At 29.0% G+C, this 57671-nt stretch carries 39 protein-coding genes (1 of these 39 only partly in view); 11 read left to right on the forward strand and 28 right to left on the reverse strand.

Features of this window, described 5'->3' with window-relative positions; translation table 11 throughout:
* Positions 1 to 778: the 3' portion of an NlpC/P60 family protein gene (locus T483_RS0100920; RefSeq protein ID WP_026885118.1), read on the forward strand. The gene continues 221 nt to the left of window position 1, outside the view; only the last 778 of its 999 coding nucleotides appear in the window; its start codon lies off the left edge, out of view; it ends in the stop codon at positions 776 to 778.
* 1101 nt (positions 779 to 1879) lie between these two features.
* Here the strand turns inward: T483_RS0100920 and T483_RS0100925 are convergent.
* The 13 genes from T483_RS0100925 to rfbA form a co-directional block, all read right to left on the reverse strand.
* Positions 1880 to 2416, reverse strand: coding sequence for a hypothetical protein (locus T483_RS0100925; protein WP_026885119.1), 537 nt, complete (start codon positions 2414 to 2416; stop codon positions 1880 to 1882).
* Positions 2417 to 2514: 98 nt separating this feature from the next.
* Positions 2515 to 2919, reverse strand: a complete 405-nt coding sequence (locus tag T483_RS0100930) for a GtrA family protein (RefSeq protein ID WP_051560258.1) — start codon at positions 2917 to 2919, stop codon at positions 2515 to 2517.
* A 22-nt stretch (positions 2920 to 2941) separates the two neighbouring features.
* Complete coding sequence (locus T483_RS0100935) at positions 2942 to 3874, reverse strand: glycosyltransferase family 2 protein (RefSeq protein WP_026885121.1); 933 nt, start codon at positions 3872 to 3874, stop codon at positions 2942 to 2944.
* A 52-nt stretch (positions 3875 to 3926) separates the two neighbouring features.
* A complete protein-coding gene (locus tag T483_RS0100940; protein ID WP_026885122.1) occupies positions 3927 to 5273 on the reverse strand; it encodes a DUF6056 family protein in 1347 nt (448 codons plus the stop codon).
* A 4-nt stretch (positions 5274 to 5277) separates the two neighbouring features.
* Positions 5278 to 5796: a hypothetical protein gene (locus tag T483_RS0100945; RefSeq protein WP_026885123.1), complete on the reverse strand. Its 519-nt coding sequence runs from the start codon at positions 5794 to 5796 to the stop codon at positions 5278 to 5280.
* A gap of 395 nt (positions 5797 to 6191) precedes the next feature.
* Complete coding sequence (locus T483_RS30330) at positions 6192 to 9554, reverse strand: glycosyltransferase (RefSeq protein ID WP_080696866.1); 3363 nt, start codon at positions 9552 to 9554, stop codon at positions 6192 to 6194.
* 68 nt (positions 9555 to 9622) lie between these two features.
* Positions 9623 to 10864 (reverse strand): ABC transporter ATP-binding protein, encoded by a 1242-nt coding sequence (locus tag T483_RS0100955; protein WP_026885125.1) that lies wholly within the window; start codon positions 10862 to 10864, stop codon positions 9623 to 9625.
* A gap of 12 nt (positions 10865 to 10876) precedes the next feature.
* Positions 10877 to 12253, reverse strand: a complete 1377-nt coding sequence (locus tag T483_RS0100960; protein WP_026885126.1) for an ABC transporter permease — start codon at positions 12251 to 12253, stop codon at positions 10877 to 10879.
* 15 nt (positions 12254 to 12268) lie between these two features.
* The gene (rfbD, locus tag T483_RS0100965; RefSeq protein ID WP_026885127.1) at positions 12269 to 13108 is read right to left on the reverse strand and encodes a dTDP-4-dehydrorhamnose reductase; all 840 of its coding nucleotides are present in this window, start codon (positions 13106 to 13108) and stop codon (positions 12269 to 12271) included.
* 12 nt (positions 13109 to 13120) lie between these two features.
* Positions 13121 to 14098 carry a glycosyltransferase gene (locus T483_RS0100970; protein WP_242841782.1) on the reverse strand — a complete coding sequence of 326 codons (978 nt, stop codon included), beginning with the start codon at positions 14096 to 14098 and terminating at the stop codon, positions 13121 to 13123.
* Positions 14073 to 15092 (reverse strand): dTDP-glucose 4,6-dehydratase, encoded by a 1020-nt coding sequence (gene rfbB / locus T483_RS0100975; RefSeq protein ID WP_026885129.1) that lies wholly within the window; start codon positions 15090 to 15092, stop codon positions 14073 to 14075. The genes T483_RS0100970 and rfbB overlap by 26 nt, the downstream gene beginning before the upstream one ends.
* Before the next feature lie 61 nt (positions 15093 to 15153).
* Complete coding sequence (gene rfbC / locus T483_RS0100980; RefSeq protein ID WP_026885130.1) at positions 15154 to 15705, reverse strand: dTDP-4-dehydrorhamnose 3,5-epimerase; 552 nt, start codon at positions 15703 to 15705, stop codon at positions 15154 to 15156.
* A gap of 33 nt (positions 15706 to 15738) precedes the next feature.
* A complete protein-coding gene (rfbA, locus tag T483_RS0100985; protein WP_026885131.1) occupies positions 15739 to 16620 on the reverse strand; it encodes a glucose-1-phosphate thymidylyltransferase RfbA in 882 nt (293 codons plus the stop codon).
* A gap of 409 nt (positions 16621 to 17029) precedes the next feature.
* On the opposite strand from rfbA, the gene T483_RS0100990 reads away from it, so the two are divergent.
* The 3 genes from T483_RS0100990 (at position 17030) to T483_RS0101000 (ending at position 21399) form a co-directional block, all read left to right on the forward strand.
* On the forward strand, positions 17030 to 18448 hold the full coding sequence (locus T483_RS0100990) for an undecaprenyl-phosphate glucose phosphotransferase (RefSeq protein WP_026885132.1): 1419 nt from the start codon (positions 17030 to 17032) through the stop codon (positions 18446 to 18448).
* 72 nt (positions 18449 to 18520) lie between these two features.
* Positions 18521 to 19390, forward strand: coding sequence for a glycosyltransferase family 2 protein (locus T483_RS0100995; protein ID WP_026885133.1), 870 nt, complete (start codon positions 18521 to 18523; stop codon positions 19388 to 19390).
* A gap of 155 nt (positions 19391 to 19545) precedes the next feature.
* Positions 19546 to 21399: an O-antigen ligase family protein gene (locus T483_RS0101000; protein WP_026885134.1), complete on the forward strand. Its 1854-nt coding sequence runs from the start codon at positions 19546 to 19548 to the stop codon at positions 21397 to 21399.
* A 71-nt stretch (positions 21400 to 21470) separates the two neighbouring features.
* On the opposite strand, the gene T483_RS0101005 is transcribed toward T483_RS0101000, so the two are convergent.
* The 7 genes from T483_RS0101005 to T483_RS0101035 all read right to left on the reverse strand — a co-directional run bounded on the left by T483_RS0101005 (position 21471) and on the right by T483_RS0101035 (position 33550).
* Entirely contained in the window at positions 21471 to 23033 is a 1563-nt protein-coding gene (locus T483_RS0101005; protein ID WP_026885135.1) for an N-acetylmuramoyl-L-alanine amidase family protein, read from the reverse strand.
* 91 nt (positions 23034 to 23124) lie between these two features.
* Positions 23125 to 24396 carry an N-acetylmuramoyl-L-alanine amidase family protein gene (locus T483_RS32405; protein WP_026885136.1) on the reverse strand — a complete coding sequence of 424 codons (1272 nt, stop codon included), beginning with the start codon at positions 24394 to 24396 and terminating at the stop codon, positions 23125 to 23127.
* A 162-nt stretch (positions 24397 to 24558) separates the two neighbouring features.
* On the reverse strand, positions 24559 to 26328 hold the full coding sequence (locus tag T483_RS0101015) for an N-acetylmuramoyl-L-alanine amidase family protein (protein ID WP_026885137.1): 1770 nt from the start codon (positions 26326 to 26328) through the stop codon (positions 24559 to 24561).
* Positions 26329 to 27001: 673 nt separating this feature from the next.
* Complete coding sequence (locus T483_RS28615) at positions 27002 to 28435, reverse strand: N-acetylmuramoyl-L-alanine amidase family protein (protein ID WP_051560260.1); 1434 nt, start codon at positions 28433 to 28435, stop codon at positions 27002 to 27004.
* A gap of 148 nt (positions 28436 to 28583) precedes the next feature.
* A complete protein-coding gene (locus T483_RS0101025) occupies positions 28584 to 29807 on the reverse strand; it encodes an N-acetylmuramoyl-L-alanine amidase family protein (protein ID WP_026885138.1) in 1224 nt (407 codons plus the stop codon).
* A gap of 262 nt (positions 29808 to 30069) precedes the next feature.
* Positions 30070 to 31365 (reverse strand): N-acetylmuramoyl-L-alanine amidase family protein, encoded by a 1296-nt coding sequence (locus T483_RS0101030; RefSeq protein ID WP_026885139.1) that lies wholly within the window; start codon positions 31363 to 31365, stop codon positions 30070 to 30072.
* A gap of 430 nt (positions 31366 to 31795) precedes the next feature.
* On the reverse strand, positions 31796 to 33550 hold the full coding sequence (locus tag T483_RS0101035; RefSeq protein WP_026885140.1) for a cadherin-like beta sandwich domain-containing protein: 1755 nt from the start codon (positions 33548 to 33550) through the stop codon (positions 31796 to 31798).
* A gap of 177 nt (positions 33551 to 33727) precedes the next feature.
* Between T483_RS0101035 and T483_RS28620 the strand changes: the two genes are divergently transcribed.
* The 5 genes from T483_RS28620 (at position 33728) to T483_RS0101060 (ending at position 35378) form a co-directional block, all read left to right on the forward strand.
* A complete protein-coding gene (locus T483_RS28620; RefSeq protein WP_242841783.1) occupies positions 33728 to 33943 on the forward strand; it encodes a hypothetical protein in 216 nt (71 codons plus the stop codon).
* An 80-nt stretch (positions 33944 to 34023) separates the two neighbouring features.
* Positions 34024 to 34245: a hypothetical protein gene (locus tag T483_RS0101045; RefSeq protein WP_026885141.1), complete on the forward strand. Its 222-nt coding sequence runs from the start codon at positions 34024 to 34026 to the stop codon at positions 34243 to 34245.
* A 98-nt stretch (positions 34246 to 34343) separates the two neighbouring features.
* A complete protein-coding gene (locus tag T483_RS0101050) occupies positions 34344 to 34595 on the forward strand; it encodes a hypothetical protein (RefSeq protein WP_026885142.1) in 252 nt (83 codons plus the stop codon).
* Between the two features lie 45 nt (positions 34596 to 34640).
* Positions 34641 to 34784: a hypothetical protein gene (locus T483_RS30855; protein WP_155268442.1), complete on the forward strand. Its 144-nt coding sequence runs from the start codon at positions 34641 to 34643 to the stop codon at positions 34782 to 34784.
* A 327-nt stretch (positions 34785 to 35111) separates the two neighbouring features.
* Positions 35112 to 35378 carry a hypothetical protein gene (locus tag T483_RS0101060; RefSeq protein WP_026885143.1) on the forward strand — a complete coding sequence of 89 codons (267 nt, stop codon included), beginning with the start codon at positions 35112 to 35114 and terminating at the stop codon, positions 35376 to 35378.
* Between the two features lie 484 nt (positions 35379 to 35862).
* On the opposite strand, the gene T483_RS0101065 is transcribed toward T483_RS0101060, so the two are convergent.
* The 6 genes from T483_RS0101065 to dapA all read right to left on the reverse strand — a co-directional run bounded on the left by T483_RS0101065 (position 35863) and on the right by dapA (position 53198).
* Positions 35863 to 36723 carry a YitT family protein gene (locus T483_RS0101065; protein WP_012060924.1) on the reverse strand — a complete coding sequence of 287 codons (861 nt, stop codon included), beginning with the start codon at positions 36721 to 36723 and terminating at the stop codon, positions 35863 to 35865.
* A gap of 217 nt (positions 36724 to 36940) precedes the next feature.
* Complete coding sequence (locus tag T483_RS0101070) at positions 36941 to 39058, reverse strand: methyl-accepting chemotaxis protein (protein ID WP_026885144.1); 2118 nt, start codon at positions 39056 to 39058, stop codon at positions 36941 to 36943.
* 641 nt (positions 39059 to 39699) lie between these two features.
* Positions 39700 to 48936 carry a GH36-type glycosyl hydrolase domain-containing protein gene (locus tag T483_RS0101075; RefSeq protein WP_026885145.1) on the reverse strand — a complete coding sequence of 3079 codons (9237 nt, stop codon included), beginning with the start codon at positions 48934 to 48936 and terminating at the stop codon, positions 39700 to 39702.
* Between the two features lie 422 nt (positions 48937 to 49358).
* Positions 49359 to 50645, reverse strand: coding sequence for a M18 family aminopeptidase (locus T483_RS0101080; protein ID WP_026885146.1), 1287 nt, complete (start codon positions 50643 to 50645; stop codon positions 49359 to 49361).
* Between the two features lie 148 nt (positions 50646 to 50793).
* On the reverse strand, positions 50794 to 51810 hold the full coding sequence (locus T483_RS0101085; RefSeq protein ID WP_026885147.1) for a phage replisome organizer N-terminal domain-containing protein: 1017 nt from the start codon (positions 51808 to 51810) through the stop codon (positions 50794 to 50796).
* A 503-nt stretch (positions 51811 to 52313) separates the two neighbouring features.
* Positions 52314 to 53198 carry a 4-hydroxy-tetrahydrodipicolinate synthase gene (dapA, locus tag T483_RS0101090; protein WP_026885148.1) on the reverse strand — a complete coding sequence of 295 codons (885 nt, stop codon included), beginning with the start codon at positions 53196 to 53198 and terminating at the stop codon, positions 52314 to 52316.
* 204 nt (positions 53199 to 53402) lie between these two features.
* On the opposite strand from dapA, the gene T483_RS0101095 reads away from it, so the two are divergent.
* Both T483_RS0101095 and T483_RS0101100 read left to right on the forward strand, forming a co-directional pair.
* A complete protein-coding gene (locus tag T483_RS0101095; RefSeq protein ID WP_026885149.1) occupies positions 53403 to 54578 on the forward strand; it encodes a cation diffusion facilitator family transporter in 1176 nt (391 codons plus the stop codon).
* Between the two features lie 256 nt (positions 54579 to 54834).
* Positions 54835 to 55641, forward strand: a complete 807-nt coding sequence (locus T483_RS0101100) for a DUF2628 domain-containing protein (protein WP_026885150.1) — start codon at positions 54835 to 54837, stop codon at positions 55639 to 55641.
* A 115-nt stretch (positions 55642 to 55756) separates the two neighbouring features.
* Here T483_RS0101100 and T483_RS0101105 read toward each other — a convergent pair whose 3' ends face one another.
* Positions 55757 to 56479 carry an amino acid ABC transporter ATP-binding protein gene (locus T483_RS0101105; protein WP_026885151.1) on the reverse strand — a complete coding sequence of 241 codons (723 nt, stop codon included), beginning with the start codon at positions 56477 to 56479 and terminating at the stop codon, positions 55757 to 55759.
* Complete coding sequence (locus T483_RS0101110; protein ID WP_026885152.1) at positions 56466 to 57125, reverse strand: amino acid ABC transporter permease; 660 nt, start codon at positions 57123 to 57125, stop codon at positions 56466 to 56468. The genes T483_RS0101105 and T483_RS0101110 overlap by 14 nt, the downstream gene beginning before the upstream one ends.
* Between the last annotated feature and the right edge of the window lie 546 nt (positions 57126 to 57671).

Raw genomic sequence — 57671 nt, forward strand, 5'->3', positions numbered from 1 at the left:
AGTCAAGCTTGATTTAACCCAAACACAATTTACCGAAAGAGAAAACCAATTATCTGAGCGATTAAAAGGTATCCAATTCAATGGAGGTTTCGAAGCTACACCATTACAATATTTAGATGCTTTATTTTCTTCAGGGGATATTTTAGATGCACTAAAAAGAGTTTCTTTAATTTCTCAAATTTGTACAAGCGATAAGGATTTAATTTTAGAAACAAAAAAATCAGAAGACCAGCTTTTAGGCATTAAAAACACTATAGAAAAAGAAAATGAAGAATTGCAAACTGATAAAGATGATGTTGAAAAACAAATTAAGGACTTAGAAGATAAAAAAGATACTCTTTTAAAATATGTACAAGATAATAACGCATTATTAACTGGGGATATAGGAATCACTATTCCTGTAACATTACCTTCTGATATTACAGATCAGGCTAAAGGGGTTATAGAAGAAGCAGAAAAATATTTGAAAGTTCCATATTTGTGGGGAGGGGAATCTCCTGAAGGGTTTGATTGCTCTGGGCTTATGCAGTATGTCTTTAATTCTAAAGGGATAAATATACCAAGAACATCACAAGAACAGCAAAGTTTTGCCAAGCCTATTAGCATGGCAGAAATTAAGCCAGGGGATTTAGTCTTCAATAAAGTTTCAGATTCAACTCATGTAGGCATGTACATAGGATATGATATGTATATTCAAGCTCCTCATACTGGTGACGTTGTTAAGATAAGTAAATTAAGCACCTCAAATATGAAATATTTTGGTAGAGTTTTAAACTAATATTAGCTTAAAACTCTAATAAGCCAAGGGCTCAACTAATACTCGAATGTATAAAACTAATTGTAATATACAAAAAGCAATACACCGATCTATTATAAGCAAAGCAGCTAGTTGTATTAAAGAAACCAGCTGCTTTTTATTTTTTTAAATAACTTGTTTACTCACTTCTGATGAAATATATTCATTAATACAGATAATCTAATCCAAAAAAATTAACGGAAGCCTCTATTCTTAAAATTAGCATAAATATTAACAATATATTCTCATTCATACAAATAATAATAAAAATTCCAAAAAGAAAACATTACCATTTTTTATTATAAAGTGATGTTATGAAATTTTTGAAACGTAAATAACATCACTAAAAGTTAGTTTTATCACTATAAAATAATTTAAATATGAAGATAATAATCTCAAGTTTCATGCATTTTTCATGGGAGACGAAATAGTAAGAACTGAAATCGCTGAAATCTAAATGATATACCTAAAATAGAAACATTTGAAATATATCCACCTGCTAATAAAGTAGATGTTATGAGTGATTTAATTAGGGTTTTTATTATAAATGTTCAATCTTAATAAAGTTAATATAGTTTACCTTGCATGTAGAATTAAAGATTTGAGAAGAAAGCATTGTTTTTTGTAATAGGCACATACATAATAATTTTCTCCTTATTATGTATGATTTACTAAACACAAAAAAACTCCATATAATCACCAAACCTATATATCCTCCAAACCCACTAGTTAGTAATGCTTACTTTAAATTATTAAGTAATTTTTAAGTCTACATTTTTATCATAATGTACAAAAATACTTTCTATATGAATAGTGTGTTCTTACCCCTAAAGCTGTATTCTTATAATATAGTCTTAAACAACCAAATGCTCTATTATTAAGTTCAGTTTGTTAAAAATCCAAATATATCTGGATGTAATAATTCTTCTGATAAATATAGTATCTTTCACTTTTTTTATTTAGACCATTTTTGTTATTGTACCCATTATAATTTTGTTTAAATAATAAAATTATAATTACTTTACTTATATGATAGCTTATCCGTAAAATTAGAAATATGTGTACTTCTTAACTTAAAAGAATTTATTCTTTTATAAATACAAACTTTTGCAAATTCATAATATGTATCCTTGAATGATTTCCAATATATCCACTATATCTTAGCTCCTTTAACAGAACTTTCATATAACATGCATGACATATAATAAAGCAATCTTGATTCCTTTTTTCTAAAAAGCCAACTGTTTTTTTTGCTCTTTTATAGGTTTCATTTTTAGTTTCTATTTGCTTTTTAGAATTCATATACCATTGGATTCTTCCAAAAATTCTCCATATAATTAATGGTAGCTTAATCTCTTTATCAGTAAAAGCTCTCAATGGAACTTCATTAAATAAATTCATTCTTATAAACTTATTTGAACCAAATATTAGTTTTGCAGTGTCATAAGACCTTGATAACTCACTTATATATATCGGTTGCTTTGTACTTATACTATATTTATTTGAAAGATCTATTGGGCTAATATCATATTCATAACATGATTTATTAAATTCCTGTGAACTACAGAAAGACTTCCACTTATAATTAACTTTTGCATGTCTTATTATAGTTATTTTCATTGATTAACTCCTATAATTATATATTTTATAATTTAAATTAATGAAAATTTATTCATTTAACAAATTCATAAAATAGTTCAATTGCATTACAATATTTATTATCTGTTTTTAAATACTATAAATTTACTTAGTACATAATTAATAAAAATTACAATAACATTAACTATAACCTTTGATATAAAATCATTCATACATATTATTTCTATTAATAATATCATCAATAGGGTATCTATCACAAATGATGCTAACCTAGAACATGTGAAAGTCATTCCTTCTCTTATTACTACTTTCATATTCCAAATATCAGAATTAAAAACATAAATTTTATTTGTTATAAATGCAAAAGTTATACTTATTATGAATGCTATTGTATTGCTTGTAATATATAATATGCCCATATTATTTAAAGCTAAGTAAACTACAATATTAATAAGGGTTGTTAATGCTCCAAAAATTATATATTTAATTGCTTCATTATTTAATAATATCCTTAGTTTAGTCACTATACTTTCATCCTACTCTCACTTACTCTAAATTACTTTCTTTTATAATATATATTGGCCTATTTTTAGTTTCCATATAAGCCTTTGCCAAATATTGTCCTAGAATACCTGTAGAAAACAACTGAATTCCACTAACAAAAAATATAATACAAACTAATGATGGCCAACCTGCCACTGGATCACCATATATAAATGTTCTTGTTATAATTAGACATATCATTATTAAAGATATAATAAAAAATATTAATCCAATTAATGATGAAATTACTAGTGGAAGGGTAGAAAATGCTATAATCCCTTCAATAGAATATCTAAACAACTTCCAAAAAGACCATTTTGTTTCCCCTGCTATTCTTTCTATATTTTCATATGCCAACCATTTTGTGTTAAATCCTACCCACCCAAATATACCTTTAGAAAATCTATTATATTCCTTCATTTTTAAGATAGCATCTACCATTTTACGCTTCATAAGCCTAAAATCCCTTGCTCCATCAACTATTTCTGCATTGGAAATTTTGTTTATTATTTTGTAAAAACACTTTGCAAAAAAGGAACGTATCGGTGGTTCACCTTTTCTATCTATTCTTCTTGTAGCTATACAATCATAATCACTTTCTATTAAAATGCTATACATTTTACCTAATAATTCTGGAGGATCCTGTAAATCAGCATCCATCACTGCAACATAATCACCAGTTGAATTTTCTAAACCAGCATATAATGCCGATTCCTTTCCAAAATTTCTACTTAAAGATATATATTTTATACTTCTATCTCTGTAAGCAAATTCTTTTATTATATCTAATGTACTATCAGTTGAACCGTCATTAACAAATATTATTTCAAATTCCATGCTCTCCATTTTATTACACACTTTTTTAATTTTCTCATAAAAAAACGGTAACGACTTCTCTTCATGATAACATGGCACTACTACAGATATCTTGTTCATTTTATCTATCTTCCTCCTGTATTGTTTAAATTAATTGAAATCTAAAATAAATTTAAGTATACATAATATTAATAAATGATAATATAGAAGCTATTCCAATTCCACAATTAATAAAATTTAACTTATTAAAATTTGATTTTAGTATTTCTTCATATATCATTATCGTACAGATAATAAATGCAAAATACATAAATAAGAAGGTTCTATTTCCTGAAGCCCATATGGTCGGCGAAAATCCCATGATTATCCGAGAAGCTAATCCTAATAATATAATTAACATCGTTAATATAGTTTTAACATTATTTCCAAAACAAAAATATAATGCTAATAGAACACATATACCTGTCATTCCATATAAAAAAATAGGTATATAACTTTTTAGTGAATAGAAGTTATCTGTTGTAATTGTTCCATACTGACTGGAATAATTTAAAATCTTTAAAAGTTCAGGAAAAAATAATGCAATATTGTTTCTAAAAATACTGAAAAATAATCCGACACCAAGTGGAATTCCACTTATAATACGGAACATGTTATCCCTACATTTTATTATAGTTAGTATAAAAGCCAATATGCTGAATATTATAAAAACGCTATTAGGATTACATATAAATTGAACCATCGATGACGAAAAACCAATGTCAGTTTTATTTATAAATAAAAGTGTATTATAATCCGGAAACCATTGTCCTACCTCATTTACCTTGCGTACAATATTTCCCGGGCACTTTAAGATCCAAATTAGATTAACTAAACATATGCATGTCTGTAAAATTATATATCGCTTATTTTTACGCTTTATAAAAAAATATAAGGTTAAAGCACAATACAAGGAAAATAAAATTGCACACATTTGCTCTTGATTTGCTGCAAACATTAATGCTAGTGTTGACAATACATATTCATAACCTTTAATATTATAATTATTATATATTTTTTTTACTATAATGAAAGAATAAATTCCAAACGAAAGAGGCCATAAATAATTTAAGGTTGTTGCTCCCCAGCCTGCTGAACTCATATCCCTAAAGGGATAGAGAAAAATCAAACTAACAATTATCCAATTAATACTTCTAGAACCGCTTTTTATGCAAACCTTAGAAAGTGATACTGCTAGCAGAACTACAATGGCTGAATCCAAAATTCTCCAAAGAAAAATAGAGCATCCTAATATAATTACCATTACACCCTCAATAACTGTTCGTGATGACCATGTCATATATCTAACTCTTAACCATTCTATCAAGTTTTCATCATTTAAAACTTTTTTAAAAGAAAGATCGTCGCCAAAATTTACATTAACTGCCAAGTGGAATATTAACATGCCTATTGCCAATATTATAAAAGGGAAATAGTCCTTTTCATATAGCAATTTTATTTTATTCTCTATATACTTCATTCCTTTACTTACCTTTCTCTGACAATAGTATTCCTGTTTTTAAAAATATTCTTGAATTATTATTCATATAATCTAAACAAATTTCATAATTAGATATTGGTTTATTTAACTTATTCAGACTTACCTTCCCCTCAAACCCACTTTTATCATAATTAAACTTATTTTCTAATGCCTTAAAAGCATCTGTTACATCTTTTCTTATAACAAGTTTTGTTGGGAGTTCCATGCAATCCCCATTTTCTTTATCTCGTAATACTAGATGACAATTAAATGTTTTTATCTCTTCACCGTCAATAAACGCCCATCCTTTAATGGTCACATAATTGGATATGTTATCATGTTCCTGAGAATCTATACAATATTTAATATTAGCATCATTACTATTTTCAAATTTATTGACTGTAATCTTTTTAGCCGTAAAACTATTAAAAATAGCTCCACAAAAAAGTATTAAAATAACCAATGTTCCTAAAAGAGCTATAATTATATTTTTTTTTGATATATTTGTTTCTTCACAACTCATTCATAAACTTCCTTTATAATTCTTAAATTTTTTAATTAAGTATATTTTCGTAATTAAAATGTGAAAATCCGTGGATAACTTTTTGAAATATTTACAAAAAAAGTCAATAGCAATTCCAGGTAAATGTGATTACCAATTTTAATTCAATTTAACTAAACCAAAACTTATGATTTAATCACTCCTGCTAAATTAATATTGCCAGCATTATTTAATTTGTTTGATTGATAATTAAATCTATCAACAGAAAATCTCTAATTATAGTGTAGCCTACAATTAGATAAACTTCTTAGGTATACAGAATTACAAGTCTATAATTATTCTAATAATTAAATATTCCTTCGGTCACAAAAAGTATGACATTAAAAATTAAATAATTTACATTTTACAATTTTTAATTACTTAATTGAAAAATCATCTCTATCAAGTGTCAGATTAGGATTATAATACGGGTCACCTTGTTCGATTTCTTTTTCCCATATTGTTTTGAACATTGCAACTTCATTATTAAACCGTTCTTGTTTCTCTGGTGTGTCTTCATGACCTCTTGAAATTGATTCGTAATGATATGCTTCAGCATAAGGAGTCCATACAATCAAATATCCTGCGTTTCTAATTCTCATACATAAATCTACATCATTAAATGCAACTGCAAAATCTTCGTTAAATCCATTAATTTCATTAAAAATACTTTTCTTCATCATTAAACAAGCAGCTGTTACAGCACTGAAGTTTTGAGCATAATATAGTCTTCCCATATATCCCAAGTTTTCTCTTGAACACCTATAGTGGCAATGACCAGCACATCTGTGAGTACCAAGCTTTAAAATTACTCCCGCATGTTGAATTGTATCATTTGGATAATAAAGTTTTGCACCAACTCCTCCTACATCTTTTCTTTGAGAGTACATTAGCATTTCTTCTATCCAATTTTCGCTTATAACTTCTATATCATTATTCAAGAATAATAAATGTTCACCATTTGCGTGCTTAACCCCAAAATTATTAATAGCTGAATAATTAAACTTGCCATTACTTTCATATATAATAACTTTAATATTATTATATTTTTCTAGAGTTTTATAGTATTCAAAAGTTTCTTTATTAGTACTATTATTTTCTATTATTATTATTTCAATATTTTTATAAGTCGACTTATTTAATATAGACTCTATACATCTTGAAAGAACATCAATACTATCTTTATTAGGAATTAATATCGAAATTAATGGTTTTTCCTTAATTTCATAAGTAAATTTATAGATCGTTGGAAATGCTTTTGAACTTTCTACAATTGCATCCAATCCATTCTTTCTTAAATGATCTTTAACCGCTCTTTTTCCTGCATCAATTGCATATGTTTTTGAATTTATATCACTAGCAACAGAATTTGGGTGACTCCTCCAAAAATAAAGTATTTTAGGGACATGTACAATACTTTCAGCCTCATCTGTAAGTCTTAAAATCATATCATGGTCTTGAGAACCATCAAATTCTTTTCTGAACATACCTACTGTATTTAATAAATCTGATTTAAAGACAGTAAAATGGCATATATAGTTGTTAGCCCTTAAATTATCTATTGCAAAATCTGGCTTGAAATGCATTGTAACTATTTTATCTAAAGTTCCTTCAAAAGTTAATTCATCACAATAAATAAAATCTGCATTTTTTTCACATATAACTTTCATATATTCAAATAAAGCTGATGGATGTAATAAATCATCATGATCAAAAAGTGCTATATAATCTCCAGTAGCCATCTTAATAGCTTCATTTGTGTTTTCTGAAATACCACCATTTCTTTCTAAAGTCTTATATTTTATACGATTATCCTTTTTTATGTAATCTGCAACTATTTTTTTTACATATTTATGCTCCTGATCGCTGCCATCTGCAAGACATAGTTCCCAATTATCATAGGTTTGATCGATGCATGAATTAATCATTTCACATAAAAAGTTTTCAGGAGTATTATACAATGGCACAACTATACTAAACTTAATATCTTTTGAAAATTTTGTGTTAATTTGAATTTGTTTTTCCTTATCTGTCAACAAATTTTGTTTTGCATAATTATTATAACCTTTAGCATTTTTAAACTTTTGTTTTACTTTATCAAAAGTATACTTAAAACCATTTTGCTTTAAACATTTTAGCCCTTTACAAATTATATGTGTACATCTATTAGATTTTAGAAAGCTTTTTAAATAATCTAAAATTATTCTAACTGGCTTCGTTATCTTCCACATAGTTGAATTTAATATAATATTGTAAGCAATTTCTGTATTTGATAACTTAGCAGCCAATTCATTTCTTTGTGTTATTGCAGAATTGTAATGTAATTTATAATTCTCTAATTCGCTAATTAAATTTTGTATGTTCTTTTCTTTCTCAGACATAGAATCTTCTAAGTCTTTTATATTATTTTCTTTTTCAAGTATACAATCGCTTAATTCTTTTACATAATTTTCCTTATTAAGTACACGTTCATTTAATTCTTTTATACTATTTTCTTTCTCTCCTATTATTCGTAATTTACTCAAAATATCAATAGCAACAACATCTTCGAATGCATAAATACTTCCTTGAATTTTTAACCACCTTATTGATTTGCTAACACAATTTATTTCTATTTGAGGATCATTATTATCAAATATTATAGAATCATCAACACAAAATCCATTTAATATATTATACTCCATAACTCCATTATTTGATATTATGCTTAATCCATTTATCACAGAAACCCTGCCTTCAATAGGATCGAATCGAATATTTTTTACATCCTCATTAATATCAACGAAAATATCTATATTACCTCTGGAATTATAAATCTTATAGTCTTGATTGATTTTCAATTTTTCATTAAACCCATTCCCAGAATCTAAATACAGTGTTGCTTGCACATTTTTTTCAAACTTTTCACGTGTAATCGGAAGTTGAGCTATAGCTCGTATATCTTCAATGCTCTTATATAAAAATTTTAAATATCTCTCCGGCAATTCACTGTCAAAAATGTTCGCTATAGTAGTCTCTACTTCATTTAATAAATTTTTATCATTCGCTAAGACTACAAATTTTCTATAATTCTTCTCACCAATGTCATGAACATAAATACTTTGCTGATAAAAATCTTCAATTCTCTTTCTTAAAGGCAATAATTCCTGAACATATTCCGTGTAAGATGCCAATTTGGTCATATCTTCCCACAATAAAATGTCACCATGTTCAAACATAAAATAGTCACCAGCAAATTTACTAAGAATATCTTTTAACATTCCTTCATCCGGCAATCCATTATCAATATGTTCTTGTAACCAAATGTGATTTATACCAAACATAGATTTATAATATTCATTTGCACTTGCTTCTGCACTTACAATTGCTTTACTTTCAAAAGGAAAACAATGTAAACTAGCTAGCTTTGCAACTCTACTTGTTTCCTTTAAAAAATCTTCCCTCTTAATTTTGGGAATATGTTCAAATACATCTGAAGATATGACAATATCAAATTCATTATCGTTAATATTTCTTAAATCTGTAGCATCTGCTTCTATAAATTTATCATTTAATGATATATTTTGCGGGATTGACAAATCCGAATAAGTAATGTTCTCATTAGGCAAAAATCTCTCTAAATTTAATTGTTCATTGGAACCAACCTCTAAAATGTTCAGTTGCTGAATATTATAATATTTCTTTACGCTTTCCACTAAAGTCTGTAAAGTTCTGTATCTTTGATATTGATCAAAAATCATTACAGTGTCCTCCTATTATTTGTGAGTATTCTACTTTTGCTTACTTTTTATTTTTGCATTATAAATCTTTAGTTAATCACATTCCATTCGTGATTTATGAATAGTTTTCCTTCTACAAAATATTCATTGGTTATTAAAAAATTATCTGCATCCATTTTATAATCGATACACACTAATCCCCCATTAGTAAAAATGCCTGCATCTACGTTATATTGACCAGATAATAACGTTATAGATGGTATAACATATTTAACTTTATGTCTTCCATACTTATTAGGTACACTAATCTTATCTAAATGAGTATTGGGTCCAAATATATAATCTCTATTAGGAGTGTATAAGGCTACTCCTAGTAGAAATTCAGCTATTTCTTGTTCATATACTTCATACTCAACTAAAACTTCTACTCTATCAAATGTTTTGAATTTTGATTTATTACAAGCTACTTTTGTTATTCTTGCCAAAACATCACTACTTGGTCTAATAATTTCTGGATCCTCACCTTTTTCATTTATGAGTTTTTCCTCTTGATTTATAATATTTTCGTCTTTATTGACCTCAATCTTAAAATCTTCGCCTTGCAGCATAAATGCCTCATATCTGTCTACCACATCACTAGCTTCACCAATATCAATAATTTTTCCTTTATTTATCCATACCCCACGAGTACAAAATCTTTTGATTTGCTCAGTCGCATGAGAAACAAAAAGAATAGTAGTTCCAATTTCTTTAAGATTCTTCATTTTCTCAATACATTTTATTTGAAACCTAGTGTCTCCTACTGATAATGCTTCATCTACTATTAAAATATCTGGTTCCACATTTATAGATACAGCAAAAGCTAATCGTGCAAACATACCTGATGAATATGTTTTTACAGGTTGATTAATAAATTCACCTATATCAGCGAATTCAATTATCGAACTTACCTTTAAGTTCATCTCTTCTCTTGTATATCCCATCATAGTTCCATTGAGATATATATTTTCTAATCCAGTGTACTCCGGATTAAATCCTGCTCCCAATTCTAATAATGCAGATATTTTTCCATTAACCTCAATATTCCCTTCAGAAGGCGTAAGCACACCTGTTATTATCTTAAGTAATGTTGATTTTCCTGATCCATTTGTTCCTAATATTCCTACTGTCTCACCTTTTTTTATTTCAAGTGATAAATTATTTAATGCATAGTGCTCTCTACTGTATTTTTTCTTTGTTAAACTTAAAGATTCTTTCACTCTATCTGTAGGTCTATCATATAACCTATAGACCTTGCTCAAGTTTTCTACTTTTATCGCTATTTCTGACATGGTTATCTCCTTTTATAGTACATCTGCAAAATGTGGCTTTAATTTCTTGAATATCATTGCACCTAAAGCAAATAATCCCAATGTTATTATCCAAAAATAAACAGTTTCAAAATATCGTTGAAAAAACCAAATGTGATTTAAAAATGTATCTCTATATCCTTCAACTACATAATACATTGGACTTAATTTTAATATCCATTGATATCCTTCTGGAACCATTGTATAACTCCACATTATTGGCGTCATCCATATGCCTATCTGTAAAAATATATTTATTATCTGACCTAAATCCTTAAAGAATATCATTATTGCACATGTTGCATATGATATTCCAAGTACCATTACAAATACACAAAACGAATAGTATATTAATTGTACTGTATACATGGATGGATAAAATCCATATATTCCAGCTACTACGAATAGGAATCCTACAAATACCAAATGCACAAATAATGCTGATACTATTTTTACTATTGGTAATATGCTTACTTTAAATACTACTTTTTTTACCAAATAACTGTATTCTAACATGCAATTTGTCGCATTAAGTAATGCTTCTTGAAAGAAAAACCATGGTACTAATCCTCCCATAAGCCATAATATAAACGGTACACCTTTAATTGGCGAACCCGCCCTTAACCCAACTCCAAACACAAACCAATATACTACTATAGTTACTATAGGCTGAATAAATGCCCAAACTATTCCTAAATATGAACCTGCATATTTAGTTTTGAAATCATTTTTTGATAAATTTAATATTAACGTCTTATTGTTTTTTAATTCTTGAAGCAATGTAAAAACACTTCTCGATTTTCTTAAGACCACCAACAATAACATATCTATTACTATACAAATAACTATCTTAAGTATGTTATTTACAGTATTCTTATAGCTATCAAAATCTTCAAATGCTTTTGGATCTACTTTATACACTATATAAGGATCAGTACCATTTGTTTTTATATCAAAAGAATTCCCAACTCTTTGAATTTCTTCAACTTGATTTTGATTATTTTTATCCACCATTTGATCTAAATCTAAATATACACTTTTGTTTAAATATGATAATTTTATATCTGATATATTTATATTAGATGTCTGATTACCCAAATCAAACCTTAAATACTGTATATTATTAGAAATTGTATACTTAAGCGATTCTTGTTTCCTAGCCTCTGCATAATTTAAACTTTGAGATTGTTCTTCATTCCATACAGTATCATTTCCATAGAACAACTGATATGTATCTTGATTGTCAGATACTATCTTATAGCTTAAAGTTATATTTCTATTCTCCAGATTACAATAATTGAATATTAGTATATTGGAAATAATCACTATTAATGCTAATATTATTAGTTTAATAAACTTTTTCTTATTCATATTATATATTTCCTCTTACTTCAATTCTATTAAATATCTATCCAATGCATCTTCCCAACTTGGCAATAAATTAAATCCATTGTCTACTAAACTTTTCTTTGAAAGTCTTGAATTAAAAGGTCTTGCTGCTTTTGCTGGATATTCACTCGTAGGAATCTGATTCACTCTACAATTTAGTCCAGCTCTTTTCATAATTTCACTAGCAAATTCTGCCCAAGAGCAATATCCCTCGTTTGTAGCATGATATGTTCCATATTTTTCACTTAAAGCCATATCACATAAAAGTGGTGCTAAATCTGCTGTATATGTAGGGCTACCTATTTGATCGCATACGACATTTAAGCTTTCTTTTTCTTTGCCTAATCTAATCATTGTTTTAATAAAGTTATTTCCATTTACTCCAAATACCCAAGAAATTCTAACTACGAAATATTTATCTAAAATCTCTTTTACCTTTAATTCGCCTTCATATTTAGTCTTTCCATAAATTGAATGTGGTTTAATATTCCCATTCACTTCAAAAGGAGTATCTCCTTGACCATCAAATACATAATCCGTAGATATGTAAATCATCTTAGCATCTATATTTTTACAAGCATTTGCTATATTTTCTGTACCATACACATTTACTTTTGAACAAATTTCTTCTTCATCCTCTGCTCTATCCACTGCTGTGTATGCTGCACAATGTATAACACATTCAGGTTTTAAATTTGAAATATATTTCCCTACAGCATCTTTGTCTGTTATATCTAATTCTTCTCTGTCAATTCCTAAACATTCAATATTTCTTTTAGTTAATTCTTTTACTACATCAAATCCTAACTGTCCATTTACTCCTGTAACTAATATCATACTCATTCTCCTTTATAAAATCCCTTTTTTTGCTAACCTTATAATAAATTTAAATGTTGATTCTGGTATAAAAGGTAATATAGATTCTATTAATATAGAAACCTTATGAAAACTTCTATATTGTATCATAATTTTTAAATCCTTTATATTAGGTTTTAAAAAATACTTTTTTCTGGCATTTAGCCACATTAAGCAATCATCTATCTGCTCTTTTATATCGTCATGGCTTAGTCTTTCCTCTAAAGATTTATAGCGACATATAAAATCTTCTATTCGTTTAATATAATATGTTTTCTTATCAAACACGTCTTTCAAAATCCCAGTCTGATTATAACTATGCTGTCTATATCTAACTAAAGGTTTATTTATAAACTCTATTTTTCCATTTAAAGCTGCTATAATTGCAATCCATTGATCATGAATTAATGTTTTTTCAAAAGGTATTGCCTTCCTTGCTATATCTTTGCTAACTATCATTGCACATCCCGTTACAAAGTTAGTCATTAATAACTCTTTTGCTAAATTATCCCCCGACTTATATACAATTCTTTTTTTTACCTCAGTTATGCTATCAGCTATTCTCTTATCGCTTTCATCAATTATTAATAGATCACTGCATACAAGTGTTACATCTTCGTCAATAAATTTCCCCATCATTATAGCTATCTTATTAACTTCCCAAATATCATCCTGATCACAATATGAAAGAAAATCTCCATTCGCAATTTTAGTTAGTTCCTCAAAAGCTCTGTTAGAACCTTGATTTTTTTCTCCTCTAATTAATGTATATCTAAATTTGGTTATATACTTTTTAAAATATTCCTCATTTACTGGCACTTCAGGGCAATCATCATAAACTAACAATTCTATATTCTTATAAGTCTGTTCATTTAAAGAAATCAGCTGTTTTATAAGCCACTTTGCATTTGGCTTATAAACAGCTAATAATATAGATACTAACGGCTTATCTACTTCTATACATCTTGTCATAATAATTCTGATATTCTCCATTAATAATATTTTTCCACCAAGCTTTATTATCTAAATACCATTTAATAGTCTTTTTAATACCTTCATCGAAAGTTGTTGTTGGAAGCCATCCAAGCTCATTATGAATTTTTGTAGGATCTATTGCATAACGCATATCATGCCCTTTACGATCTGTTACATATTTAATTAATTCTTCTGATTTTCCAAGTTCTCTTATGATTGTTTTAACAACTTCTAGATTAGTACGTTCGTTATGTCCACCTATATTGTAAACTTCTCCAACCTTTCCTTCATGAATAATTAAATCAATTGCCCTGCAGTGGTCTTCTACATATAACCAATCTCTAACATTTTCTCCAGTTCCATAAACCGGCAATTCCTTATCATTTAATGCATTTGCTATAATAAGCGGAATTAACTTTTCTGGAAAATGATATGGTCCATAGTTATTTGAGCATCTTGAAATTGTAACTGGTAATCCATAGGTTCTATGATATGCACCAACTAAAAGATCCGCAGATGCTTTACTTGATGAATATGGACTTGAAGTGTGTATTGGAGTTTCTTCTGTAAAGAAAAGGTCTGGTCTATCTAAAGGTAAATCTCCATAAACTTCATCTGTAGATACCTGATGATATCTCTTTACTCCATATCTTCTACAAGCATCCATAAGTACTTGTGTTCCCATGATATTAGTTCTTAAAAATATTTCTGGATTTTCAATAGATCTATCCACATGACTTTCTGCTGCAAAGTTTACTACAATATCTGGATTTTCTTTTTCAAACATTTCATAAATTGCTTTTCTATCAGCTATATCTATTTTATAGAAACTAAAATTAGAATTATCTTCAACTGATGCCAATGTTTCCATATTTCCAGCATAAGTTAAAGCATCAACACAAATTATTTTATAATCATTATATTTATTAAGCATATAGTGAACAAAGTTTCCACCAATAAACCCCGCACCACCTGTCACAACAATTTTCATCTTCCACACTCCTTTTCAATTTACAGTAAACAATTGTCAATTATATATTATTAATTGTTTATTATTTTTCATATATAAAAGTACAATCACTATCTTTAAGTAATGGTGCCTTTTTATCTTTTTCAGAAAGAATAGGATTTTCAATTCCCCATTCAACACCAATTTCAGAATCACAGTAACAAATACTTCTATCACTTTCATAGTTATAATAATTATCTGTTTTATATACAAACTCCACATCATCAGTTAAGGTTACAAATCCATGACCGAACCCCCTTGGAATAAATAATTGTCTTTTATTTTCCGCCGACAACTCAACAGCTACCCATTCCTTATATGTTGGCGATCCTTTTCTTAAATCAACAGCAACATCAATAACTGCACCATTAACACATCTAACCAATTTTGCTTGAGCATGTTCTCCGTTTTGAAAGTGAATTCCTCTAAGTATTCCTTTTCCCTTAGAATATGATTGATTATCCTGGCAAAAATCACAAGCAATTTCTGGTGTTTTTATTCTAGAGTAAGTTTCCATAAACCATCCTCTTTCATCTCCAAAAACTTGTGGTTCTACTATGTAAACACCTTCTAGTTTAGTTTTTATCAAATTCATTATAGATACCTCTCTTCAATTTACTATTAAAAATTAATAAATAACTTTCCCTTCAGCAACATTTTTTAAATGTTGTCCATAAGGACTCTTTCCATATTGATCTGCGCTTTCAAGTAATGTCTTCTTATCTATCCATCCATTTTTATAAGAAATCTCTTCCAAGCAAGCTATTTTAAGTCCTTGTCTAGTTTCAATTACTTTTACATATTCCGAAGCTTCTGTTAAGCTATCTACTGTCCCAGTATCAAGCCAGCCATATCCTCGTCCAAGAGTTGTTACATCTAGCTTACCTTTTTCAAGGTAAATTTTATTTAAATCTGTAATTTCTAATTCCCCTCTTGCTGATGGTTTTAGACTCTTAGCATATTCACATACTTTATTATCATAAAAATAAAGCCCTGTTACAGCATAATTAGATTTCGGATTTTCTGGTTTTTCTTCTAAAGATACAGCTTTTCCGTTAACATCAAATTCTACTACACCAAAACGTTCTGGATCATCCACATAATATCCAAAAACTGTTGCACGGCCTTCATTTTCTACTGCCTTTTTCAAATGATTTTTAAGTCCATTTCCGTGAAATATATTATCTCCAAGAATCATTGCACAATTATGATTTCCAACAAATTCTTCTCCTAGTATAAATGCTTGAGCTAGTCCATCTGGAGATGGCTGCACTTTATATGATAAATTTATTCCATATCTCGATCCATTACCTAGCAGTTTTTCAAAATTAGGTAAATCCTTTGGTGTTGAAATTATTAATATATCTCTTATCCCAGCTAACATCAAAGTTGATAATGGATAATATATCATAGGCTTGTCATATACTGGAAGTAACTGTTTTGAAGTCACCATAGTTAACGGATAAAGTCTTGTCCCACTTCCTCCTGCAAGTATTATACCTTTTGTCAAAATAATCCCTTCTTCCTACATACTTTTACTTATTAAAACTTTAATTTACCAAAATTCTATTAAATTTTGATTATCTAAAATGTTATTTAGTCAAACTATCTAAAATATACTCATAAAACTTTCAAACTCTTCATTCATAGAAAAAACTTTAAATTTGAAATATATGTACTTTATTCACATTCTATATTAGATATTATCATATTATAAGGAATAAATAAATAACTACTACTCTAATTATGCATTGGTAGTTAGTCCAATTTATTGAAACCCTTTATTTATTACGAATTTTTATGTAAAATGATATTATAAACGTATTTTTTTATATAACCTTTGTTATTTTAGTAACCATTTAAACATTTATGGTACAATAATGAAACAGTTTAAATTCGAACTATAAAGGATGATATGGATGATAAAAGAAAATCAAAATCTATTAAATAAATTTAATGCTATTTCAGATATTATAATTTTATTTATTTCAATGACATTAGCATATTTAATTCGTTTTTATATTTTTTCCCCAGATACTTATTATATCACTTTAGCCACATACATTAAGTTTTCTATTATAATAATTCCAATAAATCTTATTTTATTTAATTTTTTCAACCTCTATCATTCATTTAGAACAAGATCTTTTGTTAAAGAATGTGGTGCAATAATTAAATCTAATACAATTCTTACTGCTATTCTTTTATCGTTGCTCTTTGTTCTAAAACTAGTACACATTTCAAGGTTAGTAATAATTATTTTTTATTTTGTGAATATTGTATTAATAATGATGAAAAGATTTATTCTAAGAAAAATATTATCGCGAATGAGAACTAAAGGACTCAACTTAAAACATATAATAATTGTTGGTGCTGGTGAGGTCGCAAATGAATACTTAGAAGTTCTAAATAGCAATAAAGGCTTTGGCTATAATTATTCTGGATATATATCGGATACTTCTAATTTTCAAGGTAAAAAGCTTGGAAACTATTCTGATTTATATAATGTTCTAAATGAGTTTAAACCTGATGAAGTTATTTGTGCTCTTGATCTGTCAGATGCAAAGCATTTAGAAAATATAGTTTCAGATTGTGAAAAAAGTGGTACAAAAATTTCGATAATACCCTTTTGCTACAAATACATTCCAAGCCAGCCATATATTGATCAACTCGGAAATATTCCTTTGATTAATATACGAAGGATTCCTTTAGACAATCTGGGTAATGCTTTTATAAAAAGAATTATGGACATACTATGTTCACTTTTTTTAATACTATGTACAAGCCCTATAATGCTTATAACAGCTATAATTATCAAACTTACTTCAAAAGGCCCTATAATATTCAAGCAAAAACGAGTAGGACTAAACAAAAACTTATTCGTTATGTATAAATTTAGATCAATGAACATTAATTCACAAGAGGAGACTGGCTGGAGTACGAATAATGATCCTAGAAAAACTAAGTTTGGTTCTTTTATTCGCAAATTTTCCATAGATGAACTACCACAATTCTTTAACGTATTAAAAGGTGATATGAGTTTAGTTGGTCCTAGGCCTGAGCTCCCACATTTTGTTAAAAACTTTAAAAATGAAATTCCTCTTTACATGGTAAAACATCAAGTAAAGCCCGGGATTACTGGACTAGCTCAGGTAAATGGTTATAGAGGTGATACTTCCATAAAAAAAAGAATTGAATTTGATATTCACTATATAGAGAACTGGAATATCTTAATGGATATCAGTATATTGTTTAAAACCGCCTTCAAGGGGTTTAGAAACAGTGAAAAAATTATGACAAATAATCATAAATCAACAAATAATGAAGTTAACTTATAACAAAACGTCGATTCCTATTGATTCTTATCAATATCTTTTGTACTTAATAAAAATTATCAAGGGAGAAAAAACGTGAAATTATCTATTATCATTGTAAACTACAATACTTATAATCTTACTAAACAAGCAATAGAGTCTATAATTAAAGAACATCACAACTTTAATTATGAAATTATACTTATAGATAATGCTTCTAGCGATGGCAGTATCTATAAATTACAAGATAAATTCAAAAATATTCTAATAACTCAAAAACTTCGCATAATTATAAATAAAGATAACTTAGGCTTTGCAAAAGCAAATAATATAGGAATTAAGCTTGCCAAAGGAAAATACATACTATTATTAAATTCTGACACTGTGCTTAAAGAAAATTGTTTAGAAAAATGTATAGCACAGATAAAAAAAGACAAAAACATTGGTGCGTTAGGTTGTAAAGTAATTTTAGCCAATGGCGAACTAGATCATGCTTGCAAACGTGGTTTCCCCACGCCCAAAGCCTCATTATATTATTTTTTGAAATTACATAAAAAAAATGCATTAAAGTATGGACAATATAATGCATTTCACCTAGATGAGAATGAGATTGGAGAAATTGATTGCCTTACCGGAGCATTTATGCTTATGCCAAAATTTGTTTTCGAGGAAGTTGGTGGCCTTGATGAGGACTTTTTTATGTACGGTGAAGATATAGATTTATGTTATAAAATTAAAGAACGCGGATATAAAATACTCTACTACCCTGAAGCACAAATTATACATTATAAAGGCGCTAGTTCTAAAAAGAAAAGATTTAAGGTTATATATGACTTCCATGAGGCAATGTGGATTTTTTACAAAAAACACTACAAAGATAAGTATGGTTCTTTTGTGACGTCGCTAGTATATTGTGGTATAAAGATGAAATATTTAATAGAAATATTTAAGAATTTATTTAAATAGAAAATACCAAAATCTGCTTAATTCCATTAAATAAGTAAGTCTTGTTTTATAAAGGTTGCCATTTCACTTAATTGCAATGACTTATGTGGAGTGTTATAATTTAAATAATTTGTATTAATAAATTACAAAAATAAATATATTAGGATGTGTGGAAATTGGAGAACATTAAAACCTTTTTTAAGAAAAGAAACATCGATTTTTTCTTTCCCATTGCATTTATACTGACTATAGTACCTTTAATTGTCCGTATGGCAATTACTAATGCAGACGAAAATACTTTGAATATTTTTGGAGAAAAAGCCAAAAGGGAATTTTTCGCTCAAGATAAAGCCTTTCTACTAATGATTTTCTGCATAATATTGGTTGGTATTAGTATTATCTTTTTTAAGCAAGTATTTAAAAAGAAAGATAAAACTGTAAACTCAATTATATTGGCAGGCAGCATATTTCTGATTTTCACTTTGCTTTCTGCAATATTTTCAAATTATAAACAAGTATCTTTTTACGGTATATATGACAGGGCTGAAGGATTTATTACAATTGCTTGTTATTTTATTCTATTTGTGTATTCCATTTATACCTTTAAAACGACAAATGATTACAAATATATAATTACCCCTATTTTTATATTAGTTGGTATCAACTCATTATTAGGTCTTTTTCAATATCTTGGACAAGACTTATTAAAAAGTAAACTAGGTATGACTATTGCTGTTCCTAGTGAATATAGAACTGGCGCTTCCCTAAATTTACTTTATGAAAAAGGTAAATTATACGGGACTTTATTTCATTATGATTATGTTGGCAGTTTTGTTGCTATCGTTTTACCAATATTATTCTGCCTGACTTTGCTTGAAGATGAAGATATTTTCCATAAATTAAATCTTGGATTTTTTTCATTGCTTTCTATATGGTTATTGTTTGGAAGTACTTCTCGTGCTGGAATTATTGGCATTGCAGTTGCAGGTATTTTTGCCTTAATTATATTTTGGAAATTAGTTGTAGAGAAATGGAAGCCTCTTTTAATAGTCTTTTCCTCTATATTAGTTATAGCTATTGTTGGTAATTTCGCTACCAAAGGTGCTCTTTTTGAAAGAGTTCCTAGTTTAATAACAGATGCGTTTAGTGTATTTAAAGATACTAGTGATTTTGATTACAAAGACCACGTGCCTATTAGAGATGTAAAGCACGTAGATAAAGATGTACAAGTTATATTACAAAACGATACTTTAAATATTTCTTATGAGAATAATGATTATGTATTCAAAAATTCAAAAAATGAAATCATTAGCTATGTCAAAGGGAATGTTAATGGAAATAAACTTTATACAACTAATAATGAAAAATTTAAAAATATCTCTTTTAAATATGGAAAATTCTATCCTAATTCAAATAGAGATGATGCTTTACTTTTAAATCTAGATAACCAACCAATGTTTATGTTTAACTTAAAAAGTGATAATAGTATTCATCTAATAAACTTAAATAGTAAAAAAGATATTGATGTGGAGCTCCCTCCAACTGTTGGATTTAAGGGAAAAGAAAAACTTGGCTCTGCTAGAGGTTATATTTGGTCACGATCACTTCCCATGCTTAAAGATAACCTAATACTAGGTAGTGGCCCTGATACATTTGTTTTTAGATTTCCTCAAAATGATTTAATAGGTTTGTACTATACATATGGTTCGCCTAATACGATTATAGATAAACCACACAATCTTTACCTACAAATTGCATTAAGTGATGGAATCATTGCACTATTGGCATTCTTAGCTGTTATGGTTATTTACATTATTGATAGTATGAAGCTTTATGCTTTGAAAAAAGATTTTACCAAATCTCAAAAACTTGGTGCTGCAACATGTTTAGGTGTTATAGGTTATCTATTTGCTGGAGTCTTTAATGATTCTGTTGTAAGTGTAGCTCCAGTATTCTGGATAGTTTTAGGTGTTGGTGTTTCACTTAATTATATGAATAGACAAAAACTTAATAAGAAATTAAATAAATAAGTATTAAGGAGGTATCATTTAGATACCTCCTTAATACTTATAAGAATTTACTGTAATTTTAAGATAATTTTTTATCTTATCCAAGTTCCATCAGTTCCAACCTTATAGTTTCCAACTGTAGTATTTACAGACATTGCTCCTGATTCACCTAAATAATACCACTTACCATCAGCATCTTTGAACCATCCTGTTCTCATTTTTCCTTGACTATCTAAGCAATACCAATTACTTCCTAATTGCTTCCATCCTGTTACCATAGCTCCATTTTGCTCTAAGTAATACCAACTCCCATTATTAAGCAGCCATCCTGTAGCCATATTTCCATCTTGATTAAGAAAATAATACTTCCCATAATTTTTGTCAAGATACCAAGTACCTTTTATTGGCTTTCCTGTAGAATCATAATACTGCCATTTTCCATTTACATTAATCCATTGGTTTACTTTATTTGAAGCTACAGTGTTTTGCACATTCTTACCTGCATCTTTATTATCGGTTTCCGAATTAGTAGCATTACTTTCTGTTAAACTACTCCCTTCACTTGTTCCTCTATAAATTGTCAATGTATATATTCTTTTCTCATAGTCATCATCGTCTTCCTCACAATCCTTGTTAACTTGTACCTCAATTACATTTTTACCTTTAGTTAAAGATACTCTTTTTCTATTTTTAGAATCTGCTGTAGTTCCATTAATCTTAACTATATTTGATCCATTTTCAGGTTCACCTTTTATTATAATATCCTCTGATGTTTCTGGAACATCAACGCTATATGAAGTTATTTTTTTATTAAAATTCGGAGTGTATTTCACATCATTATCATCCAAAACTATATCATCTAAATATATTTCATCCTGTTTATTATCAAATTTAACATTATCCGTATTGTTAGTACTTTGTGATGGATTTTTTCCTCTATATACATTTAAAGTGTATGTCTTAGTATTCTCATCATCTTCATCATCTTCAACATCTATTGATATTGAATTTTGTCCTTTGCTAAGCTTAACTTCTTTTCTAAATTTGTCATCATCATCTACTTTCAAACCGTCGATTCTGACTATATAATTATTATTTTCCGGTTCAGCTTGAACTCTTAATTCCTCTACATCCTCCGGAACGGTAACATCGTAAGAAGTAATATCTTTAGAAAATACCAAATCGCCAAAATCTAAATTTATATTATCTAAAAAAACAGATTCCGAGTCGCTCGACTGCTTCCCCCCCCTATCTATCTTCAAAGTGTACTCTCTTTCTTTTTCTCCATCTTCACTTTCAACTGTTACATCAAAGGTGTTAGTACCTTTCTCTAAGGTAACTGTCTTTTTAAATTTTGTATCACTTTGTTTTTCAGGATTTTTATCCCCATCTATTGTTACCTTATCATCTTTATTATAAGTTGTGACTCTAATTACAACTTCTTTATCTGAGTTAGGTACGTCTGTACTGTAAGTTTTTTTAGAACTATTTAATTCTATAGGATCCCCATCTGTAACATTTATACCTTTTAAATAAATATCACTATCTGCGTATGCCTTAATATTCATTACATTAATGTATTTTCCTGGCTCTAATACAGAAAATGTTCCTATAATAAGAGTTGCTGAAATTAAACATTTTATACCTTTATTCATTTTTATCCTTCCTTCCTTTTATGACTAGAAATCAAGTATCCACCGACATAAAATCTTAACATATAATAATTTTCCTTCATTTTAACGAATATTATTTTTTCCAGACTCCATCATTTCCTAGTTTATATCCATTTATAACAGCATCATGAACCATAGCCCCATTTGATTCATTTAAATAATAATACTTTCCATCTACATCTTTAAACCAACCTGTTCTCATTTTCCCATCATAGTCAAGGTAATACCAATTACCTCCAACTTGTTTCCAACCTGTTTCCATGGCTCCACTGCTATTTAGATAATACCAATTATTATCTAATCGTAACCATCCTACGACCATATATCCGTCTGCATCAAAATAATAATTTGTTTTATAATTATTATCATAATACCATGTATTTCTTATTGGATTTCCAAATCCATCATTATATTTCCATTTACCCGAAACTTGAACCCAGCTATTTGGACTACCAGAACTTCCAGTATTATTGCTAGTATTAACGTTATTACCTATAGCTTTATCAGCATCATCGATTTGTTTTTCAGTATTAGTATCCTTCGTTACTTTATTCGAATCTCCGACTCTATTTATATATACTATATAGGTCCTTTCTTTCTCGCCTTCTTGGGAAAGAGTAATTTCAAACTTATTCTCACCACTAACTAGACTTATATCTTTTTTATATCCGTCATTTTCATCAATTGTTAAATTATTTATCTTAACGGTAGTTGCTCCATCTTCTGGTTCAGCTTTAATTGCTAATGATTTAACATCAGAATCTACATTGACAGTATAATTTGATTTCTCTCTATTAAAACCTATAGGTATATCTCCATAATCTAATTCAATACTTTTTAGATATATATCTCCTTGATCGTCATTATTAATTTCGTTTTCTTCTTCACTTGTATATTTTTTTACAATGACCTTATATTCTTTTTTAAAATTATTCGGATTACTTTCATCATATGTGTCATAAAGTCTTATGTGAAATGTAGTCTTTCCAGTAAGAATTGGTATCTCTTTTCCAGAATCATATACTTTTGAACTTTTGTCCTTAAAAATTTTAACATTTCCATCAAAACCACTTGTATTAAAGCTTACTGTTGATGTATCGGACGAAACCTTAGCATAATAAGTTTTTTCAATATCTCTATTATTATCCAATTCTCGAGTATAATTATCATTTTTATAAAGATTTACATTTCCACCATTGCTATTTTCCATTCCTAAATCAGTTAATTGATAACTCATCCCATATGCTATATTAGCTTGAAACTTTGATAAGGTCAAAGACTCCATCGCAAAGAAAATAGTAATTAATGCAGTTGTAGATACCATACTTTTGATCCATTTATTCATATATTCCCCTCCTTATTCATACATTTTCAATTTTATTATTTAAACCAGTAATTAATACCATAGAAAGTTATTAACTATATAAAAATAGACGAGGCATAGCCTCGTCCAATTTTAAATTGTCAATTTCCAAAACTAGTTGCTAGATAAAATCAAATATAAATATTATCTAACCCAAGCTCCAGATGCTCCTACATAATATCCATCAGGAGTTGTTGTATTAGCTAACATAGCACCTGATGCATTTAAGTAATACCAGTTTCCACCGTCATTTATCCAACCAGTAGCCATAGCTCCTGATCCTGCTAAGTAGTACCAAGTACCACCAACTTGTTGCCATCCTGTAGCCATAACACCGTCAGCTTTTAAGAAGTACCAAGCTCCACCAACGTTAACCCAGTTATTAGCAACCTTAGCACCTGTTGCATCGTAGAAGTTCCAAGTTCCATCTGCTAACTTATCCCAACCAACTTTAGCTGGAGTAACAGGTGTTACTGCTGCTGCATCATCTGCAGCTTGCTTTGTTCCTTCACCAACAGTTGTATAAGCATCTCCGCCATCTTCCCAAGCGATTAAATTCTTTTCATCATATACATCTAAAGAATCGAATGATCTATCTACAGTATATACTGTTTTAAAGTCACCAATTTTAGTTGATTCTAAAATTTCTCCATCTTTAAGTGCCCATACATTTCCTTTAGTATCAACAGTCCAAGCTGAGTTTGAGTTTGTTTCTTCGATCTTTTGATCTTTGTCTCCATCTTTCTTAACTACATGACCGTCAACTTTATCTCCATTAGAAACATTGTTCTTCTTAAGCTTTTCACTAGTCTTTAAGCTCATCTTGATAGTTTTAACTTTATCACTGTCTCTGAATGTGCTATAAAGGCATCCTTCTACAACATAAGTATAATAATCTTTTGCAGTACCATTGTAGTTATAAGAATCCATGATTGCATTATAAGCATCCTTTACATCCCCATCACCTAGAGTATCTGCTATTTGATAAGATTCAGTAGTTTTTGGTAAATATGCGTCTTTTTCTTTAGATCCACTTTGTTCCTTAGAAATCTTTTGAACGTAGTATAATTCTTGAGGATTAGTTTCTGTTCCACCTGATACGCTATCAACTAATTGAGCTCCATCAACATGAACCTTAACTAATCTATAGATGTACTTACTATCTTGTGCTAAAGTTTTAAGGTAAGTTATGCTTGTTACCTTTACATCATGTGCTCCTTTAGCTTTATCTTCAGATGAAGCTACATCTTGATCTCCAAGTTCTTCTAACTTAATCATCTTATATCCATTGTATACATAGATATTAAGATCTTTAGAACAATCTATATAAGTTCCTGAATTATTTGTATAACCAGAATAACTTATATTAGCTGCTCCATCAGTAGTAGTTGTTGATATAGCTCCACCTGTGCTTGCAGAATATGCATACCATACATCTTCAAATTCATCAACACCAGTGCTGCTTGAAATAGGTTGAAGTGTACCAACTTTTACGTTGTCGTTATTATATCTGTCTGTTTTCTTTAATTTATTTTCTAATTTAGTTTGTGCTGTTTCTTTTAAATCACTTGGAGTATCATCGTCTGAAATCTTTCCAGTTGATAAATCTACAACATACTTATTATTTCCATCTTGTGCTGCAACGTATTTATCATCATATTTACCGTATTCAGTATCTATTTCTGATGCATCGTCTAACTTCTTGTCCTTATCTCCAGCATTGTAATATAATCCGCTATCATCATCGTCAGTTCTGTATCCTTGGTAAAGATACTTTCCATCACTGAATGCTACTGCCTTTTCAATTGTACCATCTTTAGTTCCTAATTTTGTTGCAGCCATTGCTGGTACTATTGCCATAACAGAAGTAGCTGCTACTAATAAAGCTGTAATTTTGTTTGCTCTTTTAAACATAATTTTTATTTCCCTCCTAAATTTTCGAATTCAGATAAATTATAGCATTATTGTACAACCATGTAAAGTTGATAATGCTTATAATGTATATTTTTGTATAAAAATCATTCTTAACAATTACTGTTATATGTAATTTATACTAAAATTACATTAGTTATTACATTCTACCACACTAAATACTACTTGTACATAAAATGCCACTATTTTTTTAAATTTCATTATCTACCTGTCATTTCCTATATTGTCATTAAATAATACAACCAGGATTTCTTTTTTGGGTACCTTTTTAATAACTTATAATTATTTTCTTCAAATAATTTATAAAAATTTTGCCTCACATATTATATAGTAAGATAATTACTATATACTTTGGTGCCATTTTAGGTATTTTACAAAATATATATTTTATATTAATATACTTCCTAAAGTCCCTTAAATATCCTTAAACACATTATACTATACAACACTCAAAATATATTTAGGTACTTTTTTACTTTTTAAAATTAAAATTTCATATAATTTTTTATACTCCCTATTATATATATATATTCTTGCTATATATTCCTTACAAAAAAATTAATTTAACACTAGCGCCAAGAATTCTAGATTTCCTTATAAATATAATTAAAAAAGTTATTCAAAATAGAATTCCATTTTGAATAACTTCTTCATTTTATTTTATCCAAGCCCCATCGTTTCCAAGTTTATATCCACCAATTTGTGTATTCTTAACCATAGCACCATTATCTTGAAGATAATAGTATTTTCCATTCACATCTTTAATCCAACCAGCTTGCATTATCCCTTCTGAGTTAAGATAATACCAATTTCCACTGGTATTTATCCATCCCCTTTGCATACCTCCATTGCTATCTAAATAATACCACTTTCCGCTATTAAATAACCATCCAGTTGCCATCGTCCCATCTGCCTGCAAGTAATAACTTTTGCCTGTATTTTTATCATAAAACCATGTATTTTTTAGAGAATTTCCAGCAGAATCATTATATTTCCACCCATTATTATCAAATACCCATTGATTATACTTAGCATTTATACTGGTTGTATCTTTTTCTACTTTCCCCACATTAATATTTAATGTATAAATTCTCTGTTTATTATTGGGTTCATCCTGAATTTTTATTATGACTTTATTACTTCCTTGTTTTAGATCTACCGTATCTTTATAATTATCAACATCTTCTGTAATTTTATCATTGATTTTGACCTTATATTCGCTTTTAGCTGGTTCCGCAGTTATATCTACTTGAGAAGTATCTTCATCGAGATTTATATTGTATGTTCTCTTATTTTCGTCAACATCAATCCTCTTATCATCTACTTTTATATAATTTAGGTAAATATCATCTTGTGTGTCTTTATTATCTAACGAATCTTCCCTATTTATATTTAATATATATGTTCTTTGTTTGTCATGCTTGCTATCCTTTACTTTTATTATTATAGGATTTTTACCTTTATTTAAATCTACCGTTTGCTTATAATCGTTTCCCTTATTTGCTATTCCTCCATCAATTATGACTTCATACATATCTGAGTCCGGAAAAGCTCCTATGGTTATTTTACCTATAGATTCGCTTACATTAATATCATAGTTTGTAGTATCCTTTGAAAAATTAATGGTACCATTACTTAAACTTATATTACCCAAATAAATATCATCCTGGTCAGCTTCACCTCTTATAATATTTAATGTATATATTTTGTAATCATCATCGTTACTTACTTTCACTCTCACTGTATTATTACCTTTTTCTAAACTTATTACTTTTTTATAGACATTATTTTCACTTTTATCTACAAAATCATCATTAATGGAGATTGCTACATCTTCACTTTTAGGCTTTAGAGTAATTTTTATTTCATCTGTATCCTTGTCTACTTTTACATCATAATAAAAAGTATCTTGATCAAAATCAATATCACTTTTATTTAGAGATATATTTTTCAAATAAACACTTTCAGTTTCTGATGCATATACCTTTGATCCCATTGCTAAACCACTAAATATATTAAAGCCATATAATCCATTTATACAAATTGTAGTTAATGCAATGGAAACTATTTGTCCAATTCTCTTATTCATTTCAATTATCCCACCCCATCCATTTTATTCTTTATATAATTAATTTTAGCATATTCTATGAATCCTACAATCAGAATATTGTACTAAAAATAATATAATCTATTTAAAGAAAAAGAACGCCCTTTAAATGAGCGTTCTTATAATTGCATTAACGAATCCATGCACCATCATTTCCTAGTTTATATTGACCAATTGAAGTATTGGAAGCCATAGTTCCATCAGCAGATAAGTAATAATACTTACCACCATCCATTATCCAGCCTGTTTGCATACCTCCATCTGAACCTAAATAGTACCACTTACCACCATAGCTTAACCAACCAGTAGCCATGCTTCCATCAGCTTGTAGAAAATAGTTTTTACCATAATTTCTATCGTAGAACCAACTATTCTTTACTGCAGTTCCTGTTGAATCATTATATTGCCATTTCCCATTAACTTGTATCCATTGATTAGGTTTTAAAGTTGATACAGCATCCGCAGTACTTGGTGAAGAATCTGTTGTTGTATTTTTAGTACCTGTATTAGTAGAAGAAGTACCACCTCTAGTTATGTTTAAAGTATAAACTCTTTCTTCATTATCATCATTTTCAATTTTCACTTCAATTTTATTTGTTCCTTTATCTAAAGATACGTCCTTTTTGAACTTATCATCATCTTCATTTACTTCATCACCATTAATTTCAACAGTGTAATCTGTATCATCTGGCACTGCCTTAATTGTCACTTGATCTACATCACTAGCAACATTATAACTATATGTTGTTTTTGATTTTGATAATGAAATACTATCTCCTTCTATACTTAATCTATCTAGATAGATATCATCATAGCTTTTCGAATCATCGCTATCACTGCCATTATTGCTATCACTTCCAGTATATTTTACCTTAATTGTATATTGGTTTTCATAATCATCACTATACCTCACATCTGAATCAGGTTTATCCTTGTATACTCTTACTATAAGAGTTGTTGATCCTGAAGATACATCAATGTCGTCACTTATACTCTTTCCTTTAGTAGAGCTAGAAGTTCCTTTAAACACTTTAACATACTTTGACTTAGGTCCATCTATATCTATATTAATAGTCTTCGATGATGTTTTTGCGTAATATTTTTCACCCGCAGATACATCGTTGCTATCCACTTTATCACTGTTCTTATAGCTCTCATCACTATAAAGCTTTATGCTACTTCCACTTGATGTTTTTAATTCTAAGCTAGATAAAGTTGTATCATCATTCTCATCATCATCTGTTGATGCATATGCCTTAGTAGTTAGTAAACTTATCTTAGTAATTGGTGATATAGCAGAAACAGTACCAATTGCTAACACTAAAGCAATTATTCTTTTTAAATTTTTATTCATAAATTTATTCCTCCATTTTTTTATCCTTCATCGTCTTTAATATATTAATTTTACCACTTTAGTAATGTTTGTCCATATTAATATTATTAAATTTTCTAATTCTCATCCATTTTATATGTTGATATAACTTATATTAATAAATTATATATATGTTCTAATAATAAACTCGCATTTAAAACTCTAGCAATCTAAGTTTTCAATTAAAATTAGATTGTATAAATTTAATTGCAACATATATTACTTATTTTTAATATTTAAATCTCTAAGTTCTAGCAATTACAGTGTCTTTAATCATCTTTCCAGCCGAATCTAAATAGTACCATTTTCCATCAGAATCCTCTATCCATCCGGTTTTCATAGCTCCACTGCCATCAAGATAATACCAATTTCCAGAAGCATCTTCTAACCATCCCATTTGCATTACTCCACTTTTACTTAAATAATACCAGTTCTTATCTAGGCATATCCATCCAGTTTGCATTTCTCCGCTTTCACCTAAGTAGTACCAGTTATTATTATCATTTAACCATCCAGTGGCTAGATACCCATCACCTTTTAAATAATAATTTTTGCCTGTATTCTTGTCAAACCACCATCTGCTTTTTACAGGTTGTCCAGTTCCATCTATATATTGCCACTTTCCATTAACTCTTTGCCATGAATTAAATTTTCCTACATTGTTAGAGGTTTCAAAAGTTTGATTTTCGGAAATTGCATTTGATTGTGTTGCAGATGTAGTTGATGCCCCTGAATTTCCCCTATATACATTTAGTGTATAAGTCTTTTTCTCATCATCACTTTCAACTTCTATATTTATTGTGTTATTCCCTTTATCTAATTTTATTGTTTGTTCATAATCCTTATCCTTATCAACTGAATAATCATTAATCGAAACTGAATAATCGTCATCTTCCGGAGTTGCCCTAACAAGTATTTCTTCAACATTATCATTAACATTTATGCTATAAGAAGTTGTATCTTTCGAAAAATTAATACTTCCATTACTTAAATAAATACTTTCTAAATATGCATGTTCTGCAAATGCTTCTTCATCAGAAACGATTGTTGGTTTTTTTAAATGAAGGATATAAGTCTTTTCACAGTCAGTTACATCATCATTACTATAAGCTTCTTCATAAGCAGTTTCACTTTTATATGTTCTTAAATAAATATCTTCATATGTCGAATCTACATCAATGTATTCTCCGACATCTTCACCTTTTTCATTCTTACTTCCTGATGTAAATTGCTTAACTACATATCCATCTCCCTGTACACTTGCAGATATTTGAAGTCCATCTGCTCCTGTTAGCTCAACGTAATAATCTTTCTTTCCTGTTAATGAACTATCATCGCTACTGTAAGTATCACCAAACTTTATCTCACTTCCAGTGCTCCTTGTTAGGGTCAATGAATTTAACTCTCCATTACTTGCCTCTTTATATGTTGCTGCATAAGCTCTAATACTTCCTGATAATAAATTATTTTCTGGTAAAAATCCTGAAATTGCTCCAATTACAAGAGTTGCAGCAATTAGACATTTAATTTTTCTATGCACACTCTTCCCTCCTCACATTTTTTCTGATTGTATAATATTTATTATTTTATCAACTTTCTATTAAACTTGTTTCAAATATTAAATACAAGTTAATCATACTTATATAATACCACAATACTAATTAGTTATAAATATATAACTAGTGTACTATATAAATCTAATCATACCACATAATTCTAAAATTTCTGTTATCTAATTATTAATATTTTCTAAACTCTTTTAGGTAAATATAGGAAAAGTGACTCGCACATCTTTTAAGTATGATGACAAGTCACTTTTTTAAAATTATACTTTATTGAAATAATTAACTTTATAAGACCTAAATATATCTTATAAATAAACCTTTATTCATAAACTTTTATTTTAAATTTCCTTAATTTATATTTTAAATCTAAATAGATTTATCATTAAAACGTAATAGATTAGCGTGCTATATTATTAAAGCTCCATTACTGCTAAATTTATATTCCTTCCCATTGATTGTCTTTGTTCCTATAGCCATAGTTCCATCATCAGTCAAATAATATTTCGAGTTATAATCTATCAACCACCCTCTCTGCATTGTTCCATTTGCATTAAAGAAGTACCATTTTCCATCATATGATAACCAGCCTGTTCTCATAGAACCATCTGAATTTAAGTAATACCAGTTTTCAGCATCTTTATCATTATTATTTGACTTGGCTGTATCACTACCTTGTACAGTTGAAGTTTCTTTATACCACCCTGTAAACATTGCTCCATCTGAACCTAACAAGTACCATTTGTCATTAACTTTCTGCCAGCCTGTAAGCATTGCACCCTTTTCATTAAGATAATACCATTTGCTATTATCTTTAAACCATCCGTTTACTCTAAGACCATTTTTATCTAAGTAACAATACACCTTTTGATCTTTATCAAAAAACCATGAATTTTTTAACACATTTCCATTTTCATCATAATACTTCCATCCATCTGATGTTTGGACCCATTGTGATTTTGGATTTGTTGTAGTATTATTTGATGATCCTGAATTAGAATTTTTTGTATCATCATTATTATCATTATCCTTAGACTTACCTCTTTGTACTGTTAGTGTATATGTTCTCTTTTTATCCTTCACCTCATCTTTAACTACTACTTTAATAGTATTTTCACCTTTATCTAATGAAATCTTCTTTTTATAATCATCATTAGACTTTACTTCATCTCCATTGATAGTTACTAGATAATCTTCATCTTCTGGAGGTGCTTCTACCGTTATCTTATCTACAGATTCATCAAGATCAACATCATAATTTGAATCATCCTTCGAGAAATCTATATCTCCTTCACTTAAAGTAAGATCGTCTAAATATACACCATCCTGGTTGCTTGAAGAACTGCCTCTTGTTATGTTTAAAGTATAAGTTCTTTGATTGTCTTTATCGTCTGTAATTTTTACTTTAATTTCATTCTTTCCATTATCTAGTGATACAGTCTTTTTATAATTATCTCTAGAATCCGCTAAATCTCCATCTATTCTAACTCTGTCACTTTCATCTTCTGGTTTTGCTGTAATCTTTATTTCATCCACAGAAGAATCAACCTTAATATCATAAGATGTTCTTTGCTTTAGGAATGTTATATCTCCTTTGCTAAGCTGAATATTATCTATATATATAGGATCTTGCTTTCCATCTTCATTAGAGCTTGCCTTAGTTTTTCTTATATTTATCTTATATTCCTCTTTACAAATTGTAACATCTTTCTTTTTATCTTTAGCATCTCTAAAATCCGCTAATGATTCATAAGTTCTTACATAAATAGTTGTATCACCTTTCCCAAGTGAAATTTCATCTCCAGGCTTATATGCTGTTGCATCAGCCTTATCAGAAGTGAATATTCTAACTATATAATCACTTCCCTTTACCTCTGAATCAATTTTAATTCCATCACTATCATCTGTAAGTTTTGCATAATATTCTTTATCATCACTTAGTTTTACTGTATCTCCATTATAACCATCACGTAAATCCAAAGTATCCCCACTTGATGTTTTTATCTTTAATGTTTTCAACTCTCCTGTACTTGGAGAATATGAAGAAGCATAGGCTGTTGTAGTTAAAATATTAAAAGGTTTATTTGATGTTATAGCTGAAAATGTTGAAAATGCACTAATAGTTAATGTAAGTGCAATAATACGTCTAATATTTTTATTCATAAAATTCCCCCTAATTCCATTATAAAATAATTCTACCATGATTATCATATAAAATCCAAATTTTCAATGAATTAATCCGACTCTTTTTTCAGATAATAAGATATAACTAAGTTTTATTTACTTTAGTTATCGCATATTTTTAGACATTAGATACTATAAATAAATTTCAAATTTAATATGTTAGGAGTGATTTTTATGAGCAAAGAAAAAACACCATATAATCCTACCCCAGGAGATTATGATGTTGAGAGGTTATCTGGTACAAGGCCTGAATCTTCTAACAGGCAAGAAGGACGAGATGATATTGCACCAACTAGAAGTTTAAATCCCCTTTCAACTGACGGTCCTAATAAAAACATAATAAGTCCAACGTCTTCTAAACCCATCCAGTAACAGGCCCTGTTGCTATGGATCATGAAGATGCCTTTGAAAATAAAAATCATAATATTTTGAGAAGTTAGGAGTGATTATTAATGAGCAAAGAAAAAATGTCATCAAACGAAAATGAAAAGTATTATTCTGGAGAGGAATTAACTGATTCACATCCATCAAACCCAGATGATTCTGAACTTAAAAAAATAAAAAGTATGTATCTTCCAGATTCAAAAGCTGATCATGCTCCAAGTGAAAAAAGCATTGAAGATGCTAATGGATTGGAGCATCCTGAACCTGTCAAACCAAAATCACTAATATAAATAGATGAATATAACTCTATTTATAACAAGTCAAAATCTGTTCTAAATCTATATTTATATTGTAAATAGTATTAAACAAAAGATAGGAGTGATTTTTTATGAGTCAATCAAAAATTCCATTTAGTATAAATCCTGGAGATGATTATCCAATGGAAAAGTATAGTGAAGAAAACTCACCAAAATCAAAGGCCTCTGATTCTGAAAATGTAGGAAAGACTACTGATTCACATGAAAGAAATGCTAAGAGTTTAAATAATGCAAACATATCTAGAACTAATCTAGATACAGAGCTTATTGATTTAAATGCTGATGGCGACGCTGATGAATCTAAATATAGTGATTTAATATAAAAAGCTTAAGAAAAATAATTTAATAGTATTAGGAGTGATTTTTTTATGAGTAAAGGAAAATATCCATATGTTCCAACTCCAGAAGATGTTCCCGCTCCAGATCTAAGCGATATTTATTCACCAGAAGCTAAAAATTCTAGTAATAAAAATTATAACAAAAACACTGATTCCAATAACAAGGATTCTTAAGCTTGAGCAAATATATATATACATATCAACATGAATTTAAATGTAAAACTTATTCAACAAATATTTATAACTATAGTAGTTAATGAAAATAAAACTCTTAAATGATAACTTATATGTTTCAATAATAAATTTACATTTAAAATTCTAGTTTAAAACATGCTAAAGCCTAAGAAACCTAATTACAATCTATATATAAGCTCCAAATAACATAATTCATTCTTTATAAAATTATTTAGGATATGTAACTGAATAGTTCAAGATACGCTTTGATGAATTAAATTTCTTAGAACATATATAATAAAAGCAATTAAGTTAGGAGTGATTTTTATGAGTAAAGAAAAAGAAATATCTCATACTTCTGATGTGAGAGATGATAATAAAAAAGCCTTTACTAATTCTTACTTGCCAAAAATGAGAACTAATTATCATCCAAGCAGGGATGATGTTGAAAGTGCAACTGGTGTGGATTTTCCTATAAATATGCCTAATCCCGCAGTTGACCCTATTGTTGTAAATAATATAGCTAATCAAGAATTTGATTACACACAAGATATGCTTTCTCCTGATAACTATGAAATAGATGGAGATGATTAATAAAAAATTTATTATATTTTTGAATAAATTTCCCGCTGTTGGTAAGAATAATATTCGTACCCCATAATACTCAGGCACTAAAGTTTATCATTTTAATTTAGTGCTTATTTCCAAAAAGTCCACCATAAACTAATTTTTATGGTGGACTTTCATTTTATTAATTTTATATACATATGCTACGATAACAAACTTGCATTAAATCCTCTAGTAAGCCAAGTACTCAATTAAGACTATAATAACAGAAACTTAATTGAAATATATATTCTAAAAAATTAATTGATAAGTAAAACTTTATTCAGGTGCGGTTCAATTTCAACCTGAATTTTAGTTAAATTTATAATCTCAAAGGTCACAATGTGTTTTTATATCGATACATTGCCTATGATCATGTCACTTTTATATTCCTCTTTAAGAATAAAGCATTTTAAAGTGGTTATATATTATATAAAAGCTTATTTTAAATTTTTATGTAATTCGAACTATTTTAAATAGTCAAGAAGCCCTTACCTCTAACTTCAGATATATCAATTATTGTTATAAACGCTCCTGGGTCTATCTGATGTACAATGCTTTTTAATTCAACCATTTGGTGTGAACTCACAATGCAGTAAAGCATTTTCTTTTTATCATGAGTGTATTCACCTTCCGCAAACAAAGATGTAACTCCACGGTTAAGATCTTTTATTACATAATCAATAATTTCTTTTTCTTTTCTTGTTAGAATAAGAAGAAGTTTTTTACTACTAAATCCCTTTAATACTCTGTCAAGAACTGTACTTTGGATAAACAAAGAAATAAGAGTATACAATGCTTGTGGAATACCAAATATTAATGCTCCTATGATAACTATTATCAAGTTTAGAGAAAACCCCAAACTTCCTATATTAAAATTCGAATATTTTTTTCTAATAAGCATGGTTATAATATCTGTTCCTCCCGTGGAACCATGTCTTAAAAATACCATTCCATAACCAATACCACACAAAACCCCACCATATATACAAAAGATAAGTAAATCACCATTCATATCAATTAGGCGTGAAAGTGGTTTTGTTATAAGCAGAGAAGCTGAAAGACTAAGCATCCCTATTGTTGTATAAATCGTAAATGATCTGTCGAGTTTTTTATAACTCAATACAAGTAGTGGTAAATTAATTATTAAGATTACTACTCCAGATGGAACTTTAAGAGTGTACTCTAAAATCAGTGCAATACCAGTTGCACCACCACTTAAAAGTTTTGCATGTACTAAAAATAGATTCACCCCTAAGGATGCAATCATGCAGCCTAAAAATATGAAAAACACATCAACTATATTATGCTTCAACTTATAATATAAACTCATTTGTATACTCCTTGCAAAATGGTTATTTGGGTTTCATTTCATTTTTCAGATATTATTCTATATTCAATCTTTAGTATTTTCAACAGATTTTTTACAGTTTCTACAAAAAGTTTTTACTATTTATCAAGTAATTATTAATAATTTATGTGATATCGCAAATAAATATCAATATTACTATCATAATAGTAACATGATATCTATTTACATTGAGAATTTATTAAATTTTGAACTTATCAACTTCCATTTCTAAACGCTCAGCTTTTTCTTTCAGTTTTTCCACTTCTTGTGATACTTCTAAAATAGCTTCCGTTTGAGTTTGAATTGATGCTGTTACTTCTTCTGAACATGCCGCTGTTTCTTCTGATATTGCTGCTATATTATTTATCGAATTAACTACTTGTTCATTTTTGTCATGCATTTCTTCAACAAAGCTTCCCATATAGTCTATAGCAGTTGTTATTGTGTCAGTCGCCTGCGTAATATTATTAAAGGCTTCATTCACTTCATTTACTGAAACGAATTGATCCATAGATACTTCTTTTACTTTCTTCATATCACTTACGCTGCTTAATATATCTTGCTTTATATTCAAAATTATCTCTGCTATATTTTTAGTTGACACTGCTGAATTTTGTGATAATTTTTGAATCTCTGTTGCAACTACTGCAAAACCTTTTCCTGCTTCTCCCGCTCTTGCTGCTTCTATAGATGCATTTAGCGCGAGTAACTGAGTCTGCTCTGCAATGCCCTTTAAAACTCCAAGTATATTTTCTATATTCTTAGATTTATCACTTAAGCTTTCTATATTTCCTTGAGTTTTTTCTACAATCGAAATTGTTGTTTGTGCTTTTTCTTTTAAATCCTGAACCTTATTAATTCCATTTGCAATTGCTTTAGATGAATTAATCGATTCATTAATCATTAGATCAGTCTTTTCCTCCAGCTGATTGAATTCCCCTCTCATTTCTTCTCCGAGTCTTGCACTCTCTTCTGCTCCGCTAGCCTGATTAGATGCTCCTTGGGCTATTTCTTGTGATGTAATATTTATATCTCTTGCCACATTAGTTGTTTCTTGAGATTTTTCAGCTAAAATTGCAGAACTCTCTTTCATATCATGAGTCAAATCTTTTGTTTTGATTAATAAAGCTGAAACCTTACCCATCATTTCATTAAAGCTTTCACCTAGTAATTTAATTTCATTTTTTGCTCTAGTAGAAGATTTTACTGTAAAGTCGCCAGTTGATGCTACTGACAGTAAATTTGATATTTCTATTATAGGCATTGAAATTCTTTTTGATACATACATAATCACTGCAGCTGCTAAAAGTAATATTATTAATCCTGCAATTAATGAAATTTTTGTTATTTTATTTATAATCGCTTTTGCACTAGATTCCTTTTGAACTGTTATAACTGACCAATTAAGTGAATTCCCATCTAATTTTATGTTCGTATAAGATGCATAGTAATTTTCACCATTTTCTTTATATTTAATACTTCCATCGTTTCCAGCCATTAGCTGAGCTATAATTTCTTTCAATCCATCCGATACTTCTAACGGCTCTTCCTTAGGATTCCCCTCTTTAACTCCAGTAGTTCTAGTTTGATTTTTATAATTATATAATTCTTCAATTACTTCAGTATTGGGATGTGCAACAACAACACCCTCTCCATCTATTATGAAAGAATATCTTCCTGATGCTTCATCTGAATATTCACTTACTACTTCCTGCAATTTTTCTAAATTAATATCCGAGCCCATTACTCCAACAAACTTATTATCTTCAACCAAAGGAACAAATATTGAAGTTACTGGATTCTTAGAAGAAACTGAATAATATGACTTTGATACAAATGCTGATAAAGAACTTTTCGCTTGCGCAAACCACCATCTGTCTGATCTATCAGCAAGATCCCCTGATGATCTCCCAGTCTGCATTCCTTTTTCATCCTGCATATATAGTAATTCAAAATATGTATTTCTGTCTTTAGTTTCTTTAAGTACTTTTTCCTTTGTATCTTTACTTCCTTCTCTTACTTCTGAATTATATGCCAGATCTTCTGTCACTTTATATGCCGTATCCATAAAAGAAGAAACATTTTTTGATATAAGCTTAGATAACATTTCGTTCTTACTATTTATTTCATTATCATAATATCTTGATAAAATAGTGCTTACACATAAAATAATTCCAATAGTCAGTACAACGGATATTGATAACATTGTAATTAAGAGTTCGCTTTTTATGCTCTTTATTTTCATAGACCGACTTTTATCTTTATTATTCATTTGCTTGTCCATTGTCTTTTCATATTGTTTTTTAATCAATCCCATTTATTTTCTCCCCTTATTAATATTTCTTATAAAATAAGTAGTAGCTTTAGAATTATTTTTAACACTATAAAAATTATGTTTATTACAATAAATATACTTATTCTTTTACAAGTTATTCTTATTTTTCATGTATTATTGATAAATTATAACATATTACTAGCTATTATCAACATTTATAATGCTTTTTATATAATAAACTACGTATTTAATAAAATTTTAAAGAAAACTTAGCCTTTGACTTAATTTTATGAATAGATTTACTTAAGCTAAGTAATATTAATTTCAGCGTAACACTTTTAACTTTTCATACTAATTAAATCATTAAAATCGCTTGTTATGTACATTGCAAAAATAATTCTTCATCATAATTCTAAAATATTACAAGAATTTTAGCCGTAACTATGCATTGTGAATTCCAACATGTATGAATAGAAATCTCTATACTTTTCTAAAAAACAAAAAGCTGTATAAGATAATTATAAAATCATCTTATACAGCTTAAATTAATTTACTCTAAGTTCCTAACAATATCATATATACGACTTTTAAATTAAGTTTATATGATCATCAACTGAAAACTTAGCTTTAGTGGAAATTAAAATTTCAGGTTAAATTTAGTGCTTAAATTTAGATATCTATACTTATTTTAAGTATACAAAGACTTCTAACTTACCACCGTTTCTTGGAATTAGGTTATCCTTCATTACTTCTCCATTTACAACTACCTTTGCCACAACTTCATTATCACTATTTTTTGAGCTATAAGGTATGGATTCTACATCACTTTGATAATTATTATTTTGCTCATTATTCTTAGTATTTACGTTTAATCCATTTTCATCATTTGCTCTAGAGACTTTTATAGTGTAATCTTCTTTCTCATTTGTAATCTTTATTTCAAATTCATTCCAAGATTTTGGTATACAAGGATTTATAGCATATCCCTTGTCTTGAACCTTTCTAAGTCCCAAGATATTTTCAACACCAACTCTGTACATCCATCCTGAAGCTCCTGTATACCAACTCCAGCCTCCTCTTCCTGCATGAGGCTCTTTTATATACACGTCTGCCGCCATTACGTAAGGTTCCACTTTATATGTCATACACTCTAACTCTGTTTTTGCATGATTTATAGGATTTATCATATTAAAGTAGCTTACCGCTTTATCACCAAGCCCAAGTTTAGTTAAAGCAAGTATAACCCAAACCGCAGCATGAGTATATTGACCTCCATTCTCTCTTACACCTGGCACATATCCTTTTATGTAACCTGGTTCTAACTTGGAATTACTAAATGGTGGTGCAAGCAATAGGATCATTCCTTTATCTTTCTTTACAAGATTATTATCCACCGCTTCCATTGCTTCAATACTACGATCCTTCTGTCCTGCACCTGATATAATTGCCCAGCTTTGAGCCAATGAGTCAATTCTGCATTCTGGATTTTCTCTTGATCCAAGAGGTGTACCATCATCAAAGTATGCTCTTCTATACCAGCCGCCATCCCAAGCGTTTTTCTCTAGGTTATCTCGTATAAACTCTCTTCTTTCTTCAAAATGTTCTTTTGTTTTCTTATCGTTTTGTTTACCTGCAATTTCAATAAAGCTTTCTAATATTGAATATAGGAACCAGCCAAGCCATACGCTTTCTCCTTTTCCTTCGTTTCCAACAGTACTCATTCCATCATTCCAATCTCCACTGCCCATTAAAGGAATATTATGAATACCAAAATTCAAACTCTTTTCTATAGCTTTTAAACAATGTTCATATATAGTTCCTTCTTTTGATGATTGATTCACTATTGTATATCTTTCATCCTCACCTTCTCTTAAAGGTTCATCTTCTAAGTAAGGTGCAGTAGAATTTAAAATCTCGTAATCTCCTGTCGAATTAATATACTCAGCAGTTACATAAGGAAGCCATAATAAATCATCGCTAAATCTAGTTCTTATTCCCGAATTAACAACAGGATGCCACCAATGCTGAACATCGCCTTCTACATACTGTCTTGAAGCACTTCTTAATATTTGCGCTTTTGTTATTTCAGGCTTTACAAAGCCAAGTGACATGGAATCTTGAAGCTGGTCCCTGAATCCATAAGCACCACCACTTTGGTAAAATGCGCTTCTGCTTAAATATCTGCAACTTAAAGTTTGATATAAAAGCCATCCATTTAAAAGATAATCTAAAGACTTATCTGGTGTCTTAACTTGTATATTTCCTAGGAAATTGCTCCAATATTGTTTTACTTTATCTAATTCACTTTCTGCATTTCCAAAAATCTTGTATTTACTTATTAATTCATCTATTTTTTCTTTCTCATCTTGACCAAATAAGATTAACAGTTCCTTTTTTTCACCTTTTCTTAGAACAATACTTGTTTGTGCAGCTAAACAAGGGTCATAAATTGCACCAAACTTATTGCTTAGCCTATTACTCTTTAGAGCTTCAGGGCTAAAAGTTTCTCCTCCAATACCTAAAAACTCCTTATTATCTCCAGTGAAACTCAATTCCTTTCCACCTATAATAGTTAAATAAGCATTTAATCTTCCAAAATACTCACTATATGGATTATGAGCACCTATAAACCTATTCTTGAAAGTAAAATCTGCACCACTATTTTCAATACTATCTCCATTTACTACATCTACTGTTTCCTTATGTTCCGATTTATCTCCACCTATATATGTTGAGATATACCTTGAACTATCATACTCATAAACACCCAAAACAAGTTTTGCATAGTAGAATAATGAAATACTTCTATCTTCATTACTTAAGTTCTCTAGCGTAACTCTCTGAATTTTTAACCTTTCATCTTTAGGAGCAAAAACTTCTAATTTCCCTTTTATATTATATGCTGTATGCCTGTATTCAGAGTATCCAAAGCTATGTTTTATTAAGTAATCACCTGAATCTCTTACAGGTTTTGGTGTTATCGAAAAATAATCGCCTGAGCCATTATCTTTAATATATAATGCCTCTCCTATAGGATCTCTAATATAATCATTGCTCCAAGGTGTTATTTTATTTTCTCTAGAATTCCCACACCAAGTATACCCTGAGCCTACTTCTGATATATGAAATCCAAAGTCATCATTTGAAATAACGTTAATCCAAGGTGCTGGCGTATTTCTATAATTAGATAATTTTATTATATAACTATTATCCTTTTTACAAAATCCACCATAACCATTAAAGAAATCTAAACCACTTACATCAAAATCTTCATCAGCATCTTCTTCATATTTATGAGAATCTTTTGATACATCCAAATCTAAATCAACTAAACTTGAAATTTCTGAATTGTAAACTAATTCTCTTTCTTTTTTACTTTGATTAGATTTCTTACCTATCTCTACATCATCATTATCATCTTGATCTTCTGGCTCATTAATATTCTTTATTAAATCATGAATATTAATTACTTCCTCATCATTATCATATACCTCGTAAGGTATATTTTCACCATCCGTATCTTTACTAATATTTTCATTCTTATATTTATCCTTAAACCTTGAATTATTTCTTAAAGCTATTCGAGAATCTAATCCCTCATCATCTAAGTCCATGTATCTATTAAAATTCTTCTCATTATGTGCATATGAACTTAATGGATTCTTATTGTCTACATATATCCTAGAAATTCCCATTAGTAAGTTCTTAATTTCAACATCCATGGTTGCCTTATTATGAATAAATATTCCACCCGCTTTATTCAAGTAATTACCTACATTAGATGATCTTATTACCTCCATTATATTTTTTTGAAGTGGTTCATCATAGGAAACTTCTTCATTATTATATATAATTAAATCTAACTTAACTCCTTTAATTCTTAAGTAATTATGGAATTTTACCATAGTATATACTAGATTCATGTCTTCTTCATTTTCTATCGCTAGCATTATGATAGGTAAGTCTCCTGAAATTCCATATGACCATAAATCCTTTTGATGCTTTGAAATATTTCTAATATATTCTTCTCTATTTTTTCTAGTATTAGTTAGAAAGAAAATTGAGCTCGCAGCACTCTGGAATATATTGGCTATAGCGCTTCTTATTCCTAAAGTCTTTAGTTCAAGCTGTGCACTTATGCTATAATTTTTGAATACTCTTTCTAGCTTACTATTATCATTGTTATGTCTGCATATTTCAAATATTTGTTCTTTTGATTCACATATTCCAGTTATATAATAGATTTCTTTCTTAGAATTAGGCTCTAATCTGATTCTCGTTCTTATACTCATTATAGGATCTAAAACTGTTCCAACCGTATTATCTAAGGCTTTATCATTATCCATGGCTTTTGGATTCTTCAACTCTCTATTTCTTCCTATAAAATTTATCCTTGAAGTTTCATATGAGATACTTCCTTCTAGCTCACCATTAACAACTGCCTTATGAAAAATATATGGAACCTTTGCATTCTTAACTCTACCTCTTCTGCTTCCTATAAGAACATTTTCCTTCGCATCATACTCTGTTTGCACAAATAAATTAGAGAATGTTGGATGAACTACATCAGCACTAAAAGTAGCTAATGTTACTTCCATATAGCTTGTTATTTCAATACTTCTGCTTTTATCTCCTTTGTTATTTAAAGTTAATTTTCTAACTTCAAAACCTTCTTCTGAAGATATTGAAACTTCCATTGAAGTTTCAATGTTACCATCTTTTCTACTAAATTTGGCTTTATCTAAATTAAACTCAACAGAATACTTATCTCCAAGATCTTTACACGGCTCAAAAGTTGAACTCCAATAGTCATTTGAATTTAAATTCTTTATATAGAAAAACATTCCACTATCATCGCTTGTAGAGTTTCCTTTCCATCTATAAAGCATTGTATCATTCTTTTTTGAATATCCATTTCCGTTTACTGTTAACATAGATGAATATTCACCATTGCTTAATAGTAATACTTGCGGGCTATCCTGATTCACTTTTTCAAATACTCTTGGGATTAAAACCTCTCCCTCAAAATATCTATTCTTAACAGAAAAATCCTCATTTCTTTCAAAGACAACATTTTGCGGAATTTTCTCTTTTAGTAAAAGTTCTGTAGATTTTATCTCAGGAATATCATGAAATCTATTTATTAAAATATCATTGCATAGAATATTATCTAAAGCCATAAGTGACATTCCTAAATGATGCACCATATAAGTGGCCACTTTATTAATCTTCTGTGGATAACTTGAGTTCTCATAATTACTTTTATCGCCATTATTCCTGTGAATTCTACTAGTTTCATCATTACTATCCACACTATTCACATTATCCACATGCTTATTGTTCATATAACTTGTATTTTTATCCTGTGTATTATCCACTCTTTTTTCGTAGTTATCCACATAATCCTCATAGTTATCCACATTTTGTGTATAATTTTTTCCATTTGTTGAAATATTCTGCTCTAGAAAATCACCTTTAGAAAGTGTCATTATGTACTTATCTTTCCTAGCTTTAGTATAATCTAAAGCTTCTATGAAACCATATCTTCCTAATGCACCCAACTTTTCAAGCTCTTTAAGATTTTTAATACCAGAATCTTTGTCAAAAGAAATAGCCATTAATGTTGAATATGGAGATATTACAAGATCATCTTCAAGTCCTCTTTTAAGTCCAAGTCCAGGTACTCCAAATGCCTTGTATTGATAATTTTCTCCTGCATCAAATTCATAAAATGCAGATTCTGATATTCCCCAAGGAGCTTTCTTTTGCTTTGCAAAGTTTTTTTGTGCCTTTATGACAGACCTATAAGTTTGACTAAGTAAAGTTTTAGGATAATTCCTCATTATTAGCGACGGCATAAAATACTCAAACATAGTTCCACTCCAAGACACTAGGGAATGGGTATGGAATGCATTAGTCATCGAACGACCTAGCTTAAACCAATGGGAAGAAGGTACGTCGTTTTTAGCTATAGCAACAAAAGATGCTATCCTTGACTCAGATGCAAGCAAATCATAATAAGAGTTTCCAAGAGAATTTTCCTCTACATTATATCCTATAGAGAATAGTCCTCTAGTTTTATCATAAAGAAAAGTAAAATCCATTTCTTCTGTTATCTTATCAATATCTTGTATTATATTATCTATCTTATCTATGTAATTTTTGAAATTATTTATCTTTTCTCTAAATTCACCTCTGAAGTTATCTCCATTTTTTCTTCTATAGTCCTCACATCTTTGGACTAACTCCATAATGTCTGGTACTCCTTCGAAAAATTCTTTACTATATAATTTTTCTATACCCTCAAAAATGAAATTATAATAGCTAATCTTTTTTCTAACTTCACCTATAAGCTTATCAATCCAATACCTTGCTTCTTCGCTCTCAAGTTTTAATTCACCTATAATATTTTCTTCTTCACCACTTAAATTATCTATATTATTGTTTTCCGATTTAAGTTGCTGTTTTAGACTAATTATTTGCTCTGTTTCCTTCAAATCTTGAAGTTTGAATAAAATTTCATTTAATACTTTTATATATTCTCCAATATTAATATGTGAAGAAAATTTAAGCTTTAGATTAGGTGCTTCATCTTCGATTATTTTATAAATATCATTTAGTGATATGACCTCTTTTACTCTTATCACTTTATTATGCTTAAGCTCTTCCATAGATTTCTTTAGTACCCATAGGTTACCTAAAAGATTTCCACTATCAACTGTTGATACATATCTAGGCCATAAGGGTTCTTTTGTTTTAGTATCATACCAATTTAGATAATGACCATTTACCTTTTGAAGAGTTTCCATACTATTTAATATAAGCTCTATCCTGTCAACAAACTCTGCCATGGTTATATATCCCAAATCATATGCAGCAATGCTTGAAGTAATTCCCATGCCTATATTAGTTGGGGATGTTCTATGAGCAACTCCCTTGAATGGTTTTTCCTGATAGTTATCTGGAGCCAGGTAGTTATTCTCTTCATTAACAAAATCCTCATAATAAGCATATATCCTTCTAGAAATTTTTCTTAAGTATGTTTTTTCTTCATTCTTTAAAGCATTCTTCTTGTGTTCTGGACGTTTAATACTTATGCTATAAGCCATGTAAGGACTGATTATCCATAATGCAGCAACCACTACACTATAAGTAACTACTCCTAATGAACTATAAAATGATAAATATAATACAAGTAGACCCATTATCGGAGAAATCCACATTCTCTTCAAATAATTAATAAAATCATTTCTTGAATTTTTTTCTACAAGTTCTGCTGACTGCCATTCTAAAAGATTTTTCTTAGAAATCATTACTCTATATAGTGTTACTATTATAGCATCAAGCATCAAAAAAGCTTGGTAAGGAATAAAACTTACTATTAGCACTATCTGCTCTAGCGTTTTAAATGCTCCCATTAATTTGTTTTTAGGGGTTACAACAAAATCTGTTACTACAAATACTAATGGAGTTATTAAAGCTAAAAATGCAAGCAGTGCAACTTGACTTCTTCCAAATAAAACAGTGAGAGATAAAATAAGAGCAAGAAGTAAATTAGGTGCTAATAAACTTCTTCTTAGATTATCAAATATCTTCCACTTATATAATAAATTTATTTTATTAGAAAACAGCCATCCTATTAGCTGCCAGTCACCTCTGACCCATCTATGCAATCTTTTGCAGCTAGATTCATAAAATGCTGGATATCCATCAATAAATTCCACATCACTTAATAATCCACATCTTGCAATACCACCTTCAAGCAAATCATGACTTAATACTGTATCATCTTTTATAGAGTTACTTAACACTTTATAGAATTCATCTATGCATATTATGCCTTTACCAGTAAAAGACCCTTCTCCAAATAAATCTTGGTAAGTATCAGAATAAGCAACAGAATATCCATCAACCCCTTCTTCTCCTCCAAATACTTTTGAAAAATAAGTTTGATTCTTAGCTTCTAGGCTAATGCTCACCTTAGGCTGCATTATTCCATATCCTCTTGCAACTCTATTGTCTTTTATATGAGGAATATTAAGAATATGACTCATAGCCCCTACAAGTTTAAAAGCACTTTCTCTAGGCATGAAAGTATCTTCATCTAATGTAATTAAATACTTAACTTGTTTTAGTTCTTCAATATCTGAACTAAAGACATTATAAGTATGATTCTTACTTCCTCTAATAAGAGCCATAAACTCCATTAGCTTTCCACGTTTTCTTTCTCGGCCCATAAATACATTTTGTTTCTTATTATAAACTCTCTTTCTACTAAAGAAAAAGAATCTATTTTCACTAATACCTTCATCATTTTTAAAATCATTTGAATATTTCTCATTTAGATCTCTAGCATATTGAACTCCAGATTTAATTATTTCTACATCTTCTTGAGCAGTCTCATGCTCAGAATCATGAAAATCGCTCAGTAAAGCAAAATAAATATTCTTATCCTTATTTCCACAATATGCTACTTCTAACTTTTTCATAAGTTCTTGAACTTTCTCTTTAGAGTTCACTATAGCTGGAATTACAACTACAGTTTTATTTTCTTTAGGGATTCCCGAGCTAAAATTTAATTTTGGAATTAATCTAATATCAACAACTTTCCCTACAGTATAATTCGTAAGTCCAATTATTATTTCATTTACTGGAATTAATATTATAAGGAATGAAATCACATATTCTACTAGGGTATATCTAACCCCTAGTAAGCCACTTATTAATAAAATGAGAAAACTTATTAAAAGTGTTCCAAAAATATTGCATGCTACATATGTATTTGCAGATATAGTTGTTTTTATATTATTTCCGTATTTTTTTAATTCGTTTATTCCCTCATCAATTAGATAATATCCAATATGGGATTTATAATTTTCTTCTTTATTAGTTTTACTATTTCTTGCAAGCTCTAAAATATTGCTAGCTAAGATAATTTCATCTGCATTTGATATTCTAGCCATCTTTTCAAGCTTATGTCTATAATAATCCTTAGATTCAAAATCCATACTATTATAAATATTCGCAGGATCATTTTTTAGGATTTTTTCAACAAAAGAAGTCTCTTCAAAAAATCTTCTCCAGCTTATTCCTTCAATTTTTCTAATAAATGTTATGTATTCTCCAATGTTTCTTTCTAAAACTTCTTCTCTTAAATCACTTCTAATATTATTTTTATCTAAATCTGAATTCACTTTCCATTTAGATTCTACAATATCATTTATTCTTGGATCTTCTACAGAATTATCTCTTAATACACTAAAAAATTCTCTTAGAAATAAAGGAGCGATATTTTTTCCTACATTGATATTTCCTATTTTCTCTTCAAATTTATTATTGTTAATTGCATCTATTATCTTTTCAGCTGTATCTCTTCCTTTCATGATTTCTTTTTGGATATCAACTAGTTCATTAGTATATTTAGATAAATTTATTATGATAGCTATTTTAAGCATTAATGGGAATGCCCATAATTCTCCTGTAGTAAAAATCTTTTCTTTATTATTAAAATTCCCGTTTTCAATGTCTCCTTGAAGTGCATTTATATATGATATGAGCTTATCGCAATCAATCTCATTCCCGTTATTTATATAATCTTTTGCCACTACAAAAATACGTGGAATAAATTCCATATTCTCATTATCTTTATTTGCATGATTATCTTTATTTCTATTGTAATTAACATTACCTATAGAAGATAGTCCCTTAAAATAATCTATAGGCATCTCAATCTTTATCGCTTTATACTCTTTTTCAATTAAATATATATTATCAAGAAGCCATTCAGATGCCCCAAGTACTTTATATCCGTTCTTAGATAATTTGCTAAAGTACCTAAAATTTTCATGGATGCAAGAAAATCCATCAGCTAACTCTTTTAAAACACTCTTTCTTACTCCATAAGAATTATTTCTCCTCAAGTAAAAAACTCCCTTCTTACTATTGGTATATTCAAAAAAATAATAAGTTAATATGCTAGTCTATTTACCCTTATACTTTATAAGCATAATTCCCCAATAGTACCACGCTATGAGGAAATCACACTTTCTTATCTAAGACTAAATACACTTTGCATTATTTATTCACTATTTTCTTTCATATACCTAATATTAATAACAATTACCCAACGGAGATATTTTTACCAAAATTATAAAAAGTATTCTTATATTCATAATCTATAAAAAAATAGCCATTCAAAGTTATCATATGGACAACTTTGAATTGGCTATTTATTAACATATATTAAATAACAGTTAATGTTTTAAAATTAACAGGTCCTTGAAAAATCTTTACTTTAATAGGTACTTAAGTATCTTTACTTATTAATTACTAATATGATTTATTATTTGAAAAACTCCGTAAATGCTTTAATAGTATATTCATTATCTTTTACAGTTGCTAATTCTCTTATTGAATGCATACTTAGTAGTGGTGCGCCCATATCTATTACTGGTATATTTAATTTTGATGCAGTAATAGGTCCAATGGTTGTTCCCCCTCTTAAATCTGATCTATTTACAAATACCTGGCATGGAACTTCAGCTTTTTCACAGATTCCTTTGAAGACAGCACTTGCATAACTATCAGTTGAATAACTTCCCCCTGCTGCAATTTTAAGAACAGGACCCATTCCTAACATTGGTTTATTAGTAGGATCACATTTTTCAACATAGTTCGGATGTATTGCATGAGCTAAGTCTGCTGAAATCATTATTGAATTGCTTAATGCTCTCTTGAAACTTTCTCTATCTTTTTCAAGACCTAAAGTTATTCTCTCTAAAATATTTTCTAAAATTGATGAATTTGCGCCTTGAGATGTTAAGCTTCCTATTTCCTCATTGTCTAACGCCACTAACACTTTAGTTGCTTTAATTTCATCGCTGCTTATTAAAGCTTTTAATCCTGCAAATACCATCCATAAGTCATCTAGTCTTCCACATGATATAAATTCATCATTTAATCCAATTAGCATACCTTCTGCATACTCATATAAAAACAAATCGAAATCTAATATATCGTTAGAGTCTACCTTTAAAGTGTCTGCTATTAAGTTAATTAAATAATTATCCTTTTCTAGCTTATCTTCAACTAATGTAAGCATTGGTAAAGTATCTTTTTGCTTATTATATTCATATCCCTCATTCACGCTTCTATTCATATGTATTGCTAAGTTAGGAATAATTAAAATTGGCTTGTTTACATCTAATAATTCAACTCTTGGATTGAATGGATTTTCTCCCTTTAAAGTTACTCTTCCTGCTATGCTTAAAGGTCTATCAAACCAAGTACTTAGTATTGGACCTCCATATACTTCAGTATTTAATTTAACATAATGCCCTTCAACTTTCATTTCTGGATTTGGCTTTATTCTAAATCCAGGTGAATCAGTATGTGCTCCTATTAATCTGAACCCATCTTTTTCAATATCACCATTTCCTATTTCAAAGGCAATTAATGCAGAGTTATTTTTTATAATATAGTGTTTTCCACCTTTTTTCAACTCCCATTTATCTTCTTCTTTAATTTCTGTATAGCCTTGCTTATCTAAAATATTTTTAATTTCATAAGTACTTTGAAAAGCAGTCTTACCCTTATTTATAAAATCTAATAATTCTTGCGCATTATTCATATAGTTATTATCTCTCCCTACATAAATTAAATTTTTCTCGTAAAACATTAAACAATATTAAATTCACTTTTAATATTATATACCTTTTTAGAAAATAATGCATATTTTATATATGTGATTCTCTAGAAAATTTCATATTAGATAATAGCTACATAGTAAATGCCATGACTACTTTTTCATCTTTTCCTAGCGGCACATCTCCTGAACAAAGTTCAACAATTTCTTCATCATCGTCATTTAAATTTATCTCGTTAATCCCGTTTTTATTATTGGATTTTTTTCTACTCTTACTATTCTTCTTTTGCAAGGATATTGGAATGCTTGACTGTAAATTATCTTCATAAGCATGCTTTTTAATTTCCAAGCCGTTATTAGTATTATCGTTGTTATAATTGGCATCACTAGGAATCATATCTATATTATTAGTATTGTTTATAGATTCTATGTTTTCATTGTCATTTTTATTATTGATAATATCTATGCTAATATTTGTAGTTTCACTATTTCTGATTTTATCAACTCTTATGGCATTACTACTGTTTATGCTGCTTTTATTATGCGTATTACTTTTAACTCCAAACTCAGAATCTATGCTAGCAGAATTTTCCCTACATTGATTACAACTATTAATATTATTATCATTACTGTTCTTATTTACTTCTTCTTTAGAAATCACAGTATTTTCAACTTCAGTAGTATTTTTCTTAATCATTTCACCAATACTTTTATAATTATTATTCTTTAAATCATCACCTACTAGATTTTCTCCAAGTTTCTCTCCCTCTACATCAGAATTCTTTTCTTCTACTATATTCTCTTTAATTTGATTATTCTTATTTATTTTAATATTTTGGTGTTTAGCAAAGTTTTTTACTTTATAGATTTTGTCTTCTGTAAACTCAATCATTTCTAAATCCATTAAAACTTTCATAGCTAATTCTACTTGTATAATATCTCTATTAAATTCTATAGCAAGGGTTTCCATTGTGTATGGAATATTTCTAGATAAAAATAATTCTCCTTCTAAATTCACCTTCCCAGCTAAAGCAATAAGTCTAATCCAAATGTATTGAATAATATCCCTTTCATCCATTGTATCTATTATTTTAGATTTAGTATCATCATACATATCAACTCTTAATTTAACAAATTTTCTTTCCTTCATTTTTAACACTCTCCCATTTAAATTAATCTTCTATATGGAATATATGTTTTAAAATGAATAGTTACATAATTTCTCTAAAATTTTTTATATTTTTCTAAAAATCATTTTATTCCAAAAGTAAAATAGATCTAAATTTTATTCTAGATCTAATACATCAAGTATGTTGACACGACAAAATTGAATGTGATTATGGAGCCGGAGATTTTTTTACTCATCTGCCCTCTCGAACACATATGAGTAAAATATAACAGACGAATATATATTTTTTTATTATTTCTATTCTTTTCACCCTACTTGAACGTCCTATTATATAAATTATTCCCACAAGAAGTACCTCTTCCATAAATTTAACTTCATTATAATTTTCCAAACAATAAAAAAGAACGCTCGAATTTATAACATCCAAGCGTCCTTATTAAAATATATCAATTTAATGTATAATCATTCTACATATAAGTCTAAATTATATATTGTTTATCTATACTTAAAATATACAATAAAGCTTATATAAGATTATTTTTAGCAAGTTCTTCGCGTAGTTTTTCTAGATTCTTACCTTCCATAGGGAATAACGGCATTCTAAGCGGTCCTACATTATATCCCATAAGCCCTAAAGCTGTCTTCACTGGAATCGGATTTACTTCTATAAATAACGCATTAATAAGATCTAAATATTTTGTTTGAAGGTTACAGCTTTCTTCTACTTTCCCCTCAAAGTATGAACTGCAAATTTCATGAGCCTCTTTTGGCATAATATTTGAAAAGACCGAAATAACACCTTTTCCCCCAAGTGATAAGATCGGAACTATTTGATCATCATTTCCAGAATATATATTAAGTTCATCCTTACATATAGCCTTTATCTTTGCAATAGCTGAAAGATCTCCACTAGCTTCCTTTGTCGCAACTATACGCGGATGTTTAGCTAATTCTGCATATGTTTCAGGTGTTATGTTAACCCCTGTTCTTGATGGTACATTATATAGAATTATTGGGATATTAACTCTATCCGCAATATAATTGTAATGTTTTATTAATCCAGTTTGCGTAGTTTTATTATAATATGGTGTTACCAATAAAAGTGCATCTGCACCAACACTTTCAGCATACTGTGATAATTGAACTGCATAAACTGTATCATTAGATCCTGTACCTGCAATAACTGGCACTCTTTTATTTGCATATTCAACTGTAAATCTAATGACTTCTCTGTGTTCTTCATCAGTCATAGTTGAAGATTCACCTGTAGTTCCTGCAATTACAATTGCATCTGTACCATTCTCTATATTAAAATCAATCAATTTTTTTAATTCAGAGAAATTAATTCCATCTTCCGTAAAAGGTGTAACAATTGCAACTGCTGCACCAGTAAATATAATATCCTTCATAAAAATTGCCCCCTCGAATATTTTCTATATAAATTATAACACAGTAAAGTGCTACTATAAACTTAGAATATATTTAAATTATAAAATGTATACTTATTAGTGTTCCATTGCTCAATTTCTTGAAAAAATACTTGCTTAACTAAGAATATTTAATATAATAGATGTAATGTCCATTGGTAATTTTTTATGATTGGAGTGTATCTTATGCTTTTTGAACTTATGGTTAATAAATTTATTAAAGACAATTCTAACATTAAAGATGATAATGTTAGGAATTCTTACGGTGTGCTTGGGGGTATCATAGGTATTGTAGTAAATATTATCTTATTTATAATAAAACTCTCTGTTGGAGTTATAGTTTCGAGTATAGCAATTATGGCTGATGCTTTTAATAATCTTTCTGATGCAGCATCCTCTTTAATTACTATTTTAGGCTTTAAGCTTTCCACTAAACCAGCAGATAGAGAACATCCCTTTGGTCATGGACGAATAGAATATCTTTCAGCGCTTATCGTTGCCTTCATGGTAATGTTAGTTGGTCTGCAATTTATAAAATCTTCATTTGAAAGAATAGTTAATCCATCACCAGTTGCTTTCGAGTTAGTTTCATTTATTCTGCTTATAGTGTCAATATTTTTTAAGATTTGGCTTTCTAAATTTAATAAATTTATTGGTGAAAAGATTAACTCCTCTGCTCTAAAAGCTGCTTCTACAGATGCTCTGGGTGATGTATTTACCACTACTTGTGTTGCTATTTCATTTTTAGCTTCAAAATTCACTTCTTTTCCTGTAGATGGATATATAGGAATGTTTGTTGCCTTATTCATTGTTTATGCTGGTTTTAATTTAGTTAAAGATACTATAAATCCTCTTTTAGGAGAAGCACCTGACCCTGAACTTGTTAGGTCTATTAGTGAAATGGTATTATCTTATGATAACATCCTCGGCTCACATGATTTAATAGTTCATAACTATGGTCCTGGTAAATGTATGGCATCCATTCATGCCGAAATTCCTGGAAATATCAATGTTGTAGATATTCACGAAGTGATTGATAAAGCTGAAAGAGAGATTTCAAAAGCGCTTAAAATTTACTTAGTTATTCACATCGATCCTATTTGCGTTATTGAAGGTGAGGTAAAAGAAGCTTATGATGAAATTTTATCTATAATTAAAAAATATGATTATATAGAATCAATACACGATTTTAGAGTAGTAGGTAAAGGTGATATTAAGAACTTAATTTTTGACGTTGTTATTGAACCATCCAAAAAACTTTCTATAACCGATACTGAACTGATAAATATAATATCTGAAGGAGTAAAGAAACATCATGCTTCTTATAACTGTGTCATTACTATAGACAAACACTACACATAGAAATACAGCCGTTATTTCAAACCAATAAACTTCTAGTTTGAAATAACGGCTGTATTTTTTCTATATCGCTGCATCCCATTTAATACATATTTTTATCCTTAAAATTATAAGTATAAATAAAGCTGAAACCCCACCTAAATTTTTTCAATTTATTATTCCTTTTTGCCTTATCCTATTTGCTGTCCTTCTCATTGTTAATTGGATAAATTTGTGATATCCTTTTAATATTAAGTGCTATTAAAAGGAGGATATAATTTTGAAATGTCCACATTGTGAAGAAGAACTCGGGATAAATGATGTATGCATAAATCCTATTTGTTCTCATTTCGGTACTACGATTAGAAATACTGAAAAAACTAATATAGATACTATTGGAAATAACTTAAATAACGGAATTAATCCTAATAATCAAGTACATGATTTTGACAATAATTCTAATTTTAATAATAATTCTAATCAAAACAAAGTTTATTATAATAGAAATGACTATGGTAATAATCAGAATACAAACAAATTTAAAAATATATATTCTATTCCTTACAACAAAAGCAACAATATTTCTCAAGACGAACTAGCTATCTTTATTGGTAATAATAGCGGTTTCTATATTAAGCACCTCAACAAATATAACGATAAACATAAATTTTTATCTTGGAACTGGCCATGTTTTTTCTTCGGTTACTATTGGTTATTATACAGAAAACTTTATGTTCCAGGAGCCGCTTTGATACTCTTAACCTTAATATCTTCAGCGATTTTTCCAAAAGGAATACACTTATTTTTGATACTGCTCATAAGAATTATAGTAACTTTATATGCAAATTTTATTTATCTTAACAATTGCGAACGTAAGATTAAAAGCTTCAAAATGAATATTATCAATATACAAAATCTCAGCAATACTCAATATATAAATAAATTACGTAAAAAAGGCGGAGTTAATTTAGCCGCACCATTAATTGTATTAGCTCTCCATATTATGTTTATAGTAATTTCACTTGGCATGTGGCTTTCAACTAGGATTACACCACATAACTTTTCTGCTCCTTCATACTACTTTTAACTTGTTCAACTAACAGTTGGAGCATACTAAAAAGTATAGATTAAAATTTTAGGCGTTCACCATAATAACTATTTTTATTAGTTATTATTTGGCGAACGCCTTTTTATATTGTTAATTATAAAACTTTTGATAAAAAGTCTATTGTACGTGGGTTTTTAGGATTTTTAAATACTTCTTCTGGAGTTCCAGATTCTAATATTTTTCCTTCATCCATAAATAATATTCTATCTCCAACTTCTCTTGCAAATCCCATTTCATGTGTAACAACTACCATTGTCATACCTTCCTTTGCAAGATCCTTCATAACATTTAGAACTTCTCCAACCATTTCAGGATCTAAAGCAGATGTTGGTTCGTCAAATAACATAACATCTGGCTGCATAGCTAGAGCTCTAGCTATTGCAATTCTTTGCTTTTGTCCACCTGATAATGATGATGGGTACGCATTTATTTTATCTATCAATCCAACCTTTTTCAATAAGTTTTCTGCTATATCCTTAGCTTCTTCTTTGGAGATTCCTTTTACTTTCATAGGAGCTAAACATATATTTTCACATACTGTTTTATGTGGAAATAAATTGAATTGTTGGAATACCATTCCCATCTTTTCTCTCATTTTATCTATATTAGTTGCTTTTGATGTTATATCTTTATCTTCAAAAGTAATTTGTCCAGATGTAGGAGTTTCTAATAAATTAAGACATCTTAAGAATGTACTTTTTCCTGAACCAGAAGGTCCAATTACAACTACAACTTCTCCCTTGCTGATGTGTTCATCTATTCCTTTTAACACCTCATTTTTCCCGAAGCTTTTATGTAAATTTTTAACGTATATCACTTGCCTTCATCCTCCTTTCAACATAACCTAAACATCTTGTCAAAGTGAAAGTTAAAATAAAGTAAACTACTGCTGCTACAATTATTGGTTCTAAACCTAAAGCCGTATTTCCTCTTACAATACTTGCATTGTACATAAGTTCTGCAACACCTATAACAGAAACCATTGATGATTCTTTTATTACAGAAATAAATTCATTTCCAAGAGCAGGCAATATATTCTTAAATGCCTGTGGTATTATAACATGCACCATTGCTAACCCTTGATTCATTCCTAAACTTCTAGCTGCTTCCATTTGACCTTTGTCCACTGCTTCGATTCCAGCTCTTATTATTTCAGATATATATGCTGCTGAATTTAATGCTAAAGCTACTGATCCAACAATCATATCAGGCATATCTATTCCTATAAGCTTAGGTAATCCTATATAGATTATATAGATTTGAACTAGAAGTGGAGTACCTCTTACAAATTCTACATAAGCTGTTGCTATATAACTTATCGGCTTAAATTTCGAACGCCTTAAAAGAGTTAATGCAAGGCCTAAAACCGTACCGCATAGCACTGCAAAAAACGCTAATACAATAGTAATTTCCGCACCTTTTAAATAATATTCAGAGTATTTTCCTAAAAATGTAAAATTCAATTTTTTCCCTCCTAGTTCTTTATCTGATATCTAGCCACTGTAACACTCTCACAATATATGAAACGCCTTTTCCTAGAGTCATATGAGTAAGCGATTCACACAAAATCATTGATTTAGGTTCTCTGCTCAAGCGAGAGATAACAGTGACAAGACCCTACATAAGTTCAACTAAGATTCAGCTAAGGACTAACCCCTATCTGAATCAAGTTTCACTTAATAATACACATATAATAAAATAATCACTAATTTTTAATTATAAGACATTATTTGATAATTTTCAACTGTTGTTAATTTCCAATACTAAAGTAATTTTAAATATCTAATACTCAAAAAAATAACAAGCTATGATGTAAGTATATTTGCATTCCACTATACCGGTATGTATTACCTCATAGTTTCTATATGCTAAAAACTTTCATTACTTAATACAAGGTAAAACTTTTCAAGTGAAGATTTCCTTATCACCTGATTTCAGTTAAACTTATACCCACAAGGGATACAAAGTGATTTTAAATTATTGCAATATAACTTCTAAGATTTTAACTA

The sequence above is a fragment of the Clostridium beijerinckii HUN142 genome, from assembly GCF_000621745.1.
In the GTDB taxonomy this organism is placed as follows: Bacteria; Bacillota; Clostridia; order Clostridiales; family Clostridiaceae; genus Clostridium; species Clostridium beijerinckii_A.

Coding starts and splice junctions, on each gene's coding strand:
- T483_RS28615 (WP_051560260.1), bottom strand. CDS start 28,435: ATGAATAAGAGAATTGGACAAATAGTTTCCATTGCATTAACTACAATT.
- T483_RS30330 (WP_080696866.1), bottom strand. CDS start 9,554: ATGATTTTTGATCAATATCAAAGATACAGAACTTTACAGACTTTAGTG.
- T483_RS0100990 (WP_026885132.1), top strand. CDS start 17,030: ATGATAAAAGAAAATCAAAATCTATTAAATAAATTTAATGCTATTTCA.
- T483_RS0100940 (WP_026885122.1), bottom strand. CDS start 5,273: ATGAAGTATATAGAGAATAAAATAAAATTGCTATATGAAAAGGACTAT.
- T483_RS0101015 (WP_026885137.1), bottom strand. CDS start 26,328: ATGTTTAAAAGAGCAAACAAAATTACAGCTTTATTAGTAGCAGCTACT.
- T483_RS0101045 (WP_026885141.1), top strand. CDS start 34,024: ATGAGCAAAGAAAAAATGTCATCAAACGAAAATGAAAAGTATTATTCT.
- T483_RS0101005 (WP_026885135.1), bottom strand. CDS start 23,033: ATGAATAAAGGTATAAAATGTTTAATTTCAGCAACTCTTATTATAGGA.
- T483_RS0100925 (WP_026885119.1), bottom strand. CDS start 2,416: ATGAAAATAACTATAATAAGACATGCAAAAGTTAATTATAAGTGGAAG.
- T483_RS0101085 (WP_026885147.1), bottom strand. CDS start 51,810: ATGAAGGAAAGAAAATTTGTTAAATTAAGAGTTGATATGTATGATGAT.
- T483_RS0101095 (WP_026885149.1), top strand. CDS start 53,403: ATGCTTTTTGAACTTATGGTTAATAAATTTATTAAAGACAATTCTAAC.
- T483_RS0101070 (WP_026885144.1), bottom strand. CDS start 39,058: ATGGGATTGATTAAAAAACAATATGAAAAGACAATGGACAAGCAAATG.
- T483_RS28620 (WP_242841783.1), top strand. CDS start 33,728: ATGTTAGGAGTGATTTTTATGAGCAAAGAAAAAACACCATATAATCCT.
- rfbC (WP_026885130.1), bottom strand. CDS start 15,705: ATGAATTTGATAAAAACTAAACTAGAAGGTGTTTACATAGTAGAACCA.
- T483_RS0101050 (WP_026885142.1), top strand. CDS start 34,344: ATGAGTCAATCAAAAATTCCATTTAGTATAAATCCTGGAGATGATTAT.
- T483_RS0100970 (WP_242841782.1), bottom strand. CDS start 14,098: ATGACAAGATGTATAGAAGTAGATAAGCCGTTAGTATCTATATTATTA.
- T483_RS0101035 (WP_026885140.1), bottom strand. CDS start 33,550: ATGAATAAAAATATTAGACGTATTATTGCACTTACATTAACTATTAGT.
- T483_RS0100960 (WP_026885126.1), bottom strand. CDS start 12,253: ATGAATAAGAAAAAGTTTATTAAACTAATAATATTAGCATTAATAGTG.
- T483_RS0101025 (WP_026885138.1), bottom strand. CDS start 29,807: ATGAATAAAAATTTAAAAAGAATAATTGCTTTAGTGTTAGCAATTGGT.
- T483_RS0101080 (WP_026885146.1), bottom strand. CDS start 50,645: ATGAATAATGCGCAAGAATTATTAGATTTTATAAATAAGGGTAAGACT.
- T483_RS0100935 (WP_026885121.1), bottom strand. CDS start 3,874: ATGAACAAGATATCTGTAGTAGTGCCATGTTATCATGAAGAGAAGTCG.
- rfbB (WP_026885129.1), bottom strand. CDS start 15,092: ATGAAAATTGTTGTGACAGGTGGTGCGGGGTTTATTGGTGGAAACTTT.
- T483_RS0100955 (WP_026885125.1), bottom strand. CDS start 10,864: ATGTCAGAAATAGCGATAAAAGTAGAAAACTTGAGCAAGGTCTATAGG.
- T483_RS0101060 (WP_026885143.1), top strand. CDS start 35,112: ATGAGTAAAGAAAAAGAAATATCTCATACTTCTGATGTGAGAGATGAT.
- T483_RS30855 (WP_155268442.1), top strand. CDS start 34,641: ATGAGTAAAGGAAAATATCCATATGTTCCAACTCCAGAAGATGTTCCC.
- T483_RS32405 (WP_026885136.1), bottom strand. CDS start 24,396: ATGAATAAATGGATCAAAAGTATGGTATCTACAACTGCATTAATTACT.
- rfbD (WP_026885127.1), bottom strand. CDS start 13,108: ATGATATTAGTTACAGGAGTAAATGGACAGTTAGGATTTGATGTAGTA.
- T483_RS0100945 (WP_026885123.1), bottom strand. CDS start 5,796: ATGAGTTGTGAAGAAACAAATATATCAAAAAAAAATATAATTATAGCT.
- dapA (WP_026885148.1), bottom strand. CDS start 53,198: ATGAAGGATATTATATTTACTGGTGCAGCAGTTGCAATTGTTACACCT.
- T483_RS0101065 (WP_012060924.1), bottom strand. CDS start 36,723: ATGAGTTTATATTATAAGTTGAAGCATAATATAGTTGATGTGTTTTTC.